Raw genomic sequence first — 57,671 nt, 5'->3', positions numbered from 1 at the left:
ACGGCCCCGGCCGAGTTCCACCTCCGCCAGCACCTGCGCGGCCTGGACCGCCTGGACGCGGTACCGCTCGCGGATCGGCACCACCCACTCCGCCGGCCCGTCCTCCGGCAGCAGTTCGCCGGTGTAGAGCCGCAGGGCCTGGCCGAGCGCGGCCGCCGCCCGGTCGGCCTCGCCCCGCGCCGCGGCCCGCAGCCCCTCCCCCACGGCCGACTCGAAGGCCTGTACGTCGGAACTGCCGCCGGGGTCGAGGACCAGCATGTACGCCTCCCCCTGGCGCACCAGCACCTGCGCCCGCCCCCGGCCCGTACCCGGCTCCAGGAAGGTACGCAGCGCCGACACCGCGACCTGCAGCCCGCGCCCCGCGGTGCGCGCCGGGCTCTCGGGCCACAGGGCGGCCATCAACTCCTCGCGGTGGACCGGCCGTCCGGCGTGTACGGACATCAGCCGGGCCAGCGTGCGCACCCGGGGACGCGTCGCGGACCAGTCCAGCGCCTGCCCGCCCAGCGTCGCCTCGTACCGCCGGAAGCAGCGCACCGACAGGGGGGCGGCCGGGGCCCGTACCGCCCCGGCACAGGACCTGTGGCCGGCACCACCCGCCGCCTCCCGTCCCCCGGGCCCGCCGAGGTCCCCCGGCACGCCGGAGGCGCCGAGGCCGCCCGGGACATCCGCCGTCCCCGGGGCTCCGGGAGCCCCCAGGCCCCCCGGAGCGCCCGGCCCCCCGGAACCCCGTACCCGCTCCGCGAACGCCCGCAGCAGCGGCACGGCCGTCATCCCGTACTCCTCCAGCGCCTCCGGCGCCTCGACGGCGAAGCCGGACGGGAGGCCGCCCAGCACCTCCCGCTCCAGGTACGTGCGCAGCGCGCCGGAACCCAGCGGGTCACGCCCCGCCAGCACCAGCGGCGCGCTCAGCCGCAGCACGGCGGGCCAGCCCCCGGTCAGCTCCGCCAGCTCCCCGCTCGCGTCGGGGAAGGCACGGGCGATCTCCGCGTCCCGCAGCCGCAGGTCCAGCGCGGTGAACACCTGGGTGTCGGCAAGTTCCGCCCGGGCCAGGCTCAGCGCGGGCATCCGCCGGCCGGCCAGCACCAGCCGGAGGTTCTCCGGGGCCAGCCGTGCCAGCTCCTCCAGCACCCCCTCGGCCGGGCTGCCGTGCACCAGGTGGACGTCGTCGACGATCAGCAGCACCGGCTCCGCGTACCGCTCCACGGCCAGCAGCACGGACTCGACGGTCACCTGCTCGGGCGGGTCGGGGATCTCCAGCCGGCGGCCCAGCCGGCCCAGCAGCGCGGGCGCGCCGCGGGTGTCCCGGCAGGGGTGCCAGTGCAGCACCTTGCCGGCGAAGGCGGCGGCCGCCTGGGTGAGCAGGGTGGTCTTGCCGTACCCGGCGGGCGCGACCAGGAGCGCCAACGGCGCGGCCCCGCCGATCAGTCCGGGCACGAGCCGGTCCCGCACGGTCATCGATGACCTCCTCCCCCGCCGACGAGCAGGTCAAGGATTGGTGCTCACTCTCCGCAATGGATGAGTAACTCATTACCTAATCGGCGCACGGCTGACAACACCTGCGCCCCTCTCGGCAATTGCACGCGCACCCCGTACGTTGTGTGCTCCCCCAGCCGACTCCCCAGCCGACGGAGGTGTCAGCACGTGCGCATCGCCACCACGATCTTCCTGACCGACCGGACCATCACCCCGGTACGCCTCGCCCGCGCGTTGGAGCAGCGCGGTTTCGACGGCCTCTACCTCCCCGAGCACACCCACATCCCGGTCAGCCGGGAGTCGCCCGCACCGATGGGCGGGGAGCTGCCGGAGCAGTACGGGCGCACGCTGGACGCGTTCGTGGCGCTGGGCCAGGCCGCCGCCGTGACCGAGCGGATCGCCCTCGGCACCGGGATCACCCTGGTCGCCCAGCACGACCCGATCGACCTGGCGAAGGGCATCGCCACCCTCGACCACCTCTCCGGCGGCCGCTTCACGCTCGGCCTCGGCTACGGCTGGAACGCCGAGGAGGCCGCCGACCACGGCGTCGAGTGGCGCACGCGGCGGGAGCTGGTGCGCGACCGGATGGCCCTGATGCGGGCCCTGTGGGCCCCCGAACCGACGGCCTACGAAGGGGAGTTCGGCTCGGTACGGGCTTCCGCGGCCTTCCCCAAGCCGGCCCGGGCCGCGCGCGTGCTGCCCGGGGGCGCCCCGCTGCACGGCCCGCGTACCCTCCTCGGCGGCGCGGCCGGGCCGAAGCTGTTCGCGCACATCGCCGAGTACACGGACGGCTGGATGCCGATCGGCGGCCGGGGCCTGACCGAGTCGCTGCCGGTGCTGCGCACGGTCTGGGAGCGGGCCGGGCGAGACCCGAAGGACCTCCAGGTGGTCCCGTACGCCGTCCACCCGACGGCCGGGAAGCTGGCCCACTTCGCGGACCTGGGCATCGGGGAGGTGGTGGCCCAGCTCCCGTCGGCGGAGGAGCCGGAGGTACTGCGGGCCCTGGACGAGCTGGCGCAGTACCTCTGACGGGTTCCGGGGGCGCAGGACCCGGCACCGCGCCCCACCCAACGCCGCGCTCCCGCCCAACGCCGTGCCCCACCCAACGCCGTGCCCCCGCCCAACGCCGTGCCCCACCCAACGCCGTGCCCCCACCCAACGCCGCGCTCCACCCAACGCCGCGCCCCCGCCCAACGCCGTGCCCCACCCAACGCCGTGCCCCGCCCGGCGGTCCGTCCGCCCGCCCCCCACCACCGGCGCGGACCGCCGTACAACCTCAGGCCTTCGCCGCATGTCTCCCCTGCGGACTGATCGTCTTTTCGCCATGGGGGAAACATGCAACTGCCCGTCCCTGCACGCTCCAGGCGCTGCCTGGCCGCCCTGATCGCGGCCGCCGCCGTGGCCGGCCCGGCGCCGGCCGTCGCCGGGGCGGCCACGCCCCCGGGGGCCTCCGCGGCGGCCACCGTCCCGGCACAGCACGGCCCTTGGGGAACACCCGCCACCTTCCAGGGGCACGCCGACCCCGGCACCGCCGTGGTCACCAAGGACGGCACGCAGGTGGTGCTCGACGGTGTCGGCGTCATGATCCGCCGGCCCGGCGCCAGCGGCTGGCAGAACACGGGCTTCCACCCGCCGCTGGAGAACTGGTGGGAGGTCAAGCTCTTCGCACTCCCCGACGGCTCGGTCCAGCTCACCTGGCTCGACAGGTCGGACAGCCACTGGAACCGCCTCAGGACGGCGATGCTCGCGCCCGGGGCGACACAGTTCTCATCCGGGGAGGAGTGGGTCCACACCCTGAACAGCCCCAAGCCCGTGGTCGCCGGCAACGGCGCGGGGCGGGTCATGGCCGCCTGGTACGCCAACAAGGGCATCTGGGCGGCCGAACGCACGGCCGACGGCGGCTGGTCCGAGCCGGTCATGATCGACACGTACGGCGTCACCCGCGGCACGGCCGACCTCTCCCTCGCCGTCGCCGCCGACGGCACCGCCCTGGTCACCTGGGACGCCCGGATCAGCCGGCCGGACGGCACGTACACCCGGCAGTACCGGGCCATCGAGAACACCGCCGCCGGCTGGGGCAAGCCCGCCGACCTGGCGCTCGGCGCAGAGCCCACGGACGTCCGCGCCACCGCCCACCCCAAGGGCGGCTTCCACATGGTCTGGCAGAACCAGGCCGGATTCCGGTACGGGCGCAAGGCCGCCGGAGCAACCGCCTGGGGTGCCGCGGAGGCGATCGGCGCGGGGAACTCCGCCCGGGCGAACGCCCCGGTCGTCCTGCCCAACGGCGATGTGTTCGTCGTCGGGGCGGACGGCAAGCCCTTCTACCGGGTCCGCTCGGCGGCCACCGGCCGGTGGACCACCGGCCAGCGCTTCCCCGACACGCATGCCGTCAGCGGGACGATGCGCAGCACGCCCGGTCCGGACGGCTCCGTGGTCGTCGCGTGGTCCCAGGGCAGCAGCGGCCCCTGGCTCGCCAAGACCTCCACGTACAGGAACGGCAGCTGGGCGGCGCCGACCGTGCTGAACAACGGCAAGGGCCAGCACAACCGCAAGCTCGCACTGGGCAGTGACGGGAAGGGCCTCCCGTACGTCTACTTCGAGCTGATCGTGCCCGGCCACGCCGGAGCAGTCCCGTTCACCGCGAGCACTCTCCCCCGCGCGCTGCCCGCAGGGCGCGACTTCACGGACGACGGCAGAGCCGACCTCCTCGGGCTGTCCACCAACGGCAACCTGAAGGTCCTCAAGCCGGGCGCCAAGGGCGTCACCACCGCGCACACCGTGCCCGGCTGGCCCAAAGGCACGCTGGTGCTGCCCTTCGGCGACCTCGACGGCGACCGCTGCAACGACGTGTTCGTCCGGCTGCCGGGCGGCGAGGCCCGGATCCACACGCCGGTCTGCGGCGGCCTGCCCTCGCCCGGCTCCGCGTACCGGAGGATCTCGTCGGACTGGAGCGGCTACGACGCCGTCGTCTCGCCGGGCGACCTGACCGGCGACGGCAGGGCCGACCTGCTGGCCCGGTCCGCCGCCACCGGCGACGTCTACGTGTACGCCAACGACGGCAAGGGCGGCTTCGCCGCCCGTGTGAAGGCCGCGTCCGCCTGGAAGGGGTACGAGAAGCTGATCGCCGGCGGCGACCTGGACCGCGACGGCCGCGCGGACCTGCTCGGCCTGGACTCCTCGAACGAGCTCTGGCGCCTCGGCGGCACGGGCCGGGGCACCTTCAAGCCGCGGGCCCTGGTCTTCAAGGACTGGGGCACCTCCTACAAGGACGTCGTCGGCGGCCTCGACGTGACCGGGGACGGCAAGCCGGACCTGGTCTCCCGGGACACCACCGGGCACCCCTGGGTCAATCCGGGCAACGGCACCGGCGGGTTCGGCGGCCGCACGGCGCTGGGCAGCGCCGCCTCGCTGGAGTTCGTCCGCATCTCCTAGCCGTCAGCGGCGCGGGTCGGGCGGGTCGGGCGGGGCCGGGGTGGGGGGTGGGGCCGGGGGTCTCGGCGGGAGGGGGACGACCTCCACGCGGAACGGGAGGTGGACCGGGCGGTTGCGGTCTATGTACGCCGTGACCGCGGCCGTGTCGAAGGCCGACGGGTCCGGGACGCGCAGGCGGACCGTGAGGTACGGGCGGTCCGCCCCCGGCAGCGGGGTGCGGGCGGTGGCCGACCAGGTGGCCGCGCCGCTCTCCTGGATCTCCGGTTCCACCCCGAAGGCCCGGCGGATGCCCTCCGCCAGGCCTTCGGCCGTGCCGCGGCGGGCGTGGCCGCGTACCGCTCCCGCGACCTCGGGGCCCTCCGCGCCCACCCACGCCCCGAGCAGCGCGCGGAAGTCCTCGGGTGCCAGGCGCGGGTCGAGGTAGGCGGGCAGGCAGTCCAGTACGGCCAGCACCGGCGCCAGCACCTCGTCCAGGCCCTCCGTGATCCGCTGGGCGTTGTCGTCGTCCGCGTACACGGCGGGCAGCTGTGCGCCCAGCGGGTACCGCGACACCAGCCCGGGCACCAGCCGCCGCCCGCTCACGACGACCCCCTGCCGGTCGTCGTTTCAGCGGTCGTGGTCGCGGCGGCCCCGGCCCCGGTGTGCCGCTCGCGCGCGGGGGTTGCCGCCGTCACCGGCCGCCGTCCACGCGGATCTGGTGGTCGTACGAGAAGACCAGCGAGCCCGCGTCCAGGGGGACCCGCTCCACCTGGTCCAGCCGGCGCAGGGTCTCCATGTCGGCCGGGAACAGCAGGACGCCCTCCACCGCGTCCACCCCCGGCACCTGCTGGAGCACCGCGTACACCTCCCCGCTGTGCACGGCCCGCCCGAAGGGCCAGCCGCGGCCGTCCGGGCCGCCGGTCACCGGGTTGAGATACCGGTAGAGCGCCGCGAGGGCGTCCCGCCGCACCCGCGCCCGCGACAGGCCGGGCGCGGCGAGCAGTTCGGCCACCACCGTCACGCCCTGGTAGTACGGCGGCTCCACGACCAGCCGGGTGCCCAGCATCCGCCGCTCGTCCAGCTGCCCCGACACCTTCGCCAGCAGGGCCGGCGGACAGAACAGCTGCCCGAACTCCAGCTGCCCCTCCCCGTCGTCCTCGGCCGCCGGCACCAGCAGCACCCGCACCCCGCCACCGCCCGCGTCCACGCAGCGCACCCGCGCCACCTGCGGGGCGGCCTGCCGGGCGAGGTACTCGTAGTCCTCGGCCGTCACCGCCCGCTCCCGGCTGCGCAGCGCCAGCGCCCCCCGCAGCCGCGCGTTGGCCACGTCCTCGCCGTCCACGCCCCCGGAGGCGGCCCGGCGGTTCTCCACCCGGGCGACGTACGGGATGGAGCTGCGCAGCACCGACAGCGCGCGCCGGGCCACGTTGCCCCGGCGGCCGCCGCCCGCCAGGTACGCGCGCACCCGGACCGGCACCCCCTTGGCGGGCACCGCCCCGTACTGCCGCAGCCGCCCGTCGGGCTCCCGTACCGCGGGCCCGAAGGAGACCTCGCCGGTGGCCCGGTCGAGCCGCACGTGCCGGCTCCGCTCCCCCGACTCGGCGAAGTGGGGCACCACCTCCCAGCTCTCCCAGGCGCCCTCGCGACCGGGTGTCTCGACCACGAACGGCGGCCCGCCCTCGACCACGGGCGCCCGGTCCAGCCGGAACACCTGCCCGGGCACGCCCTCGGAGACGCCCAGCAGTTCCTCGCCCAGCCGCTCCGCGTGCAGCGCGGGCGCGGTCCCGCCGACGGTGAACGCCTCGGCCGCCAGCAGCTCCGGCGTCGCCGAGTACGCGCGCCGCCCCGGCACCCGGTCGGTGACCACGCAGCGCAGCCAGCCCGCCCGGGTCCGGGCCTCGACGGACGCGGTGTGGCCGGGCGGCAGCTGGACCAGCACGTCCCCGGGGCGGTTGAAGCCTCCGCTGCCGTCCCGGTCGACCTCGCAGCGCGTCCACTCCTCGCCGGTCCACGCCTCCCAGCGCAGCGGCGGGTCCTCGGGGTCGATGCCGTGGCCGGCCACCGGGAAGTCCAGCCGGAGCGCCACCACGCAGGCCGGCGCGGGCCGGGACAGGCCGAACAGCAGCGCGTCCCCCGGCCGCGGCACCGGCTGGAAGCACGGCACGCCCCGCCCGCCGGCCAGCTCGGGCCCGCGCTCGGCCGCCGGGGCGCCCGGCTCGGCGGACTGCGTGGCCAGGACGGCGAGTTCGACGGGGACGACGGCCAGGTCGACGGCGGTCGAGAAGACCACGGCCTCCTCGGTCTCGGTGCGGTGGGTGGCCACCTCGGTGCCCTCGCGGACCAGGACGGTCTCCGGCTGGGGCGCCGAGAGCCAGAAGGTCACGTCGGTCCGGGCGGCGGCGGGCGGGTAGAGGGTGAGGCCGATCAGGTCGAGGAAGGCGAGGTGGTTCTTGTCGGGCACCCGGTTCAGCCGGTAGATCAACTGGTCCGTCATGTGCGCGAAGGCCTCGATCAGCGTGACGCCCGGGTCGGAGACGTTGTGGTCGCTCCACTCCGGGCAGCGCTGCTGGACCATCCGCTTGGCCTCGTCGACGAGGTCCTGGAAGCGGCGGTCGTCCAGGTTGGGCTGGGGCAGGCTCATCCCGTCACCGCACCCTCCGGGCCGCCGTCCGCCTCGTGCTCCGGGATCACGTAGAACGGGAAGACCAGGTTCCGCGGGTCGTTGGTACCGCGCAGCGCGTACCGGACGTCGATGTAGAGGGTGCCCTCGTCGCCCGAGTCGAAGGTGACCGACACGTCGACCAGCTCGATCCGGGGCTCCCAGCGCTCCAGTGACAGCCGCACCTCGTACGCGATGTGCGCGGCGGTCGCCGCGTCGGCCGGCGCGAAGACGAAGTCGTGGATCGCGCACCCGAACTGCGGCCGCATGGGCCGCTCCCCGGGCGCGGTGCCGAGGATCAGCCGCATGCTCTCCTCGATCTCCACGTCCCCGCCGACCAGCGCGACCGCGCCGGTCGCGTCCGTGCGTACCGGGAAGCCCCAGCCCGCGCCGATGAACTGCTCGCCCACGCCCGCTCACCCGCCGATCAGCACGTTGACCGCGCCCATGATGACCGGCGCCCCGCACGCGGACATGTCGCCCATCCGGGCGGCGGGCATGCCGCCGATCAGCACGGTCGGGCAGCCGGGCGGGGCGATCACGCTCGGCGGGTGGACGGCCGGGGGCGGGAAGGAGCAGATGTGCGGGGTCGACACGACGGCCGCGGGCAGCCCGCCGATGAGCACGGTGGGGACCCCGGGCGGCCCGATGACCCCGGGGTGCCCGGTGGGGTCGCCTACACGCGCGGCAGGGGGCATGCCTACAACTCCTCTTCTCGGACGTGTTCTCGGACGTGTTCTCGGACGTGTTCTCGGACGTGTCAGTTGATGCGGACGAGCGCGGCGCTGATCGAGCAGCTCGCCCCGCCCTTGATCTCGGTGCTGGCCTGGCCGTTGACGCCGACGGTGGTGCCCTTGACGTCCACCTGGCCGTTCGTCCTGAGGTTCAGCGCGCCCGCGCCGCCGTCGACCTCCACCCCGGTCTTCGCGGTCACGGAGACGGACTGGCCGGAGAGTTCGAGCTTCCCGGTGCCCGCGTCCACGCTGATGCCCTGGTCCGCCTTGACGGTGACCTTCTCCTTGGCCGTGATCTCGACCTTGCCGTCGCTGTGCACGACGACGGAGGTGGCCTTCTGGTCGAGGTGGAGGGTGAGCTTGCCGTCCCCGGTGGCCAGCCGGACGCCCTTGGGGCCGTTGGCCGCGTCCAGCAGCTCCAGCCGGTTGCCCGTACGGGTCACCAGGGAGCGCCGGTTGGTCTTGCCGCTGGTGGAGTCCACGAGCGGCCCCTCGTGCTGCGAGGGCTTGTCCTGGCCGTTGTAGAGCCCGCCGACGACGTACGGGTGGTCGACCCGGCCCTGCTCGAAGCCGACCAGCACCTCGTCGCCCACCTCCGGCCCGAACACCCCGCCGCCGCCCTTGCCGCCCGCGCCCGCCGTACGGGCCCAGTCGCTCACGTACTCGCCCGACAGCCAGGGGAAGGCCAGCTTCACCCGGCCCCGGTCCTCCGGGTCGCGGGTGTCGGTGACGGTCGCGTTGACCAGGCCCCCGATCCGGTCCTGCGCCAGGCCGCCGGAGCCGCCCGAGGCCAGCCCGTACAGCGACCGGTTGGACCGGCCGCCCACGGTCAGCCAGGTCTGGTAGCCGGTGTCGGGGTCGAAGACGTGCCGGCTCGCGGAGACCGTGTACTTGCCCTCGAAGGGCTTGCCGACGTTCGCCAGGGTCACCGCCGTGCCGGCCCGCAGCTGCGGGATGCCCATCGCCACCGCGTCCAGCTCCGCGAAGCTCGCCGCCAGGTCCGCGGCCAGCGCCTTCGCCGCCTGGTCGGCCTCCGCCTGGGTGCCGTACGGGGTGTCCGTGGCCAGGAACACCGCCCTGCCGAACGGATCGGCCGCCTGCCCCGGGGTCAGCCCGAGCTGCAGCCGGTCGCTCCGGTCCGCCGGGGCCCGCCCCACCACCGCCGCCTTCGCCTGCACGTCCCAGCCCCGCACCTCGACCTGCTGGACCTGGTCGGCCGCGGTCACGGAGGCGTGGCAGCGGAGCAGGTTCCGGCCGAACTCCAGGACGTACGGGCTGGCCTGCGGCCGGGTGGAGGTGGCGGGGGCAGCGGAGGCCTTCGCCGGCACCCGGAACACGAACTTCCCGTCCACCACGGCGACCTCCGCACCGGCCAGGTCGGCGAGCCGGTGCAGGAACTCCCAGTCGGTGACCCCGGGCTGCGCCACGTGCTCGTACACCGTCGTCGTCGCGTCGACCTGCCCGACCGGCAGCCCGGCCCTGCGGGCCACCTGGACGGCGATGTCGGAGGCGGTCATCTGCCGGTACCCGGCGACCTTCCGGCCGCGGAAGAAGCGGTGCGCGTGGTCCAGGCCGCGGACCACCGTGAAGGTGCCGGTGGCGTCCAAGTCGATCTCGACGGCGGTGACCTCGCCGGACACCAGGAGCACGCGCTGCGGGTCGTCGCCGGAGCGGGCGAAGAGCTTCATCCCGGTGCCGATGGTGATGCCGGTCTGCTCCAGGACGAGGTGGTGCGGGTCGCGGAACCGGATGAGGAAGAGGTCGGGCAGCTGGGTGCTGTCGTCGACGTACGCGGACACGATGGTCTCGGCGACGGGCGCGGGCAGGGGTCGGCCGTTCACCTCGACCGCGAGGGTGTTGGCGAAGGTCTCACCGGCCATGGGGGCTTCTCCCTGGGGTCGTGGCGGAGGTCTGCATGCGTACGGTCACCGCGCGCCGAGTTCCTCGGCCCCCGGGAGGAGGAGTTCCGTGCCCGGGGGGAGCCGCATCGGGTCGTCGATGCCGTTGGCCTCGGCGATGTCCCGCCAGGCCGCCGGGTCCCCGTACTCCCGCCAGGCCAGCAGCGCGAGCGTGTCACCGGTGACCACCCGGTGCACGCGCCGCGCGGCCAGCGCGCCCGAGGTGGGGTTCTGGCCGGGCATCGGGCCGCTGATCTCCTCCAGGGTGACCTGGCAGGTGGCCCGGATCGGCAGGCCGCCCGGGGTGAACAGCGTGTACTTCGCCTGGACCTGGCTGACGTACCCGACGAAGCCGGTGAGCCCGCCCCAGTGGAAGATCACCCACGGCGGCACGCCCTGCTGCTTCTGGTGGGTCTGGTCCGTCGGCACGCAGCAGCCCAGCAGCTCCTCGACCGACTTCACGACCCGGTCGTCCTGCACGCCGGTCGCGTCGAAGAACATCTCCAGCGTCAGCTTGGAGGGACCGGCCCCCTTGAACTCCGCGGGCCCGGCCTTCTTGGCCCCCTTGGCGGTCTTGCGCTCCCACTTCGCCGTCTTGGCGAGGGTCAGCTCCTTGGGGTTGAACTGGAAGTCGATCCGCCCCATCCGTGGCCCGGGCGTGGTCGTGCCGCCGTCGGCGGGCGGCTGGCGCAGCTCCAGGTAGGCCCGCTCCAGCTTGGGGCGGGAGCCGCTCGCGCCGTTGCCGTTCGGGTCGTTGGACGGGGCCGCCGGCGGGGCGGAGGCGATGAACGCGACGGGCTGTCCGGGCGGCGGCGCCATGGCTACTTGCCCCCGCCCGCGTTGAGGAAGCCGTGGTGCGCGATCTCCAGGGTCTCGGTGGCGACCTTGACCGTCTCGGGGTTCAGCTGCGGCCCGGTCCAGCGCACCGGCACGACGTCCATCAGGCTCCAGCGGGCCACGACCGTGCCGTCGACCGTCATGGCGCTGATGTGCGCGGTCTTGCGGGCGACGCCGTTGATCATGCCGGAGAGCCAGGCTGTGACCTTCTCGGTGTCCTTGGTGACGGGGCGGCTGAGCTTGATGTTCGAGAACTTGATGCGGGAGGGGAGCTGCCAGACGTAGCCGTTGTTGCCGCCCTCCTCGCGCTGCTCCATGACGACCTCGCAGCCGAGGCCCTCGCAGCTGTTGAACGCGCCGAGGCTGATGTTGTCGATCTCGACCATGAAGCAGACGCTGACGGCGGGGTCGGGGTCTCGGGCCATGTCGTTGTTTCCCTCGTGTGGCGGTCAGTGGCGGGGGTCGATGCGGAGGCCGGCGCGTTCGCGGTCCAGGCGGAGTTCGGCGCGGAGCAGGCGGCTCAGCGGGCCGATGAGGCGGCGGACCAGTTCGTCGGTGGATTCCTTGGGGGGTGCGTTGGGGGGTGGGTTGGGTGGGGCGTTGGGTGGGGCGTTGGGTGGGGCGTTGGGTGGTGGGGCTGCCGTCGCGGGTTCCGGGGTGGGTTCCGGGGTGGGCGGTGTGGGTGGGGGTGTCGGTGCGGGTGCGGGTGCGGGTGCGGCGTCGTCGGGCTCGCGCTGGAGGGTGGGCGTCCAGATGAAGGCCGGGGCCGGGGCCGTGGATTCCGGGGTGGTGGGCGCCGCGGGGCTCAGGGGGCTTGCGGGGCGCAGGGGGCTCGCGAGCGTTGTGGGTGTGGGTGCGGATGTGGGGGGCAGCGGGGCGGTCGTGGTCCGCTCGGGGGCGGTGCTGCGCTGGAGCGTGCCGGGGGCCCCCTGGGCCCCCGGGGTGCTCCAGGTGACCGGTACGACCACGGGTTCCGCGGGGTCCGGAGCGGGGGCTCCCGGTGCGGGGTGTTCGGGTGCCGGGGCGGCGTGGAGTTCCAGGGGGCGGTCGCCGACCAGCCCTGCGACCGGGTCGTCCGTCGGCCGCGGGACCAGGGGCGGGGTCCGCTGGAGCGGGAGGGCGGGGACCACCGGGAGGGGGGCGGCGGGTGCCGCCGGCGGGACGGGCGGTGCCGGGGTGGGAGGTGCTCCCGGAGAGGTGGAGGTGGCGGCTGCCGGTACTGCCGGGTGCGGGGCGCGGCCGCCGGGGGCTTGCGGCGCGGCTTCCGGGGCGGGGGCCGCCGACGGGAGGGGGGCCGGGTCCTGGGAGCGCTGGAGTGCCGGGGCGGGGACCTGCGGGAGCGGGGCGCCGATGCGTCCGGTGCGGGGGCGGGCGGGGGCCCCGGGGGCGGTGGTGCGCTGGACCGCAGGTACCGCGGGCAGGGGGGCGCCGAGGCCGGGTCGGCGGGTGGTGCGCTGGACCGGAGCGGGGGGCGCGGGGGCCGGGGTGCCGGTTCCGGGGGCGGGCGGGTGCGGGGCCGTTGCCGGTCCCGGGTCCCGGTCGCCGCTCACCGGCTCGAAGCCGCGCTCGCCCAGCAGGGGCCGTACCTCGGGCGGGATGTCCTCGTCCGTCGCCGACCGCTGTACGGGTGCGGCGGCTGCGGCGGGTGCGGGTGCGCCCGGGTCGGCGTACGGGGGTACGGGCACGGGCGGCCCGTACGTCTCCCGTACCTCGGGTTCCGGTGCCTGGAAGGCGCGCCGCACCGTCGGCTCGGGGCCCGTCTCGTGCCGCACCCGAGCCTCGGGCCGGGTCTCGCGCTGCACCGGCGGTACGGTCCCGTCCCCCCGCTGTACGGGCACCGCGGGCCCGGGTCCGACGGGCGGCACCGGGAAGCCGGCCTCCGTACCCGCACCCCTGAGCGGCGGCGTACCCGAGTCCGCACCGCCCTCCGGGCCGGCCACCGCGGGCACCATCGGCTGCTCCCCGAGCAGCGGGCGCACCTCCGGCTCACGCACGGCCCCCGGCCCGGGCGCATCCACGGGCCCCGGCTCCACGTCCTCGTCCGGCACGGTCCGCTGCACCGGCAGCGCGTCCGCACCGGCGGACACGGGCGGGCCCGGCACGGGAACCGGACCCGGAGGAGAAGCCAAGGGCATGCCACTCAGCCCCCCGCCCTCCGGCACATCGGCACCACCGGTCGCACGCTGGACCGGCGCCTCCGCCTCCACGGCCGGCATCCGCTCCCCGACCAGGGGCCGCACTTCGGGCGCGGGCGGGACCGACGGGCCCGCAACCCGCGGCACAGCAGGCACCCCGGCCGCACGGGGCGCGTCCGGCACCCCGGCCGTGCGCTGCACCGACGGCACGGCCGGCTCCGCCCCACCGGTCTCGGCAGCCGGAGCGGACACCCCGTCCCCGGCAACGGCCGCCGGCAGCTCCGCCACCGCGCCCGCAGCCGCCTCACGGACCGACGGCACCGACGGGACCGACGGCAGTGGCGCGACCGGCAGCCGCCGCAACGGCAGCTCCACCGCCCGGGCCACGGTGAACACCGGCTCCGGCGGCTCGGCCGGCACCACCACGCGCCCACCGTCCGCCCCGGCACCGGAACCCTCCCCGGTCTCCGCCACGGTCCCGCCCACGACGCCCACCGGCGCGCGCCCACCCAGCAGGGGCGCATCCGGCACCGCGGCACCGGGCCGCAGCGGGGGCCCGTCGGCATCCGGCACCCCGGCGGCCCGCTGCACCGGCAGCCCGGCCACGTCCGGCACCGCCTCCGGCGCACCTCCCGAGTCCTCCGGCGCCTGCGCACCCGGCACTTCGGGCCCCTCGCCGCCCGGAAGCTCCGCCGCACGCTGCACCCGCACCCGCACATCAGCCGACGCAGACGCCCGGCCCCGAGCCCCGGCCCCGGCCCTGGCCCCGGCCTCCAAGGAAGCCCCAGACCCCGCAGAACCCCCAGCACCACCCGCCACCGGCGCCCCGTGAGCCGTACCCCCCGACCCCGGGGCCGCCCACCGCTGGACGGCCGTCGGCGCGGGCGGCAGCGGCTCCGCGACCCCGTGCACCACCCCCGACGGCGCCTCCGGCGTCACGGCGTGACCCAGCGCGCGCGACAGGGAGGGGTTCTGCCAGCTGGCCAGCCCGGGACCGAACCCCGCAGGGTCCGTCACGAGCCCCGGCGTACCGAACGTCAGGCGCTGCACCGGCAGTTCGCGCCAGCCGCCACCCGCCTCGCGAGCGACCACACCGACACCGGCCCCGGCATCCGGACCCGCACCACCCGCACCGGCATCCGGACCCGCACCGCCCGCACCCGCACCCGCCTCGCCCCCCGAGGAGCCCTCGGCCGAGAACCGTCCCCTGAGCCACCCCCACATCCCCACGGCTCACCGTCCTCCGGACGCCTGGCGGTTCAGGCGGGCGATCCGGTCGACGTACCGGCGGCGCTCCGCGTGCTCCAGGTCCAGGATCGGGTCCATGCCCCAGTGGAAGTGGTAGGCGATGTACGCGACTTCGTCGTACAGGGCGTCCGTCGCGTACGTCACGATTCCCCCAGGCGCCCACCTGCCAGGTCGACCGCGAAGCCGGTGGCGCAGGAGGGGCAGGTGACCTGGGCCCGTGTGTGCCCCTCGGCGTTGATCCGCCGGTAGAAGTCCTGGAGGAAGGCCAGGTCGGAGGCGAAGAGGTCCTCGATGACCCCGGCGTGGACGTCGGTCACGGAACCGATCCGCTCCACCACCCGCCCCAGCAGCACCACCGACAGGTACGCCGGGTTCTCGCGCACCCGATCGTCCCGCAGCGGTACGAGCTCGTCGCGGGCGGTGGCCAGCCGCATGACGCCCGTACGGTGGACCTGGCCCGCCCCGTCCACGTACCCGCGCGGCAGCTCGAAGGTGAACTCGGTCCGCATGGTCTCGCGTACGGGCGCGACGGCCTCCGGCACGGCGGCCGCCCCGGCCGCCCCGGCCGCCCCCCGCGCTGACCCGGCGAACGGCCCCTCCTGGGCCCCCGGACCAGGCTCGGGCGCAAACTGTCGACGCATCAGCGCACGCACCCCCAGCGCGCCCAGCCCGTCACGCCACATCCATCTGCTCGTAGGTGATGACGAGCTTCTCGGTCAGCACGCTCGTGTCGCCGGCCTTCAGCGAGCTGATCTCCAGGCTCTTCGGCCAGGCGTTGACCAGGGTGTACCGCTTGATCGGCACGCCTTCGTAGTCGAAGACGATGATCGCGCCGCCCTTGCGGGCGGTGGCCATCTTGCCGAAGCGGGCGTCCTTGATCCATTTCTCGAAGCTGTTGTCGGCCGTGAGGCCGCGGGTCAGCGTGACCTCGCCGGCCTTCGCGCGGCCCGGCAGTTTCTTGATCACGTATTTGCCGTCGGCCGTGTTCTGCTTCAGCTCGATGACGTCCTGCTCCATCTTCAGGCCCGTCACCTCGTTGATCTGCTTGATCACGACGCCGTCGATCTCCAGCCCGAAGGAGTGACCGACGGAGGTGTCCATGTCGGGAAGCGCCACTGCAGTACCCCTAACCCCTCAAGTAGCTGGCTCTGACTCACTCGTTGACGAGGCTGGTGCCGCCCGAGAACTGGGCGAGCCGGAAGATGACGAACTCGGCCGGCTTGACCGGCGCGATGCCGATCTCGCAGACCACCTCGCCGGCGTCGATGCCCTCCGCGGGGTTGGTCTCGCGGTCGCACTTGACGTAGAACGCCTCGTCGGGCGTGAGCCCGAACAGCGCGCCCCGGCGCCATTCGTTGACGAGGAACGCCGAGATCGTGCGGCGGATCCGGGCCCAGAGCGCCTCGTCGTTCGGTTCGAAGACGACCCACTGGGTGCCGATGAGGATCGAGTCCTCGATGTAGTTGAAGAGCCGGCGGACGTTGAGGTACCGCCAGGCCGGGTCGGAGGAGAGGGTGCGTGCGCCCCAGACCCGGATGCCGCGGCCGGGGAAGGCGCGGATGCAGTTGACGCCGTTCGGGTTGAGCAGGTCCTGCTCGCCCTTGGTCAGGTGCACGGCGAGGTCCACGGCCCCCCGGACCACCTCGTTGGCCGGCGCCTTGTGCACGCCGCGGCTCGCGTCGTTGCGCGCCCACACGCCGGCCATCGCGCCGCTCGGCGGGATGAACTTCATCTGGTTCGGGGCGGCCGGGTCGGCCACCTTGATCCAGGGGTAGTAGAGGGCCGCGTACTTGGAGTCGTAGCCCGCGCCCACCATCCGCCACTCCTTCACCCGCTGCGGGGAGAGGCCGGGCAGCGGGTCGATGATCGCGACGCGGTTCCCCATCAGCTCGCAGTGGGCGATCATCGCGAGCTGTACGGCCTTCACGCCCTCCGCGTCGAGCGCGCCCTGCTGGTACGCGCTCATCAGGTCGGGGACGGCCAGCATGGTGATCTCGTCGATGGTCTCCAGCCCGGCGAACCCGGTCCGCTCGTCGGCGCTGCCGATGTAGTCGCCGGGGCTCGCCGAGACGGGGACGGCGGGCACGGCCGGGGCCGGTGCCGGAGGCAGCTCGACGGTCTGGTTCTCGGGGCGGGCCAGGGCCTGGGCCGGGCCGGCGTCCTCGACGAGCACCAGGCGGGACCGCTCCCGGACGAGCGTGACGACGTAGTTGCGCTGGCTGCGCTTGGCGGAGACCTCCCAGGTCTCCTCGACGCGGTCGCCCCGCTTGACGTTCAGCGTGAAGGCGTCCTCCGCGGGGGAGTCGCCGGGGGCGTTGGCGACCTCGACGCTGATGCCCTCGCCGGTGCCCTCCAGGGCCGCGACCTGGAAGCCGCCGAGGGCGGCGCGGGGGCCGGCGGGCAGGGCGGCCTTGCCGCGTTTGCCGGCGGCGGAGGCGGGGGCCGGTACGGCCGCGGGGGGAGCGGGCTCGTCACCGGTGCCGCCGACGCGGACGACGTAGCAGGTGCCGCCGCCGTTCAGGAAGTAGCCGTAGACGGCGTGGGCGAGGTAGGAGCCCTCGATGAAGTCGCCGAAGGTGCTGGTGAACTGGGACCAGTTCGTCACCAGGGTCGGGGCGTTGTACGGGCCCGCCGCGGCCAGTCCGACGAACGCGGCGACGGCGGTGCCGACGCCCTCGATCGGGCGCGAGCCGGCCTCGACCTCTTCGACGTAGACGCCTGGCGACTTGTACGACGGCATCCGGGCCCTCCCCTGGGACGTGACGGTCGCCCCCACCTTCCGCCCGGGCCGGGTGGCGGGTCATGACCTCCCGTACGGCCGCCGGGGAATCCCGATCTGCCCCTTCGGGCAAACCAGGTGGCTTCCGCCGTGTCTCGCTGTTCCTGTCCGCGCCGGCCCGCGCGGCGACCCGGGTCAGTGGAAGCGGATGGTGATCTCGGTGTCCTCGCCGAGCACGCCCGCGGGCGTGATGCGTTGGCCCCACTCCTCATGGGCGTCGGCCCGGTCCCGCTCGCCGCCGGGGCCGGACCGGAATCCCGAGATGTTGCCCTTGTCGTCGGAGCGGTAGGGGTTCTTCACCTCGCCGTAGTCGAGCGTCGAGGCCACCGGCGCCCCCTGCGTCCTGCGGAGGTTGGCGAGCAGGCTGCGCAGCACGTTGGAGCACTGCACGCAGGGCTCGAACTTGCCGCTCACCCGGAGGTGTATGGACTTGACGGCGGGGCCGCCCCTGGACGCGACGCCCTCGAGCCAGCTGACCACCTGTCCCTCGGCATGGCTGGCATGGTTGTCCCGCTGGCCTTCGCCGATGTTCCACGTGCGCAGCAGCGCCTCGTCCTTGTTGTACTCGCCCCGGCCCGCCGAGGCCGTACGGGCGGCCTCGGGGGTGAACTCGAAGCCGGTGCCGCCGTGCTCGGCGGCCGCCTCGTCGCGCGTCCGGCCGTTCACCAGCAGCGGCCGCGGCAGGTGACGGGCCTCCAGGTCCCCGGCGAACACGATGTGGGCCTGGGCGTGGACGGTGATCGCCTTCCCGTCCCGGTCGGTCTCCCGCGGCGAGAGGGACTGGTGGGGGCCCGGGGCGGCCGCTCCGGCGGCGCCCCTGCCGCCCTGGTGGACCAGGACACCGTGGAAGTCGAGGTTGGCCAGGCTGGTGCCCTTCTTCAGTTCGACCCAGTACTTCGGGTGGTCCTTCTTCACGACCGCGCGGTCGAGACCGTGCGTCGCCTTGATCTGGAGGGCCTGCGCCCGCAGCGCCTTGATCGAGTTCGCCAGGGCCCCCTTGGTCGTCATGTCCGTGCGCGCCAGGTCCATGACGGCCGCGTTGCCCTTGCTGCCCTTGTTGCTGCGCTCCCGCTTGTCCGGGTTGACCTTTCCCTCGATGGCCCAGAAGTCCCCGTCCTTGACGGCTTCCAGCCTGCTCAGCCCGTACCGCATGCGGATGGCCGCCAGCACCGGCGTCATGACGGCCTTCGGGATGTCCCGGCCCGGCAGCGCGTTGACCGCGCGCAAGGCGGCCGCCATCGCCTTGTCCAGGCGGGCCTGTTTGCCCTCCGGGGAGTCGTCGCCGCCCTGGGCCTTCGACTTCAGCTTGCGGAGGAGCTTCCTGCCCGCGCCCGCGATCTTGCCGACCACCCAGTCGACGGCCTTCATCACCGGGGCCTGGACCTTGGTCAGGATCTCCTTGATCTTGGCCGAGATGCCGCCCAGGCCCAGCAGGCTCGCCAGGAAGTCCAGGACCACCGGGATCGCCTTGGAGAGCGCGCCCTCGATCAGGGCGGGGACGCCGCCCCCGCCGCCGCTCGCGATGCCCTCGACCGAGTCGAGCACCGAGTCCACGAAGGACTTGATCTGCGCCGCGCGGTTCACGAAGAACATCACCACGTCGTAGATCGCCTTGCAGGCCCGCACGAAGGCGGACGCCGGGTTCAGCAGCGAGACGATCCACGTGATGCCGGCCGTGACGATCTTCTCGATCACGAAGTCCTTGATCGCGCCGACGACCGTGTCCTTCAGGTCGGACAGCTTGTCCACGATCCACTTCCAGAGGCCGCCCACCCCCTCCGTCACCAGCACCTGGACCATCTCGAAGGTGGTCTCCAGGGCCTTCATCGCCGGCTCGCCGATCTGCGCCACGATCCGCGTGCGGATGTTCGACCAGGTGAGGCCCAGGATGGAGAGGATCAGCCGGATGATCCCCTTGGCGTCGAAGGTCTCCGGGATCTCGATGCCGCCCGCCGAGAGCTGGCCGAACAGCCACTGCTTCAGGCCGTTCTTCAGGTGTTCGCCGATGCGGGACGCGAAGCCCATGACGCCGGCCTTGACGGCGTTCACCAGGTTGCCGAGGAAGCCGACCGGATTCGCGATGATCTTGTCGATGGCGCCGGCCGCCCGGGCCAGCACGCCCAGCAGCATGTCCTTCAGCTTCAGGACCGTCTCGACCGTGCCCGCGACCGCGTCCTTCGCCTTGCTCAGCAGGCCCTTGTTCGCCTCCTGGAGGGCCTCGATCTCCTTGTCCAGCTCGTCGCGCGCCGCGACGTACCGGTCCGCGAGGTCCTGCGCCAGGGACTGCGACTTCTCCGCGACCGAGGACTCCAGGGCGGAGAACTCGCCCCCGATGTCGTTCGCCGCCTGCTGCGCGAACTGCCTCAGGCTCCTGGGCTGTTCGGCGACCTTCTCGGCGATCTTCTGCCGGCCCTGCGCGATCCTGCTCGTGGCGTCGGCGAGCCGCTTGCCGATGAGGTCCGCGATGTTCGAGATGACGTTGCGCATCTCGCGCTCGTAGACGCCGCGCGCCTCCGCGAAGATCTGGTTGGCGCGGGGCGGCGGGTCCAGCACCGCGTCCGCCACCCAGCGGGCCGCGCCCGTGATGCCGGAGTACCGCTCGTCCTTCCAGGCCTTCATCTTGGCCTGGTGGTCGGCGTCGAAGGCCGCCTTGGCCGCCTTCTGGCCCGCGTCGAAGGCCTGGTCCACCTCCGTGTCCAGGGCCCCGAGGAGGTCCTCGACCTCCTTCTTCGTCGCGTCGAAGATCCCCTTGATCTCGGCCGCGACCCGCGCCCGCTCCCGCTCCTCCTTCGACTGCGCCGCGCCCTGCCCCGACGCCACCTGCTGCGCCGCACCCGCCCGGGCCGCCGTCATCGCCTGCACCCCGGCCGGCCCGGCCGCGGCGGCGCCGCCCTGCTCGGCGGCGATCCGGGCCGCCTCCGCCGCCCGGAACTGCCGGGGGGCGGTGGCCGCGTGGGTGTCGGCCTCCTTCTTGGCGTCCAGGGTCTGCTTGAACTGCTCCTCGTTGGAGTTCGCCAGCATGTCCGGGGTGACCTTGGCCTCCGCCAGCATGCCGTCGGTCTCCTTGGGCCCCGTGCTCAGATCGGTCTGCGCGGCCGGGGCGGGGGCCACCGACGCCGCCTTGGGGTCGGGCGGCGCGAGCGTCGGCGGGGCCGGCTGCCCGGGCAGCGGGGTGACCGGCTTCTCCACGGCCTTCGACGGGTCCGGGGCCGCCCTGGTCTTGTCGGTGATGTCCTTGGCGGAGCCCTCCTTGCCCGCTTTGACCTGGCCGGAGACCTGGGACTTGATGTCGTCCGTCTTCCCGGAGCCGGTGAACTTGTCGGCCTCGTCCAGGGTCTTGGGCGCCTTGGCGGCGATGGCCGCCGACACGGCCGCGATGAAGGCGGCCTTGTCGAAGGTGCCGGGCTTCGCCGCGCCCATCTCGCCCGCCTGGGCCTGCTTGGCCTGGGCCTCCTTGTCGTCGGCGGGCGGCTTGGCTGCGTCCTGGGCGGCCTTGGCCTGCGAGGCGGCGGTGGGGTGCCTGGTGAGCACCGCCTTCTTGGCACGGAGGTCGTCCGCGACCCGCTTGAAGCGCGGGTCGGTGGCGGGGGTCAGCCCGCCGGGCGGTGCGGGCAGGGAGTCGAGCCGCTGTACGACGGGACCGGCGTCCCGCGCCTGCTCCGCGTCCGGCGCCCGCGCGGGGGCGGCCGTCCCGGCGGCGGCTGCGGTGACGGACCCCGCCGCGGGCCCGGTCCCGGCGGCGGGTCCGGTACCGGCGGCCGGCTTCGCCACCAGCCGGGACACCGCCGCGTTCCCCGCGCGCGCCTGGAGGCGCTGGAGCGTACGGGCGTCCACGGGCCGCGGGCGTGCCCCGGCGGGCGTGCCGGACTGTACGGGACGCCGCGGTCCGGCGCCGTCCCGTACCGGCTCGTCACCCGGGGAGCGGTCCGCGGCGGCCTTCACTCCGCCGGCGCCTCGTCCTCTTCGGCCTCCTCGGCCCCGGCCCGCTGAAGGAACAGCCCCTGCACGGCCGGGGCTTCCTCGACGCCCTCCTCGGCATCGCGCTGCACCGGCTCCTCGGCGTCACGCTGCACCGGCTTCTCCGCGTCGCGCTGTACGGCCGCCACCGTGCCGGTTCCGGCCGCCGGACCGCCGCCGGTCTCGCGTACCGCCTGCACCGGCGCCGGGGCCGCCATCACGCGCTCGGCGTTGGCCACCGCCTCCCGCTCGAAGCGGTCGCCCGGGTCGCTGACCTTGATGCCCCCGGCGGTCTCGGTGCCGTCGACGGGACCGGAGCGCTGCTGCACGACGTGCGTCAGCTCGTGGGCGAGTGTGGTGCGGCCCTGGTGGGAGCCGGGGTCGTAGGCGTCGCGCTGGAAGACGACGTGCGAACCGACGGTGTAGGCGTGGGCGCCGACCTCCTTGGCCGAGTCGTGCGCGGCACCGTCGGTGTGGACGCGTACGTCGCCGAAGTCGTGGCCGAGCCGGGCCTCCATGTCGGCCCGCACCTCCGGGTCCAGCGCCTGACCGCCGGAGCCGACGACGCCGTGCACGGAGGAGCGCTGCACGGAGGCCGAGGCGGCGCGGTTCCCGAGCGCCCGCTGGAGGCGCAGCATGCCGCCGGGGCCGAGTACGTCGGCCCGTCCGCCCGCCGCCGCCTTGAGCAGCAGCGCGTCCGGGGCACGGTCCTGGTCCTGCTCCGTCCTGGGCCGGGGGCCCTCGGAGCACTCGCCGTCGTGCTCGTGTTCACGCATGTCGTCGCCTCCCCGGACCACGATCCCGCCGCCCGCCCGCCGGGGCCTTCACCCGCGCGGCCCCAAGAGGGCACGCCTTCCTGCCCTTTGAGGCAGTCCCCCTACCCCTCCCTTACGCCGCCCCTGCTGGGATGGCCCCATGCCCGGCACACCACTCCCCTCCCGCCCCGCCCTCGCCGCGGTCGTCGACGCCCTGCACCGCTTCAACGCCGCCCACCCCTGGGACCACAACGCCCACTACCACCCCTGGATCCTGCGGCAGCTCCCCGACCGCTTCGGCCGGGCGCTGGACGTCGGCTGCGGCACCGGCGACCTCGTGCGGCTGCTGGCCCGCCGGGCCGGGTCGGTGGACGGCGTCGACGCGGACCCGGCGGTCGTGGCCCGGGCCCGCGCCCTCACCGACGGCTCCCCCGGCGCCTCCCGCATCCGCTACACGCCGGGCAGCGCGCCCGGCGCGGTCCCCGCGGGCCCGTACGACGTCATCACCTGCGTCGCCGCCCTGCACCACCTCCCGTTCACCGAGACCCTGGTCCGGCTCCGGCGCGAACTCGCCCCGGGCGGCACCCTGGTGGTGGTGGGCCTGGCGCGCGAGGCCCGCCCCGTGGACCACGCACTCGGCCTCGCCTCCCTGTTGCTCAATCCGGCCGTCGGCTGGGCGAGGCACCGCGGGCGCCCCGGGCCGCGGCCCGTCGCCATGACCGCGCCGACCCGGCCGGCCGCCATGACCTTCGCCGAGGTCGCCGGGCGGGCCCGCCGGCTGCTGCCCGGGGCGCGGCTGCGGCGGGGCTCTTCTGGCGCTACACGCTGCTCTGGCGGGCCCCCGACCAGCGGTGACCGGCTCGTCGTGCGGCCTCGCGACGGGCGTGCCTACGCTGGAGGACGGAGCCCTGTCCCTGGTGGAGAGGAGACCGCCGTGCGGTACTGGGGAAAGCGTCTGCGCAGGACCTGGCCGGCCGCCGTGGCGGCCGGACTGCTGGCCGTACCGGCCGTGACCGCGACCGCGGGAAGCGCGTCGGCGCAGACCGCGACCGGTCTCCCGCCCTCCGCGGCCGCCTCCGCGGTACCGGCCGACTCCTCCTCCGACGTTCCCGACGGCGACTTCACGACCCTCACCCCCGAGGTCATGCGCCAACTCGACGCCGAGATCCGGCGCGTGATGCGCGAGGCGAGCGTCCCCGGCGTCATCGTGCACGTCTCGGCGCCCGGCAAGGGCACGTACGTGAAGACGTTCGGCGTCGCCGACAAGTCCACCGGCCAGCCGATGACCCCGAACCTGTACATGCGCATCGGCAGCGAGACCAAGACCTTCACGGTCACCGCCATGCTGGAGCTGGTCGACCAGAAGAAGATCGGCCTCGACGACCCGATCTCGAAGTACATCGACGACGTGCCGAACGGCGACAAGATCACCCTGCGGAACCTCGCGGGCATGCGCAGCGGCCTGTACAACTACTCGCTCGACCCGGACTTCCAGAAGGCCTTCTTCGGCAACCCGGACCGGCCCTTCACCCCGCAGGAACTGCTCGACTACTCCTTCAAGCACCCCGTTTCGTTCCAGCCCGGGGCGCGATTCGACTACTGCAACACCAACCTCATCCTGCTGGGCCTGGTCGTCGAGAAGATCACCGGCCGCCCGCTCGACGAGGTCATCGAGCAGGACGTCGCGGAGCGCGCCGGCCTCGACCGCACCACCTTCCCGACGAACGCCGCCTTCCCCTCGCCGCACGCCCAGGGCTACACGAACCAGACCCTGAGCGGGAAGGTCGAGAACTCGACCGACTGGAACCCCTCCTGGGGCTGGGCGGCCGGCGCCATGATCTCCACGCTGGACGACCTGACGCGCTGGGCCAGGGTGGTCGCCACCGGCACCCTGCTGACGCCCGCCACGCAGGCACAGCGGCTCCAGGCGCCGCCGACCACCATCCCGGGCGCCTACTACGGGCTGGGCATCTTCAACGTCCAGGGCTGGATCGGGCACAACGGCTCGCTGCCGGGGTACGAGTCCCTGACGATCTACCTGCCCGGGCCGGACGCCACGATCGTCGTGCTGATCAACACCGACATCACGTACCAGGGGCAGGAGCCGACCACCCTGTTCGGCCAGGCCATCACCCAGGTCGTGTCGCCGAAGCACGTGTACTTCCTGCCCGCGGCCAACCAGGCGCCGTCGACGTCGACGCCCAGCCCGTCCGGCTCCTGACCCCGCTCGCCCGCCCCGCTCCCGGTCCCGCCCGGCGCACCCGCCGTACGAGGTCACCGCGCCCAGCGCACGTACGGGCCGAACTCGCTCTCCAGGCACAGCCGTCCGAGCTTGCGGTACTCCCGCGCCACCGCCGCCACCAGGTCCGCCATCGCCACCGGCCGCCCCGCGTCCGCGGCCAGGTAGGCGGCGGTCACCGCCGCCGACCGGATGTCACCGCCGGCCAGTTCGAAGGCCTTCCCGCAGAACTCCAGGTCCAGGTCCTCCCCGCGGGGGAGCGCCGGGCCGAGGCAGCGGTCCCACAGCGCGGTCCGCTGCACGGCGTCCGGCAGCGGGAAGTCCACCAGCAGGTCCAGGCGCCGGGTGAACGCCTCGTCCAGGTTGGCCCGCAGGTTGGTGGCCAGCACCGCGAGGCCGTCGAAGGTCTCCATCCGCTGGAGCAGGTAGGCGCTCTCCACGTTCGCGTACCGGTCGTGCGCGTCCTTCACCTCGGACCGCTTGCCGAAGACCGCGTCCGCCTCGTCGAAGAGCAGTACGCCGTTCACGCCCGCGGCCTCGGTGAAGATGCGCTCCAGGTTCTTCTCGGTCTCGCCCACGTACTTGTCGACCACGGTGGCCAGGTCGACGGTGTACAGGTCCAGGCCCAGGGCCCCCGCGATCACCTCGGCCGACATCGTCTTGCCCGTACCCGAGTCCCCGGCGAACAGCGCCATCACGCCGCGCCCCCGCCCGCCGCCCGGCCGCATCGCCCAGTCCCCGAGCACCCGGTCCCGGTGCCGCGCCCGCGCGGCGAGCTCCCGCAGCTGGCCCAGCACCACGGGCGGCAGCACCAGGTCCTCCCAGCCGACGCCCGGGGTGATCCGGCGGGCCAGCCGCTCCAGGCCCGAGGTGTTCTGGGCCCGCGCCCCCTGGAGCACGTGCGCCTCCGACACCGGGCCGCCGCCCAGCACCGCCTGCTGCCGCGCCGTCTCGGCCGCCCGCTCCATCTGCTCCGGCGTCAGCGTGAACGCCGCCACCGCGCCGCCCACTTCCGTGCCGAGCACCGCCTCCCACAGCGCGGCCCGCGCCGCCGCGCCCAGCCGCTCGACCTCCACCAGCAGCGGCACCCGGTCCGACCAGGCCGGATCCCACCCCGCCCGCCCCGCGAGCAGCACCGGCACCGGCAGCCCCGCCACCGCCCGCAGCAGCTCCGGCTTCTCGCCCAGCTCCTCCACCGGTCCGGCCACCAGCCCGGCACCCGCCAGGGCCGCCTCCCGCCCCGCGGCGGCCACCAGCGCCCCCGCGTCGGCCTGCCGGGCCAGCCTGCCGAGGTCCAGTACGAAGGCCCCGCACCCGGCACCGGCCAGCGCCTCCACCCCGAGCGTGAGCGCGACCCCGCCGGCGGCCTCCCGCACGTACACGAGCCGCACCGCCGCGCCGCCCCCGTCGCCCCGCACCGCCGCGCCGCCCCCGTCGCCCCGCACCGCGGCACCCGCCCCGTCGCCCCGCAGCGCCCCCGCCAGCCGCTCCGGCAGCTCCCCCAGCGCCCCCGCGGGCAGCCGGCCCGGCCGCCCCGGCACCAGCAGGTCCACCAGCACCGGATCCGGCGCGTCGTCACCCAGCAGGTACGCCGCCACCCGGTCCGGCACCCGGAGCGAACGGCTCAGCAGCGGCCGCTCCGGCTCCTCCACCAGCAGCAGCCCGCGCGCCACCAGCGGGCCCGCCGCCGACAGCCGGGCCCGCGCCCCCGCGGAGACGGCCGGCACCCCGCACATGTTCAGCGCCAGCCCCACGCTGGGCCGGCGCCGGGTGACGTCATCGTTGAGGTACCCGTACAGCGGCTCGAAGCGGCGGTCCAGATCGGGCGCCAGCGCGATCAGCAGCAGCTCCACGTCCAGCTCGCCCAGCCCGAAGTTCCGGGCCAGCAGCGCCAGCCGGGAGCCCTCGGGCACCGGACCGTCCCAGCCGGGCAGCGCGTCCGGCTCCGGCAGCGCCTCCGGCTCGTCCAGGATCCGGCGCACCGCCTCGTCCGACAGGTACAGCCCCCGGAAGGGGTCGTCCGGCTCGGGATCCCCGGCCCGGCGCACCTCCACGGCCCGGCGCACCCGCGCCTCCACGACGGCCAGCCGCCCCAGCAGGTGGTCCATCAGCGCCGCCGCCGGGCCCGCGCCCGCGGCCCGGGCACGCGGGACGCCGCGGGGTCGCCGTCGCCCGGCACCCCCGCGCCGTCGCCCGGCACCTCCGCGTCCGCCGCGCCCCCACCGGGACCCGGCCCCCCGGGCGGGCCGTCCCCGTGGAGGTCGGACATGTTCACGGCCAGCCCCTCCTCCACCGGCGGCCCGGCCGCCCACACCGGCGCCGTCGCCACCGGCGCGCTCACCACCACGTCCAGCGACGGCTTCAGCTCGCCCCCGAGCGCCGACCACACGTCGGCGAAGGCCCGGTCCTCCGGCGGCGGCAGCGCGATCGACACCGGCACGGGCAGCCCGGTCGACGCCAGCTCCGGGCCGAGTCCGGCCGCCGGCAGGGCCTCGTGCCGCAGGAAGCAGGCCAACAGCGCCGAGAGCAGCCGGTGTTCGTCCTCGGGCCGCTGCGTCCACGCGCTGATCAGGTACGAGAGCTTGAAGTAGCGCGGCGGCAGCGTCCGCGCCGTCACCCGCCCCTGCTCGTCGTACACGTTCCGCCGCCCGCGCGAGCGGCGCCGCATGTCCTCGCGGATGTCGTACAGGTACAGGTTCACCGTCGGCGTGTTGCGCCGGGCCGCCCAGTCGCGGGTGGGCGCGTCGAAGACGACCTCCACGTCCGCGCCCCCGCCCAGCGCCTCGCCCCGCACCAGCGCCCGCAGCGCCTCGTCCACCTCGTGGATCACCCACGCACCTCACACATCATCAGCACCACGGTTGCGACCGGACGGCTCCACCGGCACCGCCCTCACCTGCGCCACTGGAAGTCGGACGGCTGGAGCACGCCGGGCACCACCAGGTACGGGGCCGTCAGCTCCCGGAAGAGCGGCGTCCGTACGCCGGCCTGCGCCACCCGCAGCTCCCGCTCCCCCAGCGTGTCCTGGACGAGGATCAGCATCGGCGCCGAGAAGGTGCCGTCCGCCCGCACCACCACCGGCGCGGCCGCCACCGTCACGCCGCGGCTCCAGCGCAGCCGGAGCGTGGCCCCGGGCGGGAACCGGGTGCCGGAGGCCTGGGTCACCGAACCGGGCGGCCCGAGCGGCGGGACCAGGGTCAGCGTGGGCTCCTTCACCGTCAGCGGCGCCCGGCCGGTGTTGTTGGCCGGCCGGGAGTCCGTACCGGTCGTGGTGACCGTGGCCGTGACGGCTCCGGTGAGCCCGCGGTTCGCGCCGAGCACCAGCCGTACGTCCGTACGGTCCACGGACCGCAGGTCCGGCAGCGGGCAGCCGGCCGGGGTCAGGCACTGCGGCTTCGACACCGATACGACGTCCACCCCGCGCGGCACCACGACCACCAGCCGCAGCCCGGTCGCCCTGGCCACGCCCTCGTTGCGCACCACGACCCGCGCGCCGATCCGGCCGCCCGTGTAGGCGGTGCGCGGCGTGGCGTCCACGGTGACCGAGGGGTCGGCGCGGAGCCGCGGGGGCGTGGGGTTGTCCGGCGGTGTGCTGTCCCGCTTGAGCACCGTGACGGGTGCGGCGGCGGTGTTGTTGCCCGGGTTGGAGTCCGCGCCGGGCGTGGTGACCGTGCCGACGGCCTCGCCGACGAGCGGGGCGTCGGCGGTGACCTTCCGCGTGACGGTCACCGAGGCGCCGGGGGCGAGGTCGCCGAGGGCGCAGCCGGTGTCCGGGCAGGCCGGGGTGGCGGAGACCACGCGCATGCCGGGCGGCAGGAGGGTGGTCAGCGTGACGGCCCTGGCCGGGGCGTCGCCGAGGTTGCGCACCGTGTGGACGATCTCGGAGAGGAAGCCGGTGCGGATGACGGCCGGGGTGGCGGTGACGGTGACGGCCGGGTCGGGCAGCCGCGGGTCGATGACGGTGAGGTCGGCCGAGGCCCGGTCGTTCTCCGGGTCGCCGTCGGGGGTGCTCGCGCCGACGGTGCCCTCGATGGCGCCGGAGAAGGCGTTCCCGGCCGTGTAGACGAGGGTCAGCTTCCGTTCCGCCCCGGGTTCGACCGTACCGAGGGGGCAGCCGGCGGGCGGGCATTCGGTGCCGCTGACGAGGGTGAGGCCGGGCGGTACGACCAGCTTGAGGAGGACGTCCCGGGCCGCGGCCGTGCCGCCGTTGCGGACCGTGAACTCGACCGTCGACCGCTCGCGGATGGTGACGACGGGCGGGGTGGCGGTCGCGGTCACGGCCAGGTCGGGAACGACGACGACGATGACGGCCTCGGCGCCGTTGTCGCCCGGCACGTGGTCCGGCAGGGCGGAGGACACGGTGACCGCGGCCTTCTGCTCGCCCGTGGCGACGCCCTTGACCCGGAGGGTGGCGCGGCCCTTCTGGCCGCTCTGCACCGGGTCGAACACGCAGGTCAGGTCGGCCGCGCAGGTGCCGGGGGCGAGCCCGGTCCCGGTGGAGGGCTCGGGTGGCCCGACCGCCTCCAGGCCGGGCGGCAGCGTGAACTGGGCGCGGACGCGCGGCGCGTGGGCGATGCCGAGGTTCCACACGACGAGGGTGAGCGTGCCGGTCGCACCGAGGAGGAGCGGGCTGTCGGCGGTGGTGAGGTAGGTGCGCAGGTCGGCGCTGGGCTTCCAGGTGGGGGTGTGCTGCTCGCTGTTCCACCGGGCGCGCAGTTCCGTGCCGCCGCTGCCGTCGGCGGCGAAGACCGCGATGCGGGAGTCGTCGGTGCCCTCCTCGCCGTCGACGCGGAAGTCGACGGCGAAGCGGCTGCCGTCCGGTGACCAGGCGGGGTTGTCGGGCCACTCGAAGTCCGGGGTGCCCTCGCCGTCGCCGCCGGGCACGGTCGCCGGGCAGCCGAGGCCGGTGGGGACGAGGGAGCGGCAGCCGGAGGCGTCGTCCAGGAAGTGGAGCACGATGCTCGGGCCGTCGTACCCGCCGGGGACGACGGCGGCCGTGGACGCGGTGGCGGTCGGCGCGGCGGACCGCGTGGCCGGAGTGGCGGCGGACCGCGTGGCGGGGGTGGCGGCGGACCGCGTGGCGGAGGCGGCCGCCGGCCGGGCGGTCAGGCCGGGGCCCGGCTGCACCTGGTGGCGGGTGAAGGCGATCTCGCGGGTGCCGGGCCGGAAGGCGGGCCGCAGGTCGATCACCCCGCACCACTGGGAATCGCACTGGTTGCGGGTGAGGTCGGTGGTGGCGCCGCCGTCCCGGGCCTCGGCCTTCCAGATGTGCCGCTCCTCGTACGGGTCCACCGCGCGGGCGAGCCGGTCCGTGCCGCCGCCGGAGGTGAGGGGCGACCAGCACTCGCTGGCCCGGGAGAAGGCCAGGGTGGTGCCGTCGGAGGACCAGGTGGGGTCCCGGTCGTCGCTGTAGCAGTCGAGTTCGGACTCGCGGCGCTCCGGGACGAGGTAGAGCAGCCTGCCGTCCCCGATGCCGCGGGAGACGTCGACGACCGCGATGCGGGCGTCGCCGACGACGTGCCGGACCCGGTCGGACTCGGGATCCTCCTCGTGGGTGACCAGCCAGCGGCTGAAGGCCACCTTGGTGCCGTCCGGCGACCAGGCCGGGCGGGACTGGTGCTCCTCGCCGTCGAGTTCACGGTCGTAGGCGAGCGGGACGGCTTCGGACAGCCGTCCCACCTCGCCGACGAGGATGCGCTCGACCTCGTACTCGTAGGAGTTCTCGGTGCTGCGGACGAAGGCCATGCGGGTGCCGTCGGGTGCGTACGCGGCGTCGGAGAGGTCGGTCTCGGTGGTCTTGCCGGGGCGCAGTTCGGTGCGGTCGTACGGGGCGGCGGCACGGGATTCGTCGAGGGCGAAGAACTCGGGGTCGGTGCCGCCGAGCAGCACGACGGGCTCGCCCCCGGGCGGGGTGTACCAGCCGACCGTCTCGGTGTCGAAGTCCCGTACGCCGTCGGGGAAGAGCGGGGTGCCTGCGCCGCAGGTGGTGCAGGGGTCGCGGTCGGCGTCGACGAGGTGGGGCTCGCCGGTGAGGAAGGCCAGCCGCCTCCCGTCGGGCGACCAGGCGACGCCCTTGCGCTGCCAGCGCCCCTGGTCGCCGACGGCGAGCACCCGGGAGGCCTGGCTGCCGCCGTCGGTGGCGAAGACGGTGGCCAGGGCCTGGTCGGCGCGGTCGCCGAACTCGGTCACGTACGCGACGCGGTTGCGGCCGGCGGCGTCGGAGGGCTCCCACACGGGCTTGTACGCCTTCTCGTCGCCGTACGAGACCTTGGTCTCCGCGCCACCGGCGACGGGGACGCGGTAGGCCTTCTCGTCCCGTGTGAAGACGAACTGGCTGCCGTCCGGGGACCAGTCGGCCCAGTCGGCGTTCCGGACGGCCTCGCGCAGGCCCTGGCCGTCGGTGCCGACGACCCAGACTCCGACGGTGCTGCCGGTGAGGGGGAAGCGGCGGGTGTCGTCGCAGTCGTAGTTGTCGACGAAGCCGTCCTGCCAGGACACGAAGGCGATCTTCGTGCGGTCCGGGGAGAGCACCGGGTCGGCGATCCGCCACCCCTTGCGCTGGAGGACCAGCCGCGGGGGCCCGTCCCCGGTGCGCCGGAACAGGCCCTCGTCCTCGCCGTTGCGCATGCTCACGAAGACCGTGTCGTCCCCGCGGGCGGTGGCCTGGCAGTCGTTGCGCCCGGCCTGCCCGACGGGCAGGAGGCGTCGCGGGGGCTGTCCGCGCACGATGGTGGCGAGGCTCCGGTGGGTGCCGTAGTCGGTGTACGCGAGCCGCCCGGGGTCCGCCGGGTCCTCGGGGGCGGCGACGGCCGGGGCTGTGGCGGGGGCCTGGGCGGGCCTCCCACCAGAGGTCGCCGCCACGACCGGGGTGCCGGCCGGCGTCACCCCCAGCAGGGCCATGGCGACCAGCAGGACGAAGCCACGGCGGCGGGTCAGGGGCGGGCGCGGGGGGCGGGGCGTGCCGCCTGGAATGCGTAGGGGGCGGCCCGCACCGGCACCGCCACGCGAGCGGAAGGCACCGCGCCCCCTCGGGGTCCGCGGCTCCGGCTCGGGGCGCGGGGAACGCGGCTCCGGCTCGGGGCGCGGCGAACGCGGCTCCGGCTCAGGGCGCGGCGAACGCGGCTCCGGCTCAGGGCGCGGCGAACGCGGCTCCGGCTCAGGGCGGGGAGTGCGGGTGTCGCGCAAGGCGCGGGCCGCGGATGCGAGGGCGGCGCGGACGCGGCCGCGCCGCGCGGGGCGGTCGGCCCCGGACCCACCGGCCTGCGTCTCGGGGTCGCCCGGCGCAGCCGTCCCGGCACCGCCGGCGGTGGGCGTGCCGGTCGGCAGGGCCCGTACACCTCGTCGTACACCTCGTCGCACGCGCGTCCCCCATCCTCACGAAAACCCTGGCGCGGGGCCCGGCCCGCCTGCAGCCGGAGACGGGCAGCGGTTCGGGTAGCCGCTGCTGCCCGAAGAGGCACGGGGTCGGCGCCGGGCGGAGGCGCGGGGGCCGGGCGGGCGGCCGGACGGGGGGCCGGGCCACCCGTGGACCGGACCTCCGCCCGGCCGGTCAGGGCCTAGATGAATCCCTGCCGCATCGCGTACGCCACCGCGTGCGAGCGGTTGCGGAGCTGGAGGCGGGTGGTGACGTCGTGGAGGATGTTCTTCACCGTGCGCTCCGAGAACGCCAGCGCCCGCGCGATCTCCGCCGTGTCACTGCCCTCGGCGACCAGCCGCAGTACGTCGACCTCGCGCGGCGCGAGCCCGGTGAAGGCCAGCCCGCGCGGGTCCAGCACCTGCCTCTGGAGCCGTCCCACCTGGTCAAGGAGCCGCCCCAGCAGGTCCGCCGGCACGCTGCCCTCGCCGCGCGCCGCGGCCGTGATGACCTGCACCAGCCGGTCGGCGGACGCCTCGGCCCGCCGTACGACGCCCACGACCCCGCACTCGACGGCCGCCACCAGCCCCGCGTCGTCGATCTCCGTGGCCACCAGCACGATCCGGCCCTGCCCGGCCCGCTGGAAGCGGCGCAGCGTCTGGGTCTCGGCGTCGCCGACCCGGTCGGCGGAGACCACCGCCACGCAGGGCTGGTCCTCGGACAGTTCCTCGTCCTCCCCCAGCAGGCGCAGCTCCGGGCAGTTCCTCAGCTGCCCGGCCAGGCCCGCCTGGGAGATCGGGTCCTGCGCCGTCAGCCGCACCGGGATGCGCTCCGCGCCGCTCACACCGTGGTACCGCATGTTCGTGCCCCCCTTGCTCAGCGCCCCCGCGCCCACGCGAGAGCCCCACCTCTCCGTGCGTCCAGTGAACACCCGGGCAATCAGCAGGCACTCCACGCGGACTCAACGGGCAACGCGTCGTGCCCTCGGGTGTGTCCCTACGGGTCCGGCGGGGGGTTCGGCGGGCTCCCTACCGTCCTTTCATGACCACTTCCGCTCATCTGGATGCCTCTCCGACGTCGGTGCTGCCCGGAGAAGAGGCCCGGATCCCGCTGGAAATCCGCAACAGCGGCAACGTCGTCGAGGCGTACGGCTTCGAGGTGCTCGGGCCCGCCGCGCGGTGGTCGGTGGTCGAGCCCGCTTCGCTGTCGCTCTACCCGGACACCGCGGGCCAGGTGGAGCTGGTGGTCCGGCCGCCCCGCGACGCGACCGTCCCACCAGGGGAACTCACGTACGGCGTACGGGTGCTCCCCCAGGAACAGCCCCAGCACCAGACGGTGCCGGAGGGCGTCCTGCACATCCGCCCGTACGCCGACTTCGGCGCGGAGCTCTCGCCGCGCATGGGCACGGGGCGGGGCGGTGCCACCTTCCAGGCGGCCATCGACAACCGTGGCAACTACCCGGTGTCCGTTGCCCTTTCGGGCAAGGACGCGGGGGAACTCCTGAAGTTCAAGCTGCCCACCGGGGCCACGGTGGTGGACCCGGGCCGGGCGGCCTTCGTCAAGGTCCCGGTGAAACCGAAGCGGCTGCTGTGGCGGGGGACCCCGGTCACGCACGTCTTCCAGGTGCACGCGGTCCCCGCGGCGGGCCCGGAGGGCGCGCCCGAGGTGCCACCGGTCGCCCTGGACGGCACGCTGCTCCAGCGGCCGGTGATCTCGCCCGGGCTGCTGCGGGCGCTGATCGCGCTGGTCGTGCTGGTCGGCGTACTGGCCGGGCTGTGGTTCGGGCTGCTGCGGCCGGTGGTCAGGTCGGCGGCGAAGGAGGCGGTGAAGGAGCCGGTCAAGGCGGCGGAGAAGAAGGCGGAGGACGCGAAGCGGCTTGCCGAGGAGGCGAAGAAGAACGGCGGGGGCGGCGGCAGCGGCGGGGGCGGGAATGGCGGTCAGGGCCCGAACGCGTCGCCGTCGCCCTCGGTCTCCGTCAAGCCGGGCGAGGGCCCGGGACCGCAGCCGCAGGCCAACCTGTTCGCGTCCCGGCTCACCGCGTCGGCCCCGGCGGGCGGCACGGACTCGGCCACCTACAAGGTCCCGGACGACAAGGTGCTCCGCCTGACCGACCTGGTCCTGGAGAACCCCCAGGGCGACACCGGCACGGTCACGATCTCGGTCGGCGGAAAGCCGCTGCTGGCCCCGGCCCTGGAGAACTTCCGCGAGCAGGACTTCCACTGGGCCTCGGCCATCCTGGCGGGCCCGAAGCAGGAGATCACGGTCACCATCACGTGCCGGACGGTGGGGCGGCCGCCTTCGGGTCCGGTGCCCACGCGGTGCAGCACGGCGGCGCTGTTCAGCGGGACGCTGGAATAGGGGCGGGGTGGCCGGACGGAAAGCGGGGTGGCCGCGGCGCGTTGTGCGCGCTGCGGCCACCCCGTTCCCCCGTGTCCCCCGTGTTCCCCGCGTTCCCCCGCGTTCCCCCGTGGTCCCCCGGGCTTCCCCCGTGCCCTGCGTGGAGGTCGTGCGGGCCGCTACCAGGTCCAGTAGTGGTCGCGCCAGGTTCCGCAGGGCCACTGGATGACCTTCTCGCCCGGCGTCGTGCTCGCGCCCGGGATCGCCAGGCACTGGCCGCTGTTGTAGTTCACGAGCCGGGTGCCGCCCGAGGTGTACTGGACGCCCCAGTAGTGGTCGTTCCAGGTGCCGCAGGGCCACTGGATCACCTGGGTGCCGGCGGTCTTGCTGCCCCCGGGGACGGCGAGGCACTGGTGGCTGTTGAGGTTCTCCAGGCGGTAGTACGCGATGCCGCCGGCGGTGAACCCGTACTGGAAGGACCAGTAGTGGTCGTTCCAGTTGCCACAGCCCCACTGGATGAGACCCTTGCCGGCCTCGGTGCTGCCGCCGGGCACGGCCAGGCACTGGCCGCTGTTGCCGTTCTTGATGTGCACGTACGTCGCGGCGGTCCCGGTCTCCCCCTGTTCCTGTGCGGCGGCCGACTGTGCCGTGCCCATGGTGAAGAGCAGTGCCGCCGAGCATGCGAGGGCTGCGGCTGCGCGCTTGAGTAACGTCACCGTGTCGCCTTTCGTGGTGGTTGGTGCGCGTGGTGGTGCGGCTGGCCCGGCACACGCTTCCGGGGCCCCGGTTTGGCCGCCCCGGGGGTTGTCCGGCTTCGCAGGTCCGCGGCGTACGGCGGGCGGACAACACGGCGTCCAGGGGCGGGTGCGCGCCGCATCCCCGCCCCTTTCCCGCCAAGGAAGCCGAGCCGGGTGGACGGTGGGGGCGCCGCGGTGTTCCTTGGTCCACCGGGGGCGGGCGGCCACGGGTTGTCCGCGGACATCGTTGTCGGTGGCGGTCGGCGGCAGCCGGCTGTCGTTGGCGACCGGTCGACTGTCGTCGGAGCGGTCGGCGAGCGGTCGGCGAGCGATCGGCAAGCGGGTCGGCGAGCGGTCGGCTGTGGAGGGGTGGCGGAAGTGGCCAGGCCAGGGCGCCCTCAGGGCGCGATGAAGGGCGCGACGGCGGAGGCCAACGAGCTGGCGGAGCTGCTCGTGGAGCTGACCGGGGAGCTGACCGTCCGCGAGATGGCCCGCCGCTACGGCGGCGGCAAGACCATGTGGAGCGAGTACCGCTGCGGGGCCCGGATCATTCCGCTGGGCCGGCTCAACGGCGTGGTGCGGGACCGGGTACGGGACGCCCGCGGCCTGTCGGTGACGCTGGCCCGCGCCCGGCGGCTGCACGAGGCGGCGCTGCTGGCGGACGTGGCGGAGGGGCCCGCGCCCGACGTGGCCGAGGCGCTGCGGCGGGCCGAGGAGGACCTGGGTGCGGCGGCCCGGCTGGTGCGGAGTCTGGTGTCGATCATCGCGATGCTGCTGCCGGGGGAGGCGGCGGCGGAGGGCACGGTGGAGACGGCGGGGGCGGAGGGTTCTCCTGGGGTGGGTGCCGTGGGGGCGCGCGCCGACCTCGTTCCGTACGAGCTCCTCGACCGGGCCGTCGACCGGCTCGGCGTGGCCTGGGCGGTCGGCCACGCCGCCCGCCAGGTGACCGAGGGCCTCCTCGCACAGCAGCGCGCCGCCCTCCCGGCTTCGGGTCCCGGGCCGGCCGAGAGCGAGCTGGCCCTGGCCCTCGCCCGTACGGACGGCGCGCTGGAGCACCTGGAGTGGGAGGTGGCCCAGCTCCTGGAGGAGGCGACCGACCTGCGGGGACACGGCCGGTCACCGCGGACGGGAGCGGTCGACGGCGTCGTGCTGGAGCGGACGGACCGGCCCGGGGCCGGCGTGCCCGCTCGTTACGGGCCGCCGCCCCGGGATCCCGTACGGCGGCTCGGCGCCGCCGCGACCGCGTTCGTCGCGGCGGCCGTGCTCGGCGTCGCCGCCCTGGCGACGACGGCAGTCGTCGTCCTGGCCGGGCGCGGAGCCGCCGGGACGGTGGGCACCGGTGCCACGCTGCGGCCGGTGGCCGCGCCGCCCTCCGCCCCGGTGTTCTTCGCCCCGCCGGGTACGGCGCCCGGTACGAGCGCCGCGCCCACCGGGGCCACGATGCCGACGCTGCCCGCGCTGCCCGGGGGCACGGCGCCGAGCGCCTCGGCGCCGGGCACGTTGCCCGCGCCGCCGCCTCCTCGGCCGTCCGCCCCTCTGTCCGCCCCTCCTTCCCCCGCGCCGACGCCTTCGGCGTCTCCCACTCCCACGGCTTCGGCCACCCCGCCCTCGGCCGGGCTGCTCCGGCTGAGCAACGCGGGCAGCCGGCTGTGCCTGGCCGTGCCCGAGGGCAGCGCCAATCCGGCGGACGGGACGGTCCAGACGGGCTGCGGGGAGCGCCCCGAGCAGTCGTGGTACGTCATCCAGGAGGCCGCCGGACCGGCCGGGCCGGTCTACTCGGTCCGCAACCGGTACAGCGGGCTGTGCCTCTCGGTCGACGCGGCCCGCACGACGAACGACGCCCTGGTCACCCAGTACCTGTGCGGCGACCGGCAGGGCCTGTTCCCCGACCAGTTCTGGGCGCTGCGCTACAACGGCGCACTGCGGGCCTGGCAGTTGCTCAACCTGAACAGCGGCAAGTGCGCGGCCGCCCGCGCGGGCGCCCAGCCCGGGGAACAGGTGACCCAGCAGGACTGCCGCGACGACCCGTGGTTGTCGTGGCGGGTCTGAGGGCGGGCCGGGGGCAAAGCCGAGAGCCGGCCGGTGGCCATGGGAGCGTGCCCTGAGCCGGGGCGGAGCCCCGCCCCACGGGCGGACGCGTCAGCGTCCGTAGGCCCACCGGTCGGCATGGCGGCCTCCGGGCCGCCTGTGCCCCTTCATAAGCCGCCCACGATCGCTACGCGGCCCTGTCGTCTCGGCGGCGGACGGCCGTCTTGGGCCGGGCATGGGCCGCCGGCGACCGCTACGCGCTTCTGTCGTCTTGGCGGCCTGCGGGCAGTGGGTGGTGGGAGCGGCTCGGCGCGATGGGCGGTCCGTGCCGTGGGGGTCGCGCTAGTGTTCGTATGTGAGTCTTCATGTGGTTGTGGGGTTCGGGCCCGCCGGGGCCGCCACCGCTCGGCTGTTGGCCGGGCAGGGACACGAGGTTCGCGTCATCACCAGGGCCGGGCGGTCTCCGGAGCCGGGCATCGAGCACGTCGCGCTGGACGCGTCGGACGGTGAGCGGCTGGCTGAGGCGGCGCGGGGAGCCGTGGCGTTGTACGGATGTGCCGCGCCGCCCTACCACCAGTGGGCGGGGGCATGGCCGGCGCTCGCCGGCGCGCTGTGCGCGGCGGCCGAGCGCAGCGGGGCCGTGCTGGTGATGCTGGGCAATCTGTACGGGTACGGGCCCGTGTCCGGTCGGATGACCGAGGACCTTCCGCCGGCGGCGACCGGCCTGAAGGGCCGGGTGCGTGCTGCTGCTTGGGAGCAGGCGCTGGAGTTGCACGAGCAGGGCCGCATCCGGGCAGTCGAGGTGCGTGCCTCGGACTTCTTCGGCCCGGGCGTGACCGAGGGCGGCCACCTGGCCGGCCGGGTGGTGCCGCGCGTCCTGCGCGGCAAGTCCGTGTCGTCACTGGGTGATCCAGACGCCCCGCACAGCTGGACGTACGTGCCGGACGTGGCCGGGGCGCTGGTCGAGTTGGCGGGCGAGGAGCGGGCGTGGGGGCGGGCGTGGCACGTGCCGACGGCGCCCGCCCGGTCCACCCGCCAGATGGTGGAGCTCATGGCCGCCGAAGCCGGGACCGGTCCGGTGGCGGTCCGGGCCCTCCCGCCCGCGGTCCTGACCCTGGCAGGCCTCTTCTCGCCCCTCCTCCGCGAACTGAAGGAGATCCGCTACCAGTTCGACGAGCCCTTCGTGGTCGACTCCTCGGCCTACGAGTCCCGCTTCACGCTCCGCCCCACTCCCCTCGACACACAGATCAAGGCAACCGTGGACTGGTGGCGGTCCCGCTAGAGGCCTTCCAGTTCGCCCAGGCCCAGCGTGCGGAGGGTGTGGTTGGCCATCTCCAGGTGGCCCTTGGCGTTGGGGTGGGCCGGGTCGTCGAGCCACGGGATGGGGTCCATGTCACCGAAGTGGTTGCGCCAGTGCGTCTCGTGGTCGACGAGCAGGGCGCCGGTGTCCGCGGCGATGTCGCGCACGGCCTGGCAGTAGGCCGGCATGGCCGCCCGCCGCTCCCGCCCGGAGACGGCCACGAGCACGGGCGTCTGGAGCACCACCTGGGCGCCCGCCCTCTCGATGATCTTCCGCATGGCGTCCCGGAAGGCGGGCAGGCCCGCCTCTCCGGCCAGGCAGTCGTTGGTGCCGAGTGACACGGACAGTACGTCGGGCGCGAAGCGCCCGATGAGGTGGTCGTGGGCCCCGAGCACGTCCTGTGCCGTCCAGGCCGAGACCCCGGTGTTCACGACGACGTCGGTCAGCCGGCCCGCCTGCCACCGCACCCGCTCCTGAAGGTGCTCGACCCATCCCCGAGCACCATGCGTGTGCAGCACGCCCTGCGTGATGCTGTCCCCCGTGGCCACCCACGTCATGGGCCCGTCCGCCAGCCGAATCATGCCTCTCCCCCGTCCAAGCCTCGGATCACCGCTCGTCTGCGGCAACAACCATGATCCCCCGTCGGCCGTCCGTCGCCGTCCGGCAGGAGCGCGTAGCGATCGTTGGCGGCTTATGAAGGGGCACGGCCGGCCCGGAAGCCGCTGAACCCGCCGACCGGCCTATGGACGCTGACGCGTCCGCCCCGTGGGGCGGGGCCGGGCCCCGGTGCCGGGGACACGCACCCGGCACCGGAGTGCATGAGGTGTCCCCAAGGCCGTTTTCCTGGGGTTGTCCGCCGAGGTCTTTGCCTTCCGGGCCGGGGTGCCCTGTCAAGGGCGCTCCTTCGTCGCGTCGCCTGCGGCGATTCCACTTCGTTCCACCCTTGACAGGGCACCCCGGCCCGGAAACCCTCGGTCGGCGGACGGCCCCGGATACCTCCACCTCCCCGACACCGGCCCAGGTGATGCCCCCCGCTCCCCTACACCCCCCGGCTCCCCAGCACCGCCGCCAAGTCCCCCCGGCTGGTGACGCCCAGCTTCGCGTAAGCGCTCGTCAGGTGGTTGTCCACCGTGCGGGGGGACAGGCCCAGGCGGGTCGCGATGGCGCGGGAGGTCAGGCCCGAGGCAGCCAGACCGGCCACCTCCAGCTCCCTCCGGGTCAGGGCAGGGGCCGCCAGCCCCGCCAGCAGCGGCGTGCGCGCGCCCTCGCAGCGCGCCGCCAGCATGTGCGCCCGGGCCGCCGCGCCGGGTGTGCCGGCCCGCAGCGCACCCGCGGCGGCCTCGGCCGCGAACAGCAGGTACCCCAGCCGCTCGAACTCCAGGGACACCGCCCACAGCCCCGCCCCCGACCGCTCGGCCGCCGCCGCGACGTGCCCGGCACACACCGCGGCCAGGGCCCCCTCGTGTTCCAGCGCGGCCATCCGCGCCGCCACCTTGCGCGCGCCGCCCAGCCGGGCCACGTCGTGCAGCGCCAGCAGCTCGAAGCCCACCAGACCGGCGGCGCCGGCCCGGGCCGCGTACGACGACGCCAGTTCGACCGCCTCCGACACCCGCCCACCCGCGACGGACACCCACGGCCGCGCCAGCTCCGCCCACTGGTCGCCCCCGGCCGCGAGGTACCGCTCGGCCATCTCCGCGTCCCCCACCAGCGCGGCGGCATGGGCGGCGGCCCCGGGGTGCGAGCCCCGCAGCCGCGCCAGCGCCGCCCGTACCTGCCCCCGCCACAGCAGCACCGCCCCGTGCAGCGCGTCCCCGCGCCGCCCCAGGGCCTCGGCGTACGCGTCGGCGGCCCGCCACGCCCCGGCCAGGTCCCCGGCCCAGAACTCGGCGGCGTACGCGGCCAGCCGCAGCGGCAGCACCTCGGTCGGATCCTCACCGACCACCTCTCCGGCCCGCTCCAGCACGGACCGCGCCACCAGGGGTCGCCCGGTGTACGCCCGCGCCACGGCGATCCCGGTCAGCAGCGCGGCACCACCCACCGCACCCGCGGCATCCACTGCCTCCCCGGAACCGGCAGCACCCACCAGGCCCCCACCGCCCCCACCGCCACCACCCCCACCCCCCGCCGAAGCCAGCTCCAGCGCCCCCCGGTAGTCCTCGGCCACCCCCCGCAGCGCCACCCGGCGCCCGACCGCCTCCGCACCCAGCACGCCCTCCGCCTCACCCAGCACCCGCTCGGCATCGTCGAACCGCCGCAGCCCCCAGCTCAGCCCGTACGCCCGCAGCACCGCGTGCCGGGCCCGCTCCGCCCGCTCCATCGGCAGCGCCTCGCACTCCCCGAGCACCGCATCCGCCTCGGCGTACCGCTCCGTCCAGATCAGCGCCGCCGCCAGCAGCAGCGCCGCCCCCACCCCGGCCCCGGCCTCCCGTGCCGCCGAGGCCAGCCGCACGGTCCCGCCGGGATCCCGCCCGGCCCACGCCTCCCGCGCCCCGGCCAGCAGCCCCGCCCCGCCGAGGGCCCGTACGAGCGCCCGCCGGTGGCGCCCCTCCCGTGTCCGCGGACAACTCCCCCGCAGCACCTCGGCGTACAGCGGGTGCGCCAGCCGCACCCAGGGCCCGGCCACCACGATCAGCCCCCGCGCCTCGGCCTCCTCCAGCAGCGACACGTCGACCAGCTCGCCCAGCGCGGACAACGCCACCGGCTCCCCGAGCGCGACCAGTTCCAGCGCCTCCCGCGCCCCGCCCACCCGGGCGGTCACGTGCGCGACGACCCGGTCCGGCAGCTCCTCGCCGGTCAGGGCCAGCTCCCTCAGGAAGAGGGGGTGACCGCGCGAGCGCTCGTACAGCCGCCGGGCCGCCCGCCGCTCCAGCGACCCGAGCAGCGCCTCGGTCTCCTCCCGCGTGAAGGGCCCGACCTCCACCCGCTCCAGCAGCCGGTCCTCCCACAACCGCCGCAGCCCGTCGGGCACGGCCCCGGCGGCCAGCAGCCGTAACTCCCCGGCCCGCACCATCCGCCGCACGAGCGCGGCGGACAGCGGATCCATCAGCTGTACGTCGTCCACGCACAGCACGGGCACCTGAGCGCCACCCGCGCCCGCACCGGCGCCCGCGCCCGCACCGGCACTCTCGTCGAGCAGCACCTCGCGGGCCCACCGCAAGAGGTTGAGCGCACCCCGCTCGGGCACGAGCACCGGCAGCAGCGGACTGAGCGCCCCCAAGGGCACCTCCCGCGCCTCCTCGGAGGTCTCCGCGACGAAAACCGGCCGCCCCGCCCGCTCCAGCACCCGCCGGGCCTCGGCCAGCAGCCAGGACTTCCCGGTCCCGGGAAGCCCCGCCACCAGCACCCCGCCGACGCCGTCCGCCCCCAGGGCACGCGCCACCCGCTCAAGCTCCGCCTCACGGCCGAAGAAGGGCCAGGGGATCGCCATGGGGGGATGGTAGGGCGGGGGAAGAGAGGGGCGCGCCCAACTCCGCCCAGACTGTCTTGCCGATGACCCTGTCGGTGACGCCCCAGGCGTCCGCATAGGCGTCAACCAGCCGCATTCCGTACCCGGACACCCCGTCCCCGACGCGGATTTCCGGCCGCCGGTCGCCGCGGGCGTCGGCCACCTCGATACGGAGCACCGCGCCGCCACCCGTGAGGGTGAGCCGCACCTCGAAGTCCCGGCCGGCCACCCGTCCGTGGGTGATGGCGTTGGCGGCCAGCTCGGCCAGCACCTGTTCCGCGGCGACGGACCGTGCCGTCCGGTGCGGGATGCCCCAGTCGTGGAGCTGGAGCAACGCCAGCCGCCGGGCCAGGCGGGCGCCGCGGCGGGTGGAACTGAAACGCTGAGTGAACACGCGTACGGGGGCGGTGGAGTGCCGCTCTGGCTCTGACATGGGGCCAACTCCAGCGTTGGCCAGGGCATTTCACCAGCACACGGACTCGTACAAGGGGACTTGTACGAGTCCATGCGCTGGACAGCGTGGTTCACGTACCGTGACGATTGCCCGTCGGGGAGGTAGACCATGGCTAACGGTGATGGTGAGTACGACGTGGAGCCCGATCCCGCACTCAGGACCTTCGGGGAGGTCGTCAAGATCTTCCGCAAGCGGGCCGGCTACACCCAGGAGCAGTTCGCCCCGCTGGTCGACTACTCGGTCCAGTCGGTGGGCTCGTTCGAGCAAGGCCGCCGCTTTCCGCAGCAGAAGTTCATCGACAACGCGGAGGAGGCCTTGGATGCCTTCGGGGCGATCCGGGCGGCCGCGAAGCACCTGATGAAACAGAAGGGGCTGGCGTCCTGGTTCCGGCCGTGGGCGCAGCTGGAGGAGACGGCCGTCAGCTTGTACACGTACGAGTGCCGCGTCGTCCCGGGCCTGTTGCAGACCGAGGCTTACGCGCGGGCGGTCATCATGAACGTGCCGCCGCCTCCGACGGACGAGGAGATCGAGGACCGCGTGTCGGCGCGGCTGCAACGACAACGCCTTCTCACGCGAAGGCCGCTGACCGCCTTCAGCTTCATCATCGAGCAGTCGGTGATCGAGCGGGAAACGGGCGGGCCGGACGTGACGCGAGGGCTGATCGACCACCTGCTGGAGGTCTGCCCGCTCACCAACGTCGAGATTCAGATCATGCCGCTCAAGCAGCCCGAACACGCCGGTACCGACGGCCCCGTGCAGCTACTCGAAACAGAAGACAACACATGGCTCGCATACAGCGAAGGCCAGAAGACAGGCCAGGTGACGACGGACGTGAAAGCCGTCAGCGTCCTCCATCAGCGCTATGCCAAACTGCGCTCACAGGCTCTCAGCTACGCGGACTCCGTGAGCCTGTTGAAGCGATTGCGAGGAGCGCTATGAGCAACGCCGAGCTGACCTGGTTCAAGAGCAGTTACAGCGGCAGCGAGGGCGACAGCTGCGTCGAAGTGGCCCTCACCCAGAACGACTCCACCACCATCCACGTCCGCGACTCCAAGGACACCACCCTCCCCGGATTCGAGGTCACGTCCACCGCCTGGGCGGCCTTCGTCGCGCACATCTAGCCATAACTCCCCCTGTCTTGAACGGTCGTTGACCCGGCCCGGATCCCTGAACCAGCGTGGGGCCCGCGGCCGGGATCCGGCCACGAGCACATGGGGGCAGAACATGTCACGGGAACGGCTGGAGAAGCTGGCGGCGGACGGCATGGAGCGGTTGTTCCGCAAGGTGCCGAAGGCCCGCGAGTTCCACGCGGGCGAGTGGATCGACCGCGACTACTACCGCCGCCACTTAGTGGAGACGGTCCTCCGCATCCGCCTGAACAACGAGGTGGACGCGTACGGCCTGTACAAGATCGGGTACAAGGACAACCGGCTCGCCTCGATCCTCGCCCAGTACCTGGCCGAGGAGAACAACCACGAGGGGATGTTCCTCCGCGACCTCAAGCACTTCGGCCTCTCCAAGGACGAGGTCGACGCGATGCGGGTGTACCCCTCCACGGAGTACCTGATGGGGTACATGTACTTCTCGATCAACCAGGAGGGGCCGATCCCCACCATGGTCTGGAACTGGCTGGTCGAGTGGTACTCCGACCGCTACAACCAGATCATCACCACCCACGCCGCGACCACCTACGGCCTGGAGATGGTCAAGGGCTCGCAGGCCCACCTCGACTACGACGACGAGCACGACCACGACGACCTGATGTGGTCGGCCGTCGACCGCGCGGTCAAGGGCTGGGCCGACGGCGACTTCGCGGCCGCCGAACGCCACCTGGTCAACTTCATCGACCTGATCGGTCTCTACTTCACCGAGCTGTACGAGGACACGGTCGGCCACCGCGACGCCGCGTAGGCAAGCCCTGTGCCCCGGCCCGGGCCCCAGCCCGGGCCCGGGCCCCGGGCCGGACCACCATCGGCCGGGCCCCTCCCCCCAGGGGCCCGGCCGCCGTGCCGACGGAGCGCACGGATCAGGGGGTGGTCCAAGGGCTGGCGCCGCCCGTGCACACGATTCCGGCGTTGCCGAACGGCTTGTCGAAGTCGTGGCTGTCGGAGCTGTGGCCGCCGGGCGCAATGGTTCCGTCGTAGTGCAGCGTCCCGTACCCGTCGCGGTGGTAGATGGCGGCCTTCACCGGCAGGCGGTTCCAGTAGGACCTGATGCCGCCCGTCCAGCCCCCGTAGTCGTACAGGAGGTCGAAGCACTGCTTCGTGCTGCGGGCCGCCCAGTCGACATCGCCGGCGTACCCGGTGGAATCCCAGAGACACAGCGAGCTCGTCGGGCACGAGCTCATCGCCGCCGCCGCGGGAGACGCGGTCGCCGCCATTCCGGTCACGCTCAGCCCCCCGGCGAGGGCCAAGGTCGCGAGTCTGCGCTTGAAGTTCACTCGTACCTCCTGGTCAGAGAGTGCTCAGTGCTGCCCGTGGCGCCACGGAACGAGTCTCGCCAGCCCCGAACCCCCTTTCCACGCCGGTCGATTGCAGATAATTGGCGACCCGTCCCCGACCCCGACCCCGATGGACTGGACACGTCAGATGCGACTCTCCGCCGATGACCGGCGCTCCCTGAAGAAGGTCCTCCAGGCGCGACGGGCCGCCATCGACCCGGTGACCAGGGGGTTTCCCGTCCGCCGGCCCGGTCCCGGGAGGCGGGTCGCCGGTCTGAGCCAGGAGCAGATGGACGAGCTGCTCCTGCGTGCCCGGGGGACGTACAACCGCTTCGAGAACGGCCGGCTCACCCACCCGGGAGCGGACTTCCTCTCCTCCGTCGCCAAGGTCCTCGGGCTCAGCGAGCAGGAGTGGACGTTCCTCTGGCAGCTGACCCGTAAGGAGAACCCGCCCTCCACCCTGCACAGCAGCTCGGGCACGGCCCTCGCCGGGGTCTGGCGGCGGGTCATCGAGGGGCTCACCGGCACCCTGGCGTACATCAACGACGCCGAGTGGAACCTCGTCACCCACAACGAGGATTTCCGGCTCCTCTTCCCCCGGGGGCAGCCTCCGGCCAACGTCATGCGCTGGATGCTCCTGGATCCCGAGGCCCGCACCGAGGTGCTGACGGACTGGGCCGGGCAGTGGGCGCCGGCGATCATGCCCCACCTCAGGCAGGCCGTGGAGCTGCGCCCCGACAACCCCGCACTCGTGCGCCTGGAGCGGGATGTCCTCGCCGACCCCGTGGCCGGCGCGCTCTACCGCGAGGGCGCCGCGGTCCCCCTGCCGTTCGTCGACGGCTCCGAACTCCCCCTCCGCCACGCCGTCCACGGCCCCGGACGCCTCACGACCTGTCTCGCGGAGCCCATCCTCGCGCCCGGCGCGCGCATCAACCTCAGCATCTTCACGCCTGACGGCGACCGGCAACGGGGGTGACCGCCGCCCGGCCCTGATCCGCGCCCCGGGCCGGCCCCCTGAGGGGACGGCCCTGAGACAGCGGCCGGGCGAGTCAGACAGGTCTTGCGGGTCAGACAGGTCAGACAGATCAGACGTGTCAGCCCAGGGAGTCGACGCCCTCGGCCGCGAAGCCGCGGAGGGCGTCGACCGGCGGCGCGAAGGCCGGGCCGGTGCCGGTGAGGGTGGTGCCGAGGGCCTCGTCCGCGGCCACGGTGGCGAACTCGGCCTCGTCCAGCGTCTTCTTCGGGTCCTCCACCAGGCCGACGGCCGCGTCGGCGACCTGGCCGGCGGGCAGGTCGGGGACGTGCTTCAGCTGGTCCTCGGTGAGGGCGGCCACGTCCGGTACGCCGGCGGCCGGGAGCTCCGTGATGTCGTCGATGCCGGCGACGGGGACGTCCGGCAGGTCGGGGAGGGGAGCCGCCTGCGCCGCGGTGGAGGCGAGGCCGAGGGCCGCCCCGGCGAGGGAGAGGGCAGCAACAGCACGCTTGATGGGGGTGTTGTTCATGCCCGGGACAACGAAGCGGCCCCCGGGACGGTCACAGAACTCGTGGAAGACGGGACGCCCGGTACCGCGATCGGCGGTACCGGGCGTCCGTCGTTGACACAGCCGGGGGGACCAAGGCGTCCTCAAGGGCCTCGGAGCGCGGACCTCAGTCCTCGACCACCAGCGCCGGCGTCTCCTTGGTGAGCACCTGGCCCCGGAAGAAGGCCGGGCTGCGGCGCTCGGTCACGAACATGATCACCAGGCCGAGGGCCAGCAGGCCGACGCCGATGACGAAGACGCTGCCGACGCCGAGGACCGTGGAGCCGGAGCCGTAGGCCGGGTCCCACATGTCGATGAGGGTCTTGGTGAAGACCGCGGCCAGCAGCAGGCCGCCCAGCACCGGGAAGACGCCCTTGAAGAACAGGTCGCGGGACGAGCGGCGCAGTTCCTTGCGGAAGTACCAGGCGCAGGCGAAGGCCGTCAGCGAGTAGTAGAAGCAGATCATCAGGCCGAGCGCGAAGATCGTGTCGGTCAGGACGTTCTCGCTGACAAGGGTCATCACCGTGTAGAAGAGGCCGGTCGCGACGCCCGCCATGACGGTGGCGCGGCCCGGGGTCTTGAACTTGGGGTGGACCTTGGCGTACGAGGGCGGCAGCGCCTCGTACGTGGACATCGCCAGGACCGTACGCGCCACCGGGATGAAGGTGGTCTGGAGGGAGGCGGCGGCGGAGGCCAGGACGGCGACGAAGAGCAGCACGCCGAGCATCGGGCCCATGACGGGGCCGGCCAGGGCGGCGAAGACGTTGTCGGAGGTCTCCGGGTTGGCGAGGCCGAGACCCTTGTCACCGGAACCGACGGCCATCTGGGCGGCGACGCCGGTGGCCAGGTAGGAGCCGACCAGGACGACCATCGCGATCAGGGAGGCGCGGCCGGGGGTCTTGGCGGAGCCGGTGGTCTCCTCGTTGGTGGCCAGGCAGGCGTCCCAGCCCCAGTACATGAAGATCGAGAGCGAGAGGCCGGCGGTGAAGGCCGCCATGGACTCGACCGCGAAGGGGTTCATCCACTGCCAGGAGAAGTCCAGGCCGGTGTCGAAGGTGCCGGCGGAGGCCTTCTGGAAGGCCATGGCGACGAAGATCGCGAGGACCGCGAGCTGGAGGCCGACCAGGGCGTACTGGACACCCTTGGTGGCGGTCATGCCGCGGTAGCTGATGGCGGTGGCGAGCGCGATGAGCGTCAGGCAGGTCGCGATGTGGACGAGCTTGTTGTCGTCGAGGGCCGCGACCGACGGGTTGTTCGTGATCTCGCCGGCCAGCAGCCAGAAGTAGGAGGTCGCGACGCCGGCCAGATTGGAGAGCACGATGATCGTGGCGATCACCAGGCCCCAGCCGCACATCCAGCCGATCCGGGGGCCGAAGGCCTTCACGGTCCAGGTGAAGGAGGTGCCGCAGTCCGGCATGGCCTTGTTGAGCTCGCGGTAGGCGAAGGCCACCAGGAGCATCGGGAGGAAGCCCGCGAGGAAGACGGCGGGCATCTGGAGGCCGACCTCGCCGGCGGTGGAGCCGAGCGTCGAGGTCAGGCAGTACACGGGGGCGACGGTGGAGATGCCGATGACGGCGCTGCCGAGCAGGCCGACGGAGCCCTTGCCGAGCCCCTTGCTGCGGACGTCGTGGGCCTGGATCCCACCGTCGGCCGCGCCGCTTACCGTGTCTCCGACCAGGGGCCGGGCGTCCAGCTGTGTCATGGGTAAGGACGTTAGACGCTGCGGTTTCCTTATCCGGAGGCCTTAAGTCCGGTTCCCCACCCGCCGAAGTGCCTTGGATTCTTGAGGCCAAGACTGTTCATGCGGACGTAATTCAAGGTTCACAAACCCGCAGAGGCACTCTTTCGCCGGGACCGAACAGGGGGTTCCGGTATGCGGAAACCGCACCCCCGTCCGTTTTGCCCGTTTCAAAACTTTCCAGTGGCGATTCTCACGTCCCGTTTCGTCCCACTATGTGGTCCACACGATCGACTGCATCTCGCTGTAGGCGTGCAGCGCGTACGAGCCCACGTCGCGCCCCACCCCGCTCTGCTTGAAGCCGCCGAACGGCGCCTCCATGTTCCGGCCGATGGTGTTCACGCCCACCCCGCCCGCCCGCATCCGCCGCGCGACCCGGAACGCCCGCGACACGTCACCGCCCCAGACGTAGCTGAGCAGCCCGTAGTCGCTGTCGTTGGCCAGCTCCACCGCCTCCTCCTCCGTGTCGAAGGGGACGACCACCACCACCGGGCCGAAGATCTCCTCCCGGACCACCCGCATCGCGTTCGTGCAGTCCGCCAGCAGCGTCGGGGCGACGTAGAACCCGCGCCCGTCCCCCACCACCGGCCGGTCCCCGCCCGCCACGACCCGGGCCCCCTCCTTGCGGCCCAGCTCCACGTACGACTCCACCCGGTCCCGGTGCGCCGCGGAGATCACCGGCCCGACCACCGTGCCCTGCTCCGCCGGGTGGCCCACCTTCATGAAGGCCAGGTAGCCGGTCAGCTTCTCCACCAGCCGGTCGTGGATGCCGCGCTGCGCCAGCACCCGCGTCGGAGCCGTGCAGATCTGCCCGCTGTAGAAGGAGAAGGTGGTGCCGATGCCCATCACGGCCGCGTCCAGGTCGGCGTCGTCGAAGACCACCGCCGCGCCCTTGCCGCCCAGCTCCATCAGCTGCCGCTTCATCCCGCGGCCGCAGACCTCCGCGATCGCCCGGCCCACGGCCGTCGACCCGGTGAACGACACCATGTCCACGTCCGGCGAGTCGACCGCGGCCTCGCCCACGCCCACCGACTGCCCGCCCACCACGTTCACCACGCCCGCCGGAACCCCGGCCTCGTGCAGCGCCTCGGCCATCCGGAACACCGACAGCGGGTCCTGCGGCGCCGGCTTCACCACCACCGTGTTGCCCATGGCCAGCGCCGGCGCGATCTTGCCGGACGGGTTGGCCCACGGATTGTTGTACGAGGTGATGCAGGTGACCACGCCGACCGGCTGACGCACCTCCAGCGCCCCCAGCACGCTCGCCTTCCCCATCGGGCCGGCCTCGGTGACCTGCGGCGGCAGCCCCCGCTCCACCGGCTCCAGCGCGCCCTTCGCGTACCGCCGGAAGCGCGCCACGCCCACGCCGACCTGCATCCCGCGGGCGATTCCCGGAGTGGCGCCGGTCTCGGCCTGCGCGAGCCGCGCCCACGGCTCGTACTCGCGCTGGATGATGTCCGCCGCCCGGTCCAGGATCGCCGCGCGCTCCTCCGGCCGGGTCCGGGACCAGGGCCCGAAGGCCTCGCGGGCGGCCGCGGCCGCCTCGTACACCTGCTCCTTCGACGCCTCGGGCGCCAGGCCGACCACCGACTCGTCGGCCGGGTTCACCACCTCGTAGTGCCCGCCCGCCGGCTCCACCCACTCGCCGCCGACGTACAGCCGCTGCCGGATCTCGCGCGTCATCGGGTGCTCACCGTCCTCGTGTCGCGCCCCGAGCGGAGCACCGTGCCCGGCACCGCCCCGGTGACCCGGTCGTCGCGGATCGTCTCCACGCCGTTGACCCGTACGGAGACCACGCCGATCGCCCGCGAGTCCAGCCGGGGGCTGTCGCCGGGCAGGTCGTGCACCAGCGTCGCGGGCCCCGCCTCGATCCGCTCGGGATCGAAGAGGACGAGGTCCGCGTGCCACCCCTCCTGGATCCGGCCGCGCTCGCGCAGCCCGAAGAGCCGCGCGGGGTCGTCCGTCAGCATCCTGACCGCCTGCTCCAGCGGGACGAGCTTGCGGCCGCGCAGGCAGTCGCCGAGGAAGCGGGTCGTGTACGGCGCCCCGCACATCCGGTCCAGGTGGGCGCCCGCGTCGGAGCCGCCCAGCATCACGTCCTCGTGCTGCCAGGTCTCGGCGCGCAGCGCCCAGGTCGCGGGGTCGTTGTCCGTGGGCATCGGCCACAGGACGGTGCGCAGGTCGTCGTTGGCGCAGATCTCGACCAGGCACTGGAAGGGGTCCTGGCCGCGCTCGGCGGCGATGTCCCTGACGACCCGGCCGCTGAGGCCCTCGTTCTCCTTGCTGTACGTGTCGCCGATGACGTACCGACCGAAGTCGGCCAGCCGCCGGAAGACGCCGGCCTCCTTGCTGTCGGCGCGGCGCAGCAGCTCGGCGCGGACGGCGGGGTCGCGGAGCCGCTCGATGCGCTCGGGCACCGGCAGGCCGAGGACCTCGCCCCAGCCGGGGATGAGGTTGAGGGCGCAGAAGGTGCCGAGGGACATGTTCATCGGCGTGAGGATCGGCATGGTGAGCGCGACGATCCGGCCGCCGGCCTTGCGGGCGCGCTCGCTGGGCACGAGCTGGCGCGGGACCCGCTCGGGGACCGCGGCGTCGATGGTGAGGACGTTCCAGTTGAGCGGGCGCCCGGCCGCGGCGCTCATCTCGACGAAGAGGTCGATCTCCTCGTCGGAGAACTGGTCGAGGCAGCCGGCGACGATGGCCTCCAGCTGGGTGCCCTCGTGCTCGGCGACGGCCCGCGACAGGGCGAGCAGCTCGGCGGGCTTCGCGTGGCGGGAGGCGACGGGCTGCCCGTCGCCGTCGGAGTGGGTGGAGCTCTGGGTGGTGGACAGGCCCCAGGCGCCGGCGTCCATGGCCTCGTGGAAGAGGCGGAGCATCGCGTCCAGCTGCTCGGGGGTGGGCTGCCCGCCGACCGCGTCCTCGCCCATCACGTGCCGGCGGAGGGCGCAGTGCCCGACCATGAAGCCGGCGTTGACGGCTATCCGCCCCTCCAGGGCGTCGAGGTACTCGCCGAAGGTGTGCCAGCTCCAGTCGACGCCCTCTTCGAGGGCCTTGAGGGCCATGCCCTCGACCTTGCTCATCATGCGGCGGGTGTAGTCGGCGTCCTCGGGGCGGTCCGGGTGGAGCGGGGCGAGGGTGAAGCCGCAGTTGCCGCCGGCGACCGTGGTGACGCCGTGGTTCATGGAGGGGGTGGCGTAGGGGTCCCAGAAGAGCTGGGCGTCGTAGTGGGTGTGCGGGTCGACGAAGCCGGGGCAGAGGACGAGGCCGGTGGCGTCCTCGGTGGTCCGGGCGGCCTCGGTGACGGTGCCGGGCTCCGCGATCACCGCGATGCGGCCGTCCCTGATGCCGACGTCCGCTGCGCGGGCCGGGGCGCCGGTGCCGTCCACGACGGTGGCGCCGGTGATGAGGTGGTCGAGCATGACGTCCCTTCTCCTGCGTGTTCCCGTCCGGGGGTGTCCCCGGGGCTCCGGCTGACGCCGGCCGTCCCTCGCCCTGCCGGGCGCGGTGGCGCGGCCCGGCCGGCGCCGGTGCGCTTTGCCCTGCGGGGCGGGGCGGTGCGGCCCGGCTGGGGCCGGGTGCCCCTTGCCCTGCGGGGCGGGGTGGTGCGGTCCGGCTGGGGCCGGGTGCGCTTTGCCCTGCGGGGCGGTGGGGTCTTCGGTGGTGCCGGGTGTGCTTGCCGTGCCGGGGGTGGTGGTGCGGTCCGTGTGCCGGGCCGCGCCCTGCGCCCTGGCGGGGGTCGGGTTGGGCGCCCGTGTGCCCCGGTCGGGGGGCTCCGGGCCGGCCGCGGCCGCGGGTGCCTCCCGGCCGGGGCCGGTGCGGGGCGGCGGTCCGGGAAGACGCCGCCCCCGTTTTCGGGGGATGGGAGGGACGGGACCCGGCTCCCGGGGCCGCGTGGGGCGGGGGACGTGTCGGAGCGCTCGGCGGCGTCAGGACGACGCTTCGCGGAAGCGCGTCGTCCGGTGCACCGGATCGGTGTCGATCTTCGGGATCACGTGCTCGCCGATCAGCTTGATCGTCGTCATCGTGTCCTCGTACGAGACACCGGTCGGCAGACCGAAGGACAGCTGGTCCGCCCCCGCCTGCTCCCACCGCTTGCACTGGGCCAGGACCTCCGACGGGTCGCCGCAGATCAGCAGCTCCTCGGCGATCAGGAGCTCGATGATCTCGGCGTTGTACTCCGGTAGGGTCTCGGGCCACTCCGGGATCGCCTCGGGCCGCGGGAAGGTGTCGTGGTAGCGGAAGACCAGCGACTGGAAGCGGTTCATGTTCGCGTTGACGGCGATCTCGACCGCCTTCTCGTGGGTCTCGGCGCAGATCGCGGTGGAGGTGACCATCACGTTGTCGTTCACGAAGGCGCCTATCGCCTTCGCCTCCTGGATCGCCGTCTTGTACTGCTCCAGCACCCACTCCATGTCCGAGACCTTCTGGACGCTGAAGCCGAGCACGCCCAGGCCCTTCTTCGCGGCCATCGCGTAGGAGGAGGGGGAGCCGGCGGCGTACCACATGGCCGGGTGGGCCTTGCCGTACGGCTTGGGGAAGACCTTCCGCGGGGGCAGCGACCAGTGCTTGCCCTGGAACCCCTCGTATTCCTCCTGGAGGAACATCTTGGGGAACTCCGCGATGGTCTCCTCCCAGATCTCCTTGGTGTGGTTCATGTCCTCGATGCCCGGCAGGAAGCCCAGGATCTCGTGGCTGCCCGCGCCGCGGCCGGTGCCGAACTCGAAGCGGCCCTTGGAGAGGTGGTCGAGCATGGCGACCTTCTCGGCCACCTTGACCGGGTGGTTCACCTGCGCGAGGGGGTTGAAGATGCCGGAGCCGAGGTGGATCCGCTCGGTGGCGTGCGCCAGGTAGCCGAGGAAGACCTCGTTGGCCGAGAGGTGCGAGTACTCCTCCAGGAAGTGGTGCTCGGAGGCCCAGGCGTACTTGAAGCCGGACTTGTCGGCCTGGATGACGTACTCGGTCTCCTCGATCAGCGCCTTGTGCTCTGCCTCGGGGTCGACCTTGGACCGCGCCTCAGGCACGTATCCCTGCACGAAGAGACCGAATTCCAAGGGGGTTCACCGTCCTTCTATCTCTGACGCATCGTCAGATTGATGCGTTCGACTGTTCCACCGGGGGGCCGCCGCGTCAATACCTGACGCTGCGTCAGATGCGGCTAGAGGATGCTGACGCCCGCCATCCAGCCGCCGTCGATGACGAACGGCTGGCCGGTGATGTACGAGGAGTCCTCGCTGGTCAGGAACAGGGCCAGCCTGGCGACCTCCTCCGGCAGGCCGACCCGCCCGAGCGGCACCACCCGCTTGTAGAGGTCGGCCATCGCGTCGCGCGCCTCGTCCGTGAGGTTCTCCGGGTCCAGCAGCCCCGGGTTCGCCATCGGCGTGTCCACGGCACCCGGGCACATCGCGTTGACCCTGATGCCCTTGGCGGCGAGCTCCAGCGCCGCCACCCGGGTCAGGCCCACGACGGCGGCCTTGGTCGCCGCGTACGAGCCGACGAAGGCCATGCCCGTCAGGCCGGTGTACGAGGAGGTGTTGACGATGGTGCCGCCACCGGCCGCCTCGATCTCGGGGGCCACGTGCTTGATGCCGAGGAACGCGCCCACCTGGTTGACCTGCACCAGCTGCTGGAACTCCTCCAGCGGGGTGGCGGTCAGCTCGTTGAAGCGCAGGATCCCGGCGTTGTTGACCAGGCCGTCGACCCGGCCGCCGAAGGCCTCCTTGGCCGCGGCCACCGCCGCCGCCCAGTCCTCCTCGCGACTGACGTCCATGTGCACGTAGCGGGCGTTCTCGGCGCCCAGCTCCTTGGCGACGGCCTCGCCCTGGGCGTCCAGCACGTCACCGAGCAGCACCTTCGCGCCCTCGGCGGCGAACAGCCTGGCCTCCTGCTCGCCCTGGCCGCGCGCGGCGCCGGTGATGACGACGACCCGTCCGTCCAGCTTGCCCATCAGGTGCTCCTTCGTCGGGGGTTCAGTCGTTGAGGTGCGGCGCGACCTCCGCGCCGAAGGCCGTGATCTGGTCCACGAGTTCGGCGCGGTCGCGGCACCGGAAGCGCACCTGGACCTGGTCGACGCCCAGTTCGGCGTACTCGCGCAGGGCCGCCGCGAGGGCCTCCGGCTTGCCGGTGCGGGTGCGCCGGCCGGTGTCCCAGCCGGGCTCGCCGACGTACAGCGGCTCGGTGATGGCGCCGATCTCGATCGGGTCGGTGATCCCGGCCGCCTCGCGCAGTTCCCTGATACGGGCGATCTGGCCCGGCAGCCGGTCGCGCGGGTCGCCCTGCGGCAGCCAGCCGTCGCCGCGTACGGCCGCCCGGCGCACGGCCGCGGGCGAGGACCCGCCCACCCAGACCGGCACCCGGGACTGGACCGGCCGCGGCAGCTGCCCGAGGTCCCGGAAGCGGAAGAGCGCGCCCTCGAACTCGGGGAACTCCTCCTCCCCCAGGGCCGCCCGCAGCGCGTCGACGGTCTCGTCGAGCACGGGCCCGCGCCGGGCGAAGTCCACGCCCAGTACCTCGAACTCCTCCTGGACGTGCCCCGCGCCCACGCCCAGGATCAGCCGTCCCCCGGACAGCCGGTCCAGGGTCGCGTACTGCTTGGCGCTGATCAGGGGGTGGCGCAGGCCGACGATCGCGACGTGGCTGAGGAGCCGGACCCGCTCGGTGACGGCGGCCAGGAAGGACAGCGTGGCCACCGGGTCGTACCAGACCGTGCTCATCGCCTGCGCGAGCCGCCGCGGGATGGCGACGTGGTCGCAGGAGGCGAGGTAGCCGAAGCCGGCCCGGTCCGCGGCCCCGGCTATCTCCGCCAGGTCGGCGGCCGTGGCCGTGGCCTCCCAGGACTCGGCGTAGATGGAACTCTGCGACTGGATCGGGAGCTGCATCCCGTACACCAGCCGTCCTTCAGGAAACACGCGTCCCATGGGCCGCCCGCCTTCACCATCGGATCATCTGACGATTCGTCATATGGAGATGCGGGGCCCATGCTGGTAGCTGACGCTCCGTCAGGCAAGGGGGAGGGAGGGACCAAAAGCCGGGAGGGCGGGGCGCGACGGGAGAGTCGGGGGCGGGACGGCGGGGGGCGGGGACGGCGGAGGGCAGGGACGGCGGGGGCCGTACGGACGGGGCGCGGTACCGCGGGGCGCGGTACCGCGGGGCGCCCGGGCCGCCTGCCCGGGCTGCCTGCCCGGGGCGCCTGCTCCGGCGGGCTACATACCCGCCGGGCCCATCACGATCACCGGGTGCTGCGCCGGGTCCAGCGTCTCCAGGACCTTCCGCATCGCGGCCTCCGGGATGCCGACACAGCCCTGGGACGGGCCGTCGTGGTCGACGTGCAGCCAGATGTTGCCGCCCTTCTCCTCGCCCTCGGGCTTCTCGGGGTCGAGCGGGGACGTGCCCGGCCGGCGGTTGAAGTCGATGGCCACGACGTAGTCGAAGGAGCCCGCCAGGGACTCCCCCTCGACACCGACCCCGCCGGGCACGAAGGCCTCGTCCTGGTCGTACGGAAGCCTGGTCCCCGGCGGCGCGGACAGCAGGCCGCCCGCGTCCGTGAGGGCGAACACGCCGATGGGGGAGGTGAGGTCGCCGTACCGCCGGTCGGTGGACCAGCCCTTGGCGCCGTTGCGGCCCTGCCAGCTCGGCCCGGCGGTCCAGTCCCGCGAACCCTCGGCGCGGGCGTAGAGGGTGACGGTGTTGTACGAGGAGTCCTTGCCCTTGCCGCTCACCAGCACGACCTGCCGGGAATCGGCGGGGATCCGGGCACGGGTGGCGTCGCTCAGCCCCGGGATCACCTTCGGCCGCGCCGGCGCCGGCGGTCCGGCGTGCGGTGCCGCCGGCCGGTGCTCCCCGCGGCTGGGGTGGTCGCCGTCCGCGTGCGCGCCGTCGCCCCGGAGCTCCTGGCTGCCCTTCGCCGAGCCGAGGTCGCCGCCGAGGTCGAAGGGGACGCCGCACAGCCAGGCGGCCAGGCCGGCGAGGGCGGCACCGGCCGCAACGAGGGGCAGGCGCCGGCCGAGCCGTGCGGGCCGCCGCGTCCTTGTCCGGTGCCGGGCGTGTTTGCTCATCGCCCTAAACCGTACACATGGTGCGTTTGGTTCTGTTGATCCCTCAATTTCTAACGGGGGCCGATCCCTCCGCCGTCGTACACGTGATCCGGCGTCACCACCTGGGTGACCGCCCGGGCGAGGAGCGTCGACGGCTCCTGACCGCCCACCTGGGAATCCGTGTTGAGCATCAGGACCATCGTGGCCTTCTCCTGCGGCAGGTGGACGGTCACCGTCTCGTAGCCCGGGATCGAGCCGTTGTGGCCGATCCAGCCGCCGGTCTCCAGGATGCCGAGCCCGTAGTTCGTACCGGGGAAGCCCGTCGGCAGCACCTTCAGCCGTTCCGCCTGGGTCTCCGGGCTCAGCAGCTTCCCGGTGGCGACGACCTCGGCCCAGCGGCGCAGGTCGTGCAGGTTCGAGATCATCGCCCCGGCCGTCCAGGCCCAGCTGGGGTTCCAGTCGGTGGCGTCCGCGGTGGTGCCGTCCAGCGTCTGGTCGGTGTAGCCGCGCGGGTGCGGCTCGGGGAACTCGGCACCCTTCGGGAAGAGGGTGTGGCGCAGCCGCGCCGGGCGCAGCACCCGCTCGTCGATGACCCGCTGGACCTTCTGGCCGGTGACCTTCTCGATGACCAGGCCCAGCAGCACCAGGTTGGAGTTCGAGTACTGGAACCGGGTTCCGGGCGCGAAGGTGTTGGCGTGCCGGTAGCCGTACGACAGCGCCTCCCACGGGTTGAAGGCGCGCGTCGGGTCGCTCAGCAGGTCGTGGATGAAGTCCGGGTCGGAGGTGTACGGGAAGAGCCCGCTGCGCATCTCCGCGAGGTGGCGGAGGGTGATGTTCCCGCCGTTGGGCACCCCGCGCACGTACGTGTCGATCGGGTCGTCCAGTCCGACCTCGCCCCGGTCGACGAGTTCCAGCAGCGCGGTGACCGTGAAGGTCTTGGTCTCGCTGCCGATGCGCACGAAGGAGTCGACGCGCATGGGGCTGCCGGTGGTCTTGTCTGCGACGCCGGTGGCCCGGACGTAGCAGCCCCGGCCCGGCAGCCAGAGGCCGACCACGACGCCCGGGATGCCGGCCTGGGTGCGGACCTGTTCGACCGTCCGGTCCAGCCGGGCCGTCAGGGCGGGGTCGAGGTCGTTGCGCGGGCAGTCGTCCTCGGCGTGTCCGTGCTTCGCGTTCCCGCCGCCGTCGCCGTGGCGGTCGGACGCGGAGGCGGGGGTCACGGCCCCGGCGGGGGTGACGGCCACCGGGGCCAGCACCGACGCCACGAGCAGGGCGGTGGCGAAGAGCCGGCGGGAGGGGGTACGTCGCATGTCGGGGCGCCTCTTCCAGGTGCGGGGAGCGGATAACCACATCACCATCCGAGCGCGGGCCGGGCGGCACCCGTCCGGCGCCGTCCCCGCGAGTCCACTCGTTCGGCGCCGTCCCCGCGAGTCCACTCGTTCGGCGCCAGGGGGGCGGGCCGTGCGGTCAGGCCCCCGTGGCCCCGGGGAAGCGGAGGCGTACGGTCAGGCCGCCGCCCGGGGCCGGGTTCGCGGTGGCGGTGAGTTCGGCGGAGTGCGCCCGCGCGATGGCACCGACGATCGACAGACCGAGCCCCGCACCCTCCCCGGGCGCGTGCCGGCGGGCCTCGCGGCGGCGGAAGGGCTCCAGCAGCCGGGGCACCTCGCCCGGCGGGACGACGGGACCGGTGTTCGTGACCGTCAGCTCCCGGGCTCCGGTGGTGACGGTGACCGTGCCGCCGTCGTGGTTGTGGCGCACGGCGTTGGCGAGCAGGTTCCGCACCAGGTGCCCGAGCAGCGCCGGGTCGCCGCGGACGACCAGCGGGCCGAGCGCGGCGTGCACGGTGAGGCCGCGCCCGGCCGCCTCCTCCGCGCAGCCGGCCAGCTCGGCGGCCGCCGTCTCGTGCAGGGCCACCGGCTCCGCCGCCGACAGCCCCTCCCCCGGGCGGCCACCGGCGTCCGGGCCGGCGCCGGCCGCCGCGCCGGGGCCCTCCTCGGCGGCGGCGAGCAGCAGCAGGCCCTCGATCATGGCCTCGCTCTCGTCGCAGACGGCCAGGAGCCTGGCCCTGATCCGGGCCACCCGCTCCGCATCCGGCTCGCCCGCCAGTCCGATCTCGGCCGCGGCCCGCTGCACGGCGAGCGGGGTGCGCAGCTCGTGGGCGGC

General features: G+C 74.1%; 44 protein-coding genes (2 of these 44 running past the window's edge). 10 read left to right on the top strand and 34 right to left on the bottom strand.

All coding sequences use genetic code 11. The features are described from left to right. Positions 1–1,455, bottom strand: the 5' portion of a protein-coding gene (locus ACIQUR_RS05765) for a BTAD domain-containing putative transcriptional regulator (RefSeq protein WP_403658832.1). The gene continues 174 nt to the left of window position 1, outside the view; 1,455 of the gene's 1,629 nt are visible here — the first part of the coding sequence; it begins with the start codon at positions 1,453–1,455; its stop codon lies off the left edge, out of view. Between the two features lie 186 nt (positions 1,456–1,641). Between ACIQUR_RS05765 and ACIQUR_RS05760 the strand changes: the two genes are divergently transcribed. Further along, positions 1,642–2,502, top strand: a complete 861-nt coding sequence (locus ACIQUR_RS05760) for a TIGR03619 family F420-dependent LLM class oxidoreductase (RefSeq protein WP_403658829.1) — start codon at positions 1,642–1,644, stop codon at positions 2,500–2,502. 306 nt (positions 2,503–2,808) lie between these two features. Then, positions 2,809–4,905: an FG-GAP repeat domain-containing protein gene (locus ACIQUR_RS05755; RefSeq protein WP_403658826.1), complete on the top strand. Its 2,097-nt coding sequence runs from the start codon at positions 2,809–2,811 to the stop codon at positions 4,903–4,905. Between the two features lie 3 nt (positions 4,906–4,908). Here ACIQUR_RS05755 and ACIQUR_RS05750 read toward each other — a convergent pair whose 3' ends face one another. The 14 genes from ACIQUR_RS05750 to ACIQUR_RS05685 all read right to left on the bottom strand — a co-directional run bounded on the left by ACIQUR_RS05750 (position 4,909) and on the right by ACIQUR_RS05685 (position 21,907). Then, complete coding sequence (locus ACIQUR_RS05750; RefSeq protein WP_403658823.1) at positions 4,909–5,487, bottom strand: phage tail protein; 579 nt, start codon at positions 5,485–5,487, stop codon at positions 4,909–4,911. A gap of 88 nt (positions 5,488–5,575) precedes the next feature. After that, complete coding sequence (locus ACIQUR_RS05745; protein WP_403658820.1) at positions 5,576–7,525, bottom strand: putative baseplate assembly protein; 1,950 nt, start codon at positions 7,523–7,525, stop codon at positions 5,576–5,578. Further along, a complete protein-coding gene (locus tag ACIQUR_RS05740; RefSeq protein WP_403658817.1) occupies positions 7,522–7,953 on the bottom strand; it encodes a GPW/gp25 family protein in 432 nt (143 codons plus the stop codon). The genes ACIQUR_RS05745 and ACIQUR_RS05740 overlap by 4 nt, the downstream gene beginning before the upstream one ends. A 6-nt stretch (positions 7,954–7,959) precedes the next feature. Then, a complete protein-coding gene (locus ACIQUR_RS05735; protein ID WP_403658814.1) occupies positions 7,960–8,241 on the bottom strand; it encodes a PAAR domain-containing protein in 282 nt (93 codons plus the stop codon). A 62-nt stretch (positions 8,242–8,303) separates the two neighbouring features. Then, positions 8,304–10,157 (bottom strand): VgrG-related protein, encoded by a 1,854-nt coding sequence (locus tag ACIQUR_RS05730; RefSeq protein ID WP_403658811.1) that lies wholly within the window; start codon positions 10,155–10,157, stop codon positions 8,304–8,306. Positions 10,158–10,202: 45 nt separating this feature from the next. Continuing rightward, complete coding sequence (locus ACIQUR_RS05725) at positions 10,203–10,994, bottom strand: LysM peptidoglycan-binding domain-containing protein (protein ID WP_403658808.1); 792 nt, start codon at positions 10,992–10,994, stop codon at positions 10,203–10,205. Between the two features lie 2 nt (positions 10,995–10,996). Further along, on the bottom strand, positions 10,997–11,437 hold the full coding sequence (locus ACIQUR_RS05720) for a phage tail protein (RefSeq protein WP_403658805.1): 441 nt from the start codon (positions 11,435–11,437) through the stop codon (positions 10,997–10,999). A 24-nt stretch (positions 11,438–11,461) separates the two neighbouring features. After that, positions 11,462–13,810, bottom strand: coding sequence for a hypothetical protein (locus ACIQUR_RS05715; RefSeq protein ID WP_403658802.1), 2,349 nt, complete (start codon positions 13,808–13,810; stop codon positions 11,462–11,464). Between the two features lie 570 nt (positions 13,811–14,380). Beyond that, positions 14,381–14,539: a DUF6760 family protein gene (locus ACIQUR_RS05710; RefSeq protein ID WP_399957716.1), complete on the bottom strand. Its 159-nt coding sequence runs from the start codon at positions 14,537–14,539 to the stop codon at positions 14,381–14,383. Further along, positions 14,536–15,036: a hypothetical protein gene (locus ACIQUR_RS05705; protein WP_403658799.1), complete on the bottom strand. Its 501-nt coding sequence runs from the start codon at positions 15,034–15,036 to the stop codon at positions 14,536–14,538. The genes ACIQUR_RS05710 and ACIQUR_RS05705 overlap by 4 nt, the downstream gene beginning before the upstream one ends. Positions 15,037–15,067: 31 nt before the next feature. Continuing rightward, positions 15,068–15,511 carry a phage tail protein gene (locus ACIQUR_RS05700; protein WP_403658796.1) on the bottom strand — a complete coding sequence of 148 codons (444 nt, stop codon included), beginning with the start codon at positions 15,509–15,511 and terminating at the stop codon, positions 15,068–15,070. Positions 15,512–15,548: 37 nt separating this feature from the next. Beyond that, positions 15,549–17,135, bottom strand: coding sequence for a phage tail sheath family protein (locus tag ACIQUR_RS05695; protein ID WP_403658793.1), 1,587 nt, complete (start codon positions 17,133–17,135; stop codon positions 15,549–15,551). A gap of 174 nt (positions 17,136–17,309) precedes the next feature. Continuing rightward, positions 17,310–21,008, bottom strand: a complete 3,699-nt coding sequence (locus ACIQUR_RS05690) for a hypothetical protein (protein ID WP_403658790.1) — start codon at positions 21,006–21,008, stop codon at positions 17,310–17,312. 104 nt (positions 21,009–21,112) lie between these two features. Next, complete coding sequence (locus ACIQUR_RS05685; RefSeq protein WP_403658787.1) at positions 21,113–21,907, bottom strand: DUF4157 domain-containing protein; 795 nt, start codon at positions 21,905–21,907, stop codon at positions 21,113–21,115. 139 nt (positions 21,908–22,046) lie between these two features. On the opposite strand from ACIQUR_RS05685, the gene ACIQUR_RS05680 reads away from it, so the two are divergent. Beyond that, the gene (locus ACIQUR_RS05680) at positions 22,047–24,107 is read left to right on the top strand and encodes a serine hydrolase (RefSeq protein WP_403658784.1); all 2,061 of its coding nucleotides are present in this window, start codon (positions 22,047–22,049) and stop codon (positions 24,105–24,107) included. A gap of 53 nt (positions 24,108–24,160) precedes the next feature. On the opposite strand, the gene ACIQUR_RS05675 is transcribed toward ACIQUR_RS05680, so the two are convergent. From ACIQUR_RS05675 to ACIQUR_RS05660, 4 genes are all read right to left on the bottom strand, one after another. After that, positions 24,161–26,233 (bottom strand): ATP-binding protein, encoded by a 2,073-nt coding sequence (locus ACIQUR_RS05675; RefSeq protein WP_403658782.1) that lies wholly within the window; start codon positions 26,231–26,233, stop codon positions 24,161–24,163. Further along, the gene (locus ACIQUR_RS05670; RefSeq protein WP_403658779.1) at positions 26,233–26,955 is read right to left on the bottom strand and encodes a DUF4255 domain-containing protein; all 723 of its coding nucleotides are present in this window, start codon (positions 26,953–26,955) and stop codon (positions 26,233–26,235) included. The genes ACIQUR_RS05675 and ACIQUR_RS05670 overlap by 1 nt, the downstream gene beginning before the upstream one ends. A 62-nt stretch (positions 26,956–27,017) precedes the next feature. Continuing rightward, a complete protein-coding gene (locus tag ACIQUR_RS05665) occupies positions 27,018–31,025 on the bottom strand; it encodes a hypothetical protein (RefSeq protein WP_403658776.1) in 4,008 nt (1,335 codons plus the stop codon). A 656-nt stretch (positions 31,026–31,681) separates the two neighbouring features. Beyond that, a complete protein-coding gene (locus ACIQUR_RS05660) occupies positions 31,682–32,338 on the bottom strand; it encodes a response regulator transcription factor (protein WP_403658773.1) in 657 nt (218 codons plus the stop codon). Between the two features lie 182 nt (positions 32,339–32,520). On the opposite strand from ACIQUR_RS05660, the gene ACIQUR_RS05655 reads away from it, so the two are divergent. Then, positions 32,521–33,837, top strand: a complete 1,317-nt coding sequence (locus ACIQUR_RS05655) for a hypothetical protein (RefSeq protein WP_403658770.1) — start codon at positions 32,521–32,523, stop codon at positions 33,835–33,837. Positions 33,838–33,995: 158 nt separating this feature from the next. Here the strand turns inward: ACIQUR_RS05655 and ACIQUR_RS05650 are convergent, their stop codons facing one another. Beyond that, a complete protein-coding gene (locus ACIQUR_RS05650; RefSeq protein ID WP_403658767.1) occupies positions 33,996–34,532 on the bottom strand; it encodes an RICIN domain-containing protein in 537 nt (178 codons plus the stop codon). Positions 34,533–34,961: 429 nt separating this feature from the next. Here ACIQUR_RS05650 and ACIQUR_RS05645 point away from each other — a divergent pair, with 429 nt between their 5' ends. Continuing rightward, positions 34,962–36,602 (top strand): RICIN domain-containing protein, encoded by a 1,641-nt coding sequence (locus tag ACIQUR_RS05645; RefSeq protein WP_403658764.1) that lies wholly within the window; start codon positions 34,962–34,964, stop codon positions 36,600–36,602. A 334-nt stretch (positions 36,603–36,936) separates the two neighbouring features. Then, positions 36,937–37,863: an NAD-dependent epimerase/dehydratase family protein gene (locus ACIQUR_RS05640; protein WP_403658761.1), complete on the top strand. Its 927-nt coding sequence runs from the start codon at positions 36,937–36,939 to the stop codon at positions 37,861–37,863. Here ACIQUR_RS05640 and ACIQUR_RS05635 read toward each other — a convergent pair. From ACIQUR_RS05635 to ACIQUR_RS05625, 3 genes are all read right to left on the bottom strand, one after another. Then, a complete protein-coding gene (locus ACIQUR_RS05635; protein WP_403658758.1) occupies positions 37,860–38,462 on the bottom strand; it encodes an SGNH/GDSL hydrolase family protein in 603 nt (200 codons plus the stop codon). The two genes, ACIQUR_RS05640 and ACIQUR_RS05635, sit on opposite strands and share 4 nt — an antisense overlap. Positions 38,463–38,920: 458 nt before the next feature. Continuing rightward, positions 38,921–41,308, bottom strand: coding sequence for a LuxR C-terminal-related transcriptional regulator (locus ACIQUR_RS05630; RefSeq protein WP_403658755.1), 2,388 nt, complete (start codon positions 41,306–41,308; stop codon positions 38,921–38,923). Further along, the gene (locus tag ACIQUR_RS05625) at positions 41,277–41,759 is read right to left on the bottom strand and encodes an ATP-binding protein (protein ID WP_403658752.1); all 483 of its coding nucleotides are present in this window, start codon (positions 41,757–41,759) and stop codon (positions 41,277–41,279) included. Before ACIQUR_RS05625 ends, ACIQUR_RS05630 begins: the two co-directional genes overlap by 32 nt. A 129-nt stretch (positions 41,760–41,888) precedes the next feature. On the opposite strand from ACIQUR_RS05625, the gene ACIQUR_RS05620 reads away from it, so the two are divergent. The 3 genes from ACIQUR_RS05620 to ACIQUR_RS05610 all read left to right on the top strand — a co-directional run bounded on the left by ACIQUR_RS05620 (position 41,889) and on the right by ACIQUR_RS05610 (position 43,691). Further along, positions 41,889–42,719: a Scr1 family TA system antitoxin-like transcriptional regulator gene (locus ACIQUR_RS05620; protein ID WP_403658749.1), complete on the top strand. Its 831-nt coding sequence runs from the start codon at positions 41,889–41,891 to the stop codon at positions 42,717–42,719. After that, positions 42,716–42,901, top strand: a complete 186-nt coding sequence (locus ACIQUR_RS05615; protein WP_403658746.1) for a DUF397 domain-containing protein — start codon at positions 42,716–42,718, stop codon at positions 42,899–42,901. Before ACIQUR_RS05620 ends, ACIQUR_RS05615 begins: the two co-directional genes overlap by 4 nt. Before the next feature lie 103 nt (positions 42,902–43,004). After that, positions 43,005–43,691, top strand: a complete 687-nt coding sequence (locus ACIQUR_RS05610; RefSeq protein WP_403658743.1) for a hypothetical protein — start codon at positions 43,005–43,007, stop codon at positions 43,689–43,691. Between the two features lie 115 nt (positions 43,692–43,806). On the opposite strand, the gene ACIQUR_RS05605 is transcribed toward ACIQUR_RS05610, so the two are convergent. After that, a complete protein-coding gene (locus ACIQUR_RS05605) occupies positions 43,807–44,220 on the bottom strand; it encodes a peptidase inhibitor family I36 protein (RefSeq protein ID WP_403658740.1) in 414 nt (137 codons plus the stop codon). 130 nt (positions 44,221–44,350) lie between these two features. Between ACIQUR_RS05605 and ACIQUR_RS05600 the strand changes: the two genes are divergently transcribed. Continuing rightward, positions 44,351–45,196: a helix-turn-helix domain-containing protein gene (locus tag ACIQUR_RS05600; protein ID WP_403658737.1), complete on the top strand. Its 846-nt coding sequence runs from the start codon at positions 44,351–44,353 to the stop codon at positions 45,194–45,196. 118 nt (positions 45,197–45,314) lie between these two features. Here the strand turns inward: ACIQUR_RS05600 and ACIQUR_RS05595 are convergent, their stop codons facing one another. The 10 genes from ACIQUR_RS05595 to ACIQUR_RS05550 form a co-directional block, all read right to left on the bottom strand. After that, the gene (locus tag ACIQUR_RS05595; RefSeq protein ID WP_403658734.1) at positions 45,315–45,722 is read right to left on the bottom strand and encodes a hypothetical protein; all 408 of its coding nucleotides are present in this window, start codon (positions 45,720–45,722) and stop codon (positions 45,315–45,317) included. Positions 45,723–45,867: 145 nt separating this feature from the next. After that, positions 45,868–47,442 (bottom strand): APC family permease, encoded by a 1,575-nt coding sequence (locus tag ACIQUR_RS05590; protein ID WP_403658732.1) that lies wholly within the window; start codon positions 47,440–47,442, stop codon positions 45,868–45,870. 249 nt (positions 47,443–47,691) lie between these two features. Further along, the gene (locus ACIQUR_RS05585) at positions 47,692–49,161 is read right to left on the bottom strand and encodes an aldehyde dehydrogenase family protein (protein ID WP_403658729.1); all 1,470 of its coding nucleotides are present in this window, start codon (positions 49,159–49,161) and stop codon (positions 47,692–47,694) included. Further along, positions 49,158–50,897, bottom strand: coding sequence for an amidohydrolase family protein (locus ACIQUR_RS05580; RefSeq protein WP_403658726.1), 1,740 nt, complete (start codon positions 50,895–50,897; stop codon positions 49,158–49,160). The genes ACIQUR_RS05585 and ACIQUR_RS05580 overlap by 4 nt, the downstream gene beginning before the upstream one ends. Positions 50,898–51,404: 507 nt before the next feature. Next, a complete protein-coding gene (locus ACIQUR_RS05575) occupies positions 51,405–52,529 on the bottom strand; it encodes an LLM class flavin-dependent oxidoreductase (protein WP_399955962.1) in 1,125 nt (374 codons plus the stop codon). Between the two features lie 104 nt (positions 52,530–52,633). Next, positions 52,634–53,422, bottom strand: a complete 789-nt coding sequence (locus ACIQUR_RS05570) for an SDR family NAD(P)-dependent oxidoreductase (protein ID WP_403658723.1) — start codon at positions 53,420–53,422, stop codon at positions 52,634–52,636. A gap of 22 nt (positions 53,423–53,444) precedes the next feature. Continuing rightward, positions 53,445–54,392 (bottom strand): TIGR03619 family F420-dependent LLM class oxidoreductase, encoded by a 948-nt coding sequence (locus ACIQUR_RS05565; protein WP_403658720.1) that lies wholly within the window; start codon positions 54,390–54,392, stop codon positions 53,445–53,447. 285 nt (positions 54,393–54,677) lie between these two features. Beyond that, positions 54,678–55,529 (bottom strand): hypothetical protein, encoded by an 852-nt coding sequence (locus ACIQUR_RS05560; RefSeq protein ID WP_403658717.1) that lies wholly within the window; start codon positions 55,527–55,529, stop codon positions 54,678–54,680. Between the two features lie 50 nt (positions 55,530–55,579). Then, positions 55,580–56,818 carry a serine hydrolase domain-containing protein gene (locus tag ACIQUR_RS05555; protein WP_403658714.1) on the bottom strand — a complete coding sequence of 413 codons (1,239 nt, stop codon included), beginning with the start codon at positions 56,816–56,818 and terminating at the stop codon, positions 55,580–55,582. A gap of 157 nt (positions 56,819–56,975) precedes the next feature. Further along, on the bottom strand, positions 56,976–57,671 hold the 3' portion of the coding sequence (locus tag ACIQUR_RS05550; protein WP_403658711.1) for an ATP-binding protein. Its footprint extends 576 nt past the window's final position; only the last 696 of its 1,272 coding nucleotides appear in the window; its start codon lies beyond the right edge, outside the window; the stop codon is at positions 56,976–56,978.

It is taken from the genome of Streptomyces sp. NPDC101132, from assembly GCF_044759225.1.
Classification (GTDB): Bacteria; Actinomycetota; Actinomycetes; order Streptomycetales; family Streptomycetaceae; genus Streptomyces.
Note: the sequence above shows the minus strand (reverse complement) of the source record. Positions and strands in the feature narration are given on the sequence as shown.

Coding starts and splice junctions, on each gene's coding strand:
- ACIQUR_RS05755 (WP_403658826.1), top strand. CDS start 2,809: ATGCAACTGCCCGTCCCTGCACGCTCCAGGCGCTGCCTGGCCGCCCTG.
- ACIQUR_RS05745 (WP_403658820.1), bottom strand. CDS start 7,525: ATGAGCCTGCCCCAGCCCAACCTGGACGACCGCCGCTTCCAGGACCTC.
- ACIQUR_RS05735 (WP_403658814.1), bottom strand. CDS start 8,241: ATGCCCCCTGCCGCGCGTGTAGGCGACCCCACCGGGCACCCCGGGGTC.
- ACIQUR_RS05730 (WP_403658811.1), bottom strand. CDS start 10,157: ATGGCCGGTGAGACCTTCGCCAACACCCTCGCGGTCGAGGTGAACGGC.
- ACIQUR_RS05725 (WP_403658808.1), bottom strand. CDS start 10,994: ATGGCGCCGCCGCCCGGACAGCCCGTCGCGTTCATCGCCTCCGCCCCG.
- ACIQUR_RS05720 (WP_403658805.1), bottom strand. CDS start 11,437: ATGGCCCGAGACCCCGACCCCGCCGTCAGCGTCTGCTTCATGGTCGAG.
- ACIQUR_RS05705 (WP_403658799.1), bottom strand. CDS start 15,036: ATGCGTCGACAGTTTGCGCCCGAGCCTGGTCCGGGGGCCCAGGAGGGG.
- ACIQUR_RS05695 (WP_403658793.1), bottom strand. CDS start 17,135: ATGCCGTCGTACAAGTCGCCAGGCGTCTACGTCGAAGAGGTCGAGGCC.
- ACIQUR_RS05685 (WP_403658787.1), bottom strand. CDS start 21,907: ATGCGTGAACACGAGCACGACGGCGAGTGCTCCGAGGGCCCCCGGCCC.
- ACIQUR_RS05680 (WP_403658784.1), top strand. CDS start 22,047: ATGCCCGGCACACCACTCCCCTCCCGCCCCGCCCTCGCCGCGGTCGTC.
- ACIQUR_RS05675 (WP_403658782.1), bottom strand. CDS start 26,233: ATGGACCACCTGCTGGGGCGGCTGGCCGTCGTGGAGGCGCGGGTGCGC.
- ACIQUR_RS05665 (WP_403658776.1), bottom strand. CDS start 31,025: ATGGCCCTGCTGGGGGTGACGCCGGCCGGCACCCCGGTCGTGGCGGCG.
- ACIQUR_RS05660 (WP_403658773.1), bottom strand. CDS start 32,338: ATGCGGTACCACGGTGTGAGCGGCGCGGAGCGCATCCCGGTGCGGCTG.
- ACIQUR_RS05655 (WP_403658770.1), top strand. CDS start 32,521: ATGACCACTTCCGCTCATCTGGATGCCTCTCCGACGTCGGTGCTGCCC.
- ACIQUR_RS05645 (WP_403658764.1), top strand. CDS start 34,962: ATGAAGGGCGCGACGGCGGAGGCCAACGAGCTGGCGGAGCTGCTCGTG.
- ACIQUR_RS05635 (WP_403658758.1), bottom strand. CDS start 38,462: ATGATTCGGCTGGCGGACGGGCCCATGACGTGGGTGGCCACGGGGGAC.
- ACIQUR_RS05630 (WP_403658755.1), bottom strand. CDS start 41,308: ATGGCGATCCCCTGGCCCTTCTTCGGCCGTGAGGCGGAGCTTGAGCGG.
- ACIQUR_RS05625 (WP_403658752.1), bottom strand. CDS start 41,759: ATGTCAGAGCCAGAGCGGCACTCCACCGCCCCCGTACGCGTGTTCACT.
- ACIQUR_RS05620 (WP_403658749.1), top strand. CDS start 41,889: ATGGCTAACGGTGATGGTGAGTACGACGTGGAGCCCGATCCCGCACTC.
- ACIQUR_RS05615 (WP_403658746.1), top strand. CDS start 42,716: ATGAGCAACGCCGAGCTGACCTGGTTCAAGAGCAGTTACAGCGGCAGC.
- ACIQUR_RS05610 (WP_403658743.1), top strand. CDS start 43,005: ATGTCACGGGAACGGCTGGAGAAGCTGGCGGCGGACGGCATGGAGCGG.
- ACIQUR_RS05600 (WP_403658737.1), top strand. CDS start 44,351: ATGGACTGGACACGTCAGATGCGACTCTCCGCCGATGACCGGCGCTCC.
- ACIQUR_RS05595 (WP_403658734.1), bottom strand. CDS start 45,722: ATGAACAACACCCCCATCAAGCGTGCTGTTGCTGCCCTCTCCCTCGCC.
- ACIQUR_RS05590 (WP_403658732.1), bottom strand. CDS start 47,442: ATGACACAGCTGGACGCCCGGCCCCTGGTCGGAGACACGGTAAGCGGC.
- ACIQUR_RS05585 (WP_403658729.1), bottom strand. CDS start 49,161: ATGACGCGCGAGATCCGGCAGCGGCTGTACGTCGGCGGCGAGTGGGTG.
- ACIQUR_RS05580 (WP_403658726.1), bottom strand. CDS start 50,897: ATGCTCGACCACCTCATCACCGGCGCCACCGTCGTGGACGGCACCGGC.
- ACIQUR_RS05570 (WP_403658723.1), bottom strand. CDS start 53,422: ATGGGCAAGCTGGACGGACGGGTCGTCGTCATCACCGGCGCCGCGCGC.
- ACIQUR_RS05565 (WP_403658720.1), bottom strand. CDS start 54,392: ATGGGACGCGTGTTTCCTGAAGGACGGCTGGTGTACGGGATGCAGCTC.
- ACIQUR_RS05560 (WP_403658717.1), bottom strand. CDS start 55,529: ATGAGCAAACACGCCCGGCACCGGACAAGGACGCGGCGGCCCGCACGG.
- ACIQUR_RS05555 (WP_403658714.1), bottom strand. CDS start 56,818: ATGCGACGTACCCCCTCCCGCCGGCTCTTCGCCACCGCCCTGCTCGTG.